This is a genomic window from Acetobacter sp. DmW_043, assembly GCF_002153485.1.
GTDB lineage: Bacteria > Pseudomonadota > Alphaproteobacteria > Acetobacterales > Acetobacteraceae > Acetobacter > Acetobacter thailandicus.
Window position 1 is genome coordinate 57,672 of record NZ_JOMN01000013.1, and the last position, 55,753, is coordinate 113,424.

The 55,753-nt window shown below is 51.7% G+C and carries 58 protein-coding genes and 2 tRNA genes (2 of these 60 only partly in view); 40 read left to right on the forward strand and 20 right to left on the reverse strand.

The window, feature by feature from the left end; all coding sequences use genetic code 11:
• Both HK11_RS04380 and xth read right to left on the reverse strand, forming a co-directional pair.
• Positions 1–201, reverse strand: partial view of an HTH domain-containing protein gene (locus HK11_RS04380; RefSeq protein WP_233133320.1) — the start only. The gene continues 462 nt to the left of window position 1, outside the view; only the first 201 of its 663 coding nucleotides appear in the window; its start codon is at positions 199–201; the stop codon falls past the left edge of the window.
• A 73-nt stretch (positions 202–274) separates the two neighbouring features.
• Complete coding sequence (xth, locus tag HK11_RS04385) at positions 275–1,069, reverse strand: exodeoxyribonuclease III (RefSeq protein ID WP_086554226.1); 795 nt, start codon at positions 1,067–1,069, stop codon at positions 275–277.
• 126 nt (positions 1,070–1,195) lie between these two features.
• Here xth and HK11_RS04390 point away from each other — a divergent pair, with 126 nt between their 5' ends.
• The 6 genes from HK11_RS04390 to HK11_RS04415 all read left to right on the forward strand — a co-directional run bounded on the left by HK11_RS04390 (position 1,196) and on the right by HK11_RS04415 (position 6,503).
• Entirely contained in the window at positions 1,196–2,266 is a 1,071-nt protein-coding gene (locus tag HK11_RS04390; protein WP_086554227.1) for a dipeptidase, read from the forward strand.
• A 272-nt stretch (positions 2,267–2,538) separates the two neighbouring features.
• A complete protein-coding gene (uvrC, locus tag HK11_RS04395) occupies positions 2,539–4,452 on the forward strand; it encodes an excinuclease ABC subunit UvrC (RefSeq protein WP_086554228.1) in 1,914 nt (637 codons plus the stop codon).
• 97 nt (positions 4,453–4,549) lie between these two features.
• Complete coding sequence (gene pgsA, locus HK11_RS04400; RefSeq protein ID WP_086554130.1) at positions 4,550–5,119, forward strand: CDP-diacylglycerol--glycerol-3-phosphate 3-phosphatidyltransferase; 570 nt, start codon at positions 4,550–4,552, stop codon at positions 5,117–5,119.
• Between the two features lie 112 nt (positions 5,120–5,231).
• Complete coding sequence (locus HK11_RS04405) at positions 5,232–5,744, forward strand: hypothetical protein (RefSeq protein WP_233133310.1); 513 nt, start codon at positions 5,232–5,234, stop codon at positions 5,742–5,744.
• 38 nt (positions 5,745–5,782) lie between these two features.
• Positions 5,783–6,046: a molybdopterin converting factor subunit 1 gene (gene moaD / locus HK11_RS04410; RefSeq protein ID WP_198943223.1), complete on the forward strand. Its 264-nt coding sequence runs from the start codon at positions 5,783–5,785 to the stop codon at positions 6,044–6,046.
• A gap of 7 nt (positions 6,047–6,053) precedes the next feature.
• Positions 6,054–6,503 carry a molybdenum cofactor biosynthesis protein MoaE gene (locus tag HK11_RS04415; protein WP_086554231.1) on the forward strand — a complete coding sequence of 150 codons (450 nt, stop codon included), beginning with the start codon at positions 6,054–6,056 and terminating at the stop codon, positions 6,501–6,503.
• A gap of 22 nt (positions 6,504–6,525) precedes the next feature.
• Here HK11_RS04415 and HK11_RS04420 read toward each other — a convergent pair whose 3' ends face one another.
• Positions 6,526–7,812 (reverse strand): adenosylmethionine--8-amino-7-oxononanoate transaminase, encoded by a 1,287-nt coding sequence (locus HK11_RS04420; protein WP_086554131.1) that lies wholly within the window; start codon positions 7,810–7,812, stop codon positions 6,526–6,528.
• A gap of 63 nt (positions 7,813–7,875) precedes the next feature.
• Between HK11_RS04420 and HK11_RS04425 the strand changes: the two genes are divergently transcribed.
• From HK11_RS04425 to bioD, 3 genes are read left to right on the forward strand one after another with little or no spacing between them, the layout of a single operon-like run.
• A complete protein-coding gene (locus HK11_RS04425; RefSeq protein ID WP_086554132.1) occupies positions 7,876–9,063 on the forward strand; it encodes an 8-amino-7-oxononanoate synthase in 1,188 nt (395 codons plus the stop codon).
• On the forward strand, positions 9,060–9,752 hold the full coding sequence (locus HK11_RS04430; RefSeq protein ID WP_086554133.1) for an alpha/beta fold hydrolase: 693 nt from the start codon (positions 9,060–9,062) through the stop codon (positions 9,750–9,752). The genes HK11_RS04425 and HK11_RS04430 overlap by 4 nt, the downstream gene beginning before the upstream one ends.
• Before the next feature lie 6 nt (positions 9,753–9,758).
• Positions 9,759–11,159, forward strand: a complete 1,401-nt coding sequence (gene bioD / locus HK11_RS04435; protein WP_086554134.1) for a dethiobiotin synthase — start codon at positions 9,759–9,761, stop codon at positions 11,157–11,159.
• A 2-nt stretch (positions 11,160–11,161) separates the two neighbouring features.
• On the opposite strand, the gene glp is transcribed toward bioD, so the two are convergent.
• Positions 11,162–12,436: a gephyrin-like molybdotransferase Glp gene (gene glp, locus HK11_RS04440; RefSeq protein WP_198943224.1), complete on the reverse strand. Its 1,275-nt coding sequence runs from the start codon at positions 12,434–12,436 to the stop codon at positions 11,162–11,164.
• 68 nt (positions 12,437–12,504) lie between these two features.
• Here glp and rpmG point away from each other — a divergent pair, with 68 nt between their 5' ends.
• Complete coding sequence (rpmG, locus tag HK11_RS04445; protein ID WP_086554136.1) at positions 12,505–12,672, forward strand: 50S ribosomal protein L33; 168 nt, start codon at positions 12,505–12,507, stop codon at positions 12,670–12,672.
• A gap of 139 nt (positions 12,673–12,811) precedes the next feature.
• On the opposite strand, the gene HK11_RS04450 is transcribed toward rpmG, so the two are convergent.
• Both HK11_RS04450 and eno read right to left on the reverse strand, forming a co-directional pair.
• Positions 12,812–13,141, reverse strand: coding sequence for a septum formation initiator family protein (locus HK11_RS04450; protein WP_086554137.1), 330 nt, complete (start codon positions 13,139–13,141; stop codon positions 12,812–12,814).
• A gap of 155 nt (positions 13,142–13,296) precedes the next feature.
• The gene (gene eno, locus HK11_RS04455; RefSeq protein WP_086554138.1) at positions 13,297–14,574 is read right to left on the reverse strand and encodes a phosphopyruvate hydratase; all 1,278 of its coding nucleotides are present in this window, start codon (positions 14,572–14,574) and stop codon (positions 13,297–13,299) included.
• A 182-nt stretch (positions 14,575–14,756) separates the two neighbouring features.
• On the opposite strand from eno, the gene HK11_RS04460 reads away from it, so the two are divergent.
• From HK11_RS04460 to HK11_RS04480, 5 genes are read left to right on the forward strand one after another with little or no spacing between them, the layout of a single operon-like run.
• On the forward strand, positions 14,757–15,233 hold the full coding sequence (locus tag HK11_RS04460; RefSeq protein WP_086554139.1) for a DUF3429 domain-containing protein: 477 nt from the start codon (positions 14,757–14,759) through the stop codon (positions 15,231–15,233).
• A 30-nt stretch (positions 15,234–15,263) separates the two neighbouring features.
• A complete protein-coding gene (gene thiO, locus HK11_RS04465) occupies positions 15,264–16,241 on the forward strand; it encodes a glycine oxidase ThiO (RefSeq protein WP_086554140.1) in 978 nt (325 codons plus the stop codon).
• A gap of 39 nt (positions 16,242–16,280) precedes the next feature.
• Positions 16,281–16,478: a sulfur carrier protein ThiS gene (thiS, locus tag HK11_RS04470; protein WP_086554141.1), complete on the forward strand. Its 198-nt coding sequence runs from the start codon at positions 16,281–16,283 to the stop codon at positions 16,476–16,478.
• A gap of 3 nt (positions 16,479–16,481) precedes the next feature.
• Positions 16,482–17,258, forward strand: a complete 777-nt coding sequence (locus HK11_RS04475; RefSeq protein ID WP_086554142.1) for a thiazole synthase — start codon at positions 16,482–16,484, stop codon at positions 17,256–17,258.
• On the forward strand, positions 17,255–17,860 hold the full coding sequence (locus tag HK11_RS04480; protein ID WP_086554143.1) for a thiamine phosphate synthase: 606 nt from the start codon (positions 17,255–17,257) through the stop codon (positions 17,858–17,860). The genes HK11_RS04475 and HK11_RS04480 overlap by 4 nt, the downstream gene beginning before the upstream one ends.
• A 174-nt stretch (positions 17,861–18,034) precedes the next feature.
• On the opposite strand, the gene HK11_RS04485 is transcribed toward HK11_RS04480, so the two are convergent.
• Together HK11_RS04485 and recG are read right to left on the reverse strand one after the other, a co-directional pair.
• The gene (locus tag HK11_RS04485; protein ID WP_086554144.1) at positions 18,035–18,616 is read right to left on the reverse strand and encodes a hypothetical protein; all 582 of its coding nucleotides are present in this window, start codon (positions 18,614–18,616) and stop codon (positions 18,035–18,037) included.
• A 116-nt stretch (positions 18,617–18,732) separates the two neighbouring features.
• On the reverse strand, positions 18,733–20,874 hold the full coding sequence (recG, locus tag HK11_RS04490) for an ATP-dependent DNA helicase RecG (protein ID WP_198943225.1): 2,142 nt from the start codon (positions 20,872–20,874) through the stop codon (positions 18,733–18,735).
• A 92-nt stretch (positions 20,875–20,966) separates the two neighbouring features.
• Between recG and HK11_RS04495 the strand changes: the two genes are divergently transcribed.
• The 3 genes from HK11_RS04495 (at position 20,967) to HK11_RS04505 (ending at position 25,330) form a co-directional block, all read left to right on the forward strand.
• Complete coding sequence (locus HK11_RS04495) at positions 20,967–21,245, forward strand: succinate dehydrogenase assembly factor 2 (RefSeq protein WP_086554145.1); 279 nt, start codon at positions 20,967–20,969, stop codon at positions 21,243–21,245.
• Between the two features lie 6 nt (positions 21,246–21,251).
• A complete protein-coding gene (gene mfd, locus HK11_RS04500) occupies positions 21,252–24,719 on the forward strand; it encodes a transcription-repair coupling factor (protein WP_086554146.1) in 3,468 nt (1,155 codons plus the stop codon).
• A gap of 173 nt (positions 24,720–24,892) precedes the next feature.
• Positions 24,893–25,330 (forward strand): hypothetical protein, encoded by a 438-nt coding sequence (locus HK11_RS04505; protein ID WP_233127668.1) that lies wholly within the window; start codon positions 24,893–24,895, stop codon positions 25,328–25,330.
• A gap of 51 nt (positions 25,331–25,381) precedes the next feature.
• On the opposite strand, the gene HK11_RS04510 is transcribed toward HK11_RS04505, so the two are convergent.
• A complete protein-coding gene (locus HK11_RS04510) occupies positions 25,382–26,305 on the reverse strand; it encodes a hypothetical protein (RefSeq protein WP_086554147.1) in 924 nt (307 codons plus the stop codon).
• Between the two features lie 124 nt (positions 26,306–26,429).
• Between HK11_RS04510 and HK11_RS04515 the strand changes: the two genes are divergently transcribed.
• The gene (locus HK11_RS04515) at positions 26,430–27,410 is read left to right on the forward strand and encodes a bile acid:sodium symporter family protein (RefSeq protein ID WP_086554148.1); all 981 of its coding nucleotides are present in this window, start codon (positions 26,430–26,432) and stop codon (positions 27,408–27,410) included.
• 25 nt (positions 27,411–27,435) lie between these two features.
• On the opposite strand, the gene cobT is transcribed toward HK11_RS04515, so the two are convergent.
• From cobT to HK11_RS04530, 3 genes are all read right to left on the reverse strand, one after another.
• Positions 27,436–29,352 carry a cobaltochelatase subunit CobT gene (cobT, locus tag HK11_RS04520; protein ID WP_086554149.1) on the reverse strand — a complete coding sequence of 639 codons (1,917 nt, stop codon included), beginning with the start codon at positions 29,350–29,352 and terminating at the stop codon, positions 27,436–27,438.
• A 37-nt stretch (positions 29,353–29,389) separates the two neighbouring features.
• Entirely contained in the window at positions 29,390–30,388 is a 999-nt protein-coding gene (locus HK11_RS04525; protein WP_086554150.1) for an AAA family ATPase, read from the reverse strand.
• Positions 30,389–30,503: 115 nt separating this feature from the next.
• On the reverse strand, positions 30,504–31,094 hold the full coding sequence (locus HK11_RS04530) for a J domain-containing protein (RefSeq protein WP_086554151.1): 591 nt from the start codon (positions 31,092–31,094) through the stop codon (positions 30,504–30,506).
• A gap of 45 nt (positions 31,095–31,139) precedes the next feature.
• Between HK11_RS04530 and HK11_RS04535 the strand changes: the two genes are divergently transcribed.
• Entirely contained in the window at positions 31,140–31,481 is a 342-nt protein-coding gene (locus HK11_RS04535; protein WP_086554152.1) for a BolA family transcriptional regulator, read from the forward strand.
• Positions 31,469–32,053, forward strand: coding sequence for a hypothetical protein (locus tag HK11_RS04540; RefSeq protein ID WP_086554153.1), 585 nt, complete (start codon positions 31,469–31,471; stop codon positions 32,051–32,053). Before HK11_RS04535 ends, HK11_RS04540 begins: the two co-directional genes overlap by 13 nt.
• Here the strand turns inward: HK11_RS04540 and lipB are convergent.
• Positions 31,980–32,720 carry a lipoyl(octanoyl) transferase LipB gene (gene lipB, locus HK11_RS04545; protein WP_086554154.1) on the reverse strand — a complete coding sequence of 247 codons (741 nt, stop codon included), beginning with the start codon at positions 32,718–32,720 and terminating at the stop codon, positions 31,980–31,982. The genes HK11_RS04540 and lipB overlap by 74 nt on opposite strands.
• A gap of 75 nt (positions 32,721–32,795) precedes the next feature.
• Between lipB and HK11_RS04550 the strand changes: the two genes are divergently transcribed.
• The 3 genes from HK11_RS04550 (at position 32,796) to moaA (ending at position 35,181) form a co-directional block, all read left to right on the forward strand.
• Positions 32,796–32,882: transfer RNA gene (locus HK11_RS04550), tRNA-Leu, on the forward strand.
• Positions 32,883–33,153: 271 nt separating this feature from the next.
• A complete protein-coding gene (gene galU / locus HK11_RS04555; protein ID WP_086554155.1) occupies positions 33,154–34,029 on the forward strand; it encodes a UTP--glucose-1-phosphate uridylyltransferase GalU in 876 nt (291 codons plus the stop codon).
• 135 nt (positions 34,030–34,164) lie between these two features.
• On the forward strand, positions 34,165–35,181 hold the full coding sequence (moaA, locus tag HK11_RS04560) for a GTP 3',8-cyclase MoaA (RefSeq protein ID WP_086554156.1): 1,017 nt from the start codon (positions 34,165–34,167) through the stop codon (positions 35,179–35,181).
• Between the two features lie 11 nt (positions 35,182–35,192).
• Here moaA and HK11_RS04565 read toward each other — a convergent pair whose 3' ends face one another.
• Entirely contained in the window at positions 35,193–36,071 is an 879-nt protein-coding gene (locus HK11_RS04565; RefSeq protein ID WP_086554157.1) for a methyltransferase domain-containing protein, read from the reverse strand.
• A 37-nt stretch (positions 36,072–36,108) separates the two neighbouring features.
• On the opposite strand from HK11_RS04565, the gene HK11_RS04570 reads away from it, so the two are divergent.
• The 4 genes from HK11_RS04570 to HK11_RS04585 all read left to right on the forward strand — a co-directional run bounded on the left by HK11_RS04570 (position 36,109) and on the right by HK11_RS04585 (position 39,143).
• Positions 36,109–36,915 carry a ComF family protein gene (locus HK11_RS04570; protein WP_086554158.1) on the forward strand — a complete coding sequence of 269 codons (807 nt, stop codon included), beginning with the start codon at positions 36,109–36,111 and terminating at the stop codon, positions 36,913–36,915.
• A gap of 52 nt (positions 36,916–36,967) precedes the next feature.
• Positions 36,968–37,228, forward strand: coding sequence for a glutaredoxin 3 (gene grxC, locus HK11_RS04575; RefSeq protein WP_086554159.1), 261 nt, complete (start codon positions 36,968–36,970; stop codon positions 37,226–37,228).
• Between the two features lie 74 nt (positions 37,229–37,302).
• A complete protein-coding gene (locus HK11_RS04580) occupies positions 37,303–37,854 on the forward strand; it encodes a DUF2147 domain-containing protein (protein ID WP_233133311.1) in 552 nt (183 codons plus the stop codon).
• A 26-nt stretch (positions 37,855–37,880) separates the two neighbouring features.
• On the forward strand, positions 37,881–39,143 hold the full coding sequence (locus HK11_RS04585; protein WP_086554160.1) for a lactonase family protein: 1,263 nt from the start codon (positions 37,881–37,883) through the stop codon (positions 39,141–39,143).
• A gap of 22 nt (positions 39,144–39,165) precedes the next feature.
• On the opposite strand, the gene ubiG is transcribed toward HK11_RS04585, so the two are convergent.
• Entirely contained in the window at positions 39,166–39,909 is a 744-nt protein-coding gene (gene ubiG, locus HK11_RS04590; RefSeq protein ID WP_086554161.1) for a bifunctional 2-polyprenyl-6-hydroxyphenol methylase/3-demethylubiquinol 3-O-methyltransferase UbiG, read from the reverse strand.
• A gap of 177 nt (positions 39,910–40,086) precedes the next feature.
• Here ubiG and HK11_RS04595 point away from each other — a divergent pair, with 177 nt between their 5' ends.
• The 7 genes from HK11_RS04595 to HK11_RS04625 all read left to right on the forward strand — a co-directional run bounded on the left by HK11_RS04595 (position 40,087) and on the right by HK11_RS04625 (position 48,102).
• A complete protein-coding gene (locus HK11_RS04595; RefSeq protein ID WP_086554162.1) occupies positions 40,087–41,340 on the forward strand; it encodes an aspartate kinase in 1,254 nt (417 codons plus the stop codon).
• Complete coding sequence (locus tag HK11_RS04600; protein WP_086554163.1) at positions 41,330–42,418, forward strand: nitronate monooxygenase family protein; 1,089 nt, start codon at positions 41,330–41,332, stop codon at positions 42,416–42,418. The genes HK11_RS04595 and HK11_RS04600 overlap by 11 nt, the downstream gene beginning before the upstream one ends.
• Positions 42,411–43,730: a helix-turn-helix domain-containing protein gene (locus HK11_RS04605; protein WP_086554235.1), complete on the forward strand. Its 1,320-nt coding sequence runs from the start codon at positions 42,411–42,413 to the stop codon at positions 43,728–43,730. The genes HK11_RS04600 and HK11_RS04605 overlap by 8 nt, the downstream gene beginning before the upstream one ends.
• A 134-nt stretch (positions 43,731–43,864) precedes the next feature.
• On the forward strand, positions 43,865–45,016 hold the full coding sequence (ispG, locus tag HK11_RS04610) for a flavodoxin-dependent (E)-4-hydroxy-3-methylbut-2-enyl-diphosphate synthase (protein WP_086554164.1): 1,152 nt from the start codon (positions 43,865–43,867) through the stop codon (positions 45,014–45,016).
• A gap of 124 nt (positions 45,017–45,140) precedes the next feature.
• On the forward strand, positions 45,141–46,409 hold the full coding sequence (hisS, locus tag HK11_RS04615) for a histidine--tRNA ligase (protein ID WP_086554165.1): 1,269 nt from the start codon (positions 45,141–45,143) through the stop codon (positions 46,407–46,409).
• Positions 46,409–47,467 carry a peptide chain release factor 1 gene (gene prfA, locus HK11_RS04620; protein ID WP_086554166.1) on the forward strand — a complete coding sequence of 353 codons (1,059 nt, stop codon included), beginning with the start codon at positions 46,409–46,411 and terminating at the stop codon, positions 47,465–47,467. The genes hisS and prfA overlap by 1 nt, the downstream gene beginning before the upstream one ends.
• A gap of 263 nt (positions 47,468–47,730) precedes the next feature.
• Positions 47,731–48,102: a YidB family protein gene (locus tag HK11_RS04625; protein WP_086554167.1), complete on the forward strand. Its 372-nt coding sequence runs from the start codon at positions 47,731–47,733 to the stop codon at positions 48,100–48,102.
• 56 nt (positions 48,103–48,158) lie between these two features.
• Here the strand turns inward: HK11_RS04625 and HK11_RS04630 are convergent, their stop codons facing one another.
• Complete coding sequence (locus tag HK11_RS04630; RefSeq protein ID WP_233127664.1) at positions 48,159–48,632, reverse strand: hypothetical protein; 474 nt, start codon at positions 48,630–48,632, stop codon at positions 48,159–48,161.
• Between the two features lie 37 nt (positions 48,633–48,669).
• Here HK11_RS04630 and prmC point away from each other — a divergent pair, with 37 nt between their 5' ends.
• Both prmC and HK11_RS04640 read left to right on the forward strand, forming a co-directional pair.
• Positions 48,670–49,557 (forward strand): peptide chain release factor N(5)-glutamine methyltransferase, encoded by an 888-nt coding sequence (prmC, locus tag HK11_RS04635; protein WP_086554168.1) that lies wholly within the window; start codon positions 48,670–48,672, stop codon positions 49,555–49,557.
• 235 nt (positions 49,558–49,792) lie between these two features.
• Entirely contained in the window at positions 49,793–50,242 is a 450-nt protein-coding gene (locus HK11_RS04640) for a DUF4167 domain-containing protein (RefSeq protein WP_086554169.1), read from the forward strand.
• 135 nt (positions 50,243–50,377) lie between these two features.
• Here the strand turns inward: HK11_RS04640 and HK11_RS04645 are convergent.
• Positions 50,378–50,452: transfer RNA gene (locus tag HK11_RS04645), tRNA-Met, on the reverse strand.
• A 106-nt stretch (positions 50,453–50,558) separates the two neighbouring features.
• Entirely contained in the window at positions 50,559–51,017 is a 459-nt protein-coding gene (locus HK11_RS04650) for an MlaD family protein (RefSeq protein WP_086554170.1), read from the reverse strand.
• Positions 51,018–51,137: 120 nt separating this feature from the next.
• Between HK11_RS04650 and HK11_RS04655 the strand changes: the two genes are divergently transcribed.
• Together HK11_RS04655 and HK11_RS04660 are read left to right on the forward strand one after the other, a co-directional pair.
• Positions 51,138–51,986, forward strand: coding sequence for an undecaprenyl-diphosphate phosphatase (locus HK11_RS04655; protein ID WP_086554171.1), 849 nt, complete (start codon positions 51,138–51,140; stop codon positions 51,984–51,986).
• Positions 51,987–52,025: 39 nt separating this feature from the next.
• Positions 52,026–53,543 (forward strand): amino acid permease, encoded by a 1,518-nt coding sequence (locus HK11_RS04660; RefSeq protein ID WP_086554172.1) that lies wholly within the window; start codon positions 52,026–52,028, stop codon positions 53,541–53,543.
• A 9-nt stretch (positions 53,544–53,552) separates the two neighbouring features.
• On the opposite strand, the gene HK11_RS04665 is transcribed toward HK11_RS04660, so the two are convergent.
• Both HK11_RS04665 and HK11_RS04670 read right to left on the reverse strand, forming a co-directional pair.
• Positions 53,553–54,632, reverse strand: a complete 1,080-nt coding sequence (locus HK11_RS04665; protein ID WP_086554173.1) for an ATP-grasp domain-containing protein — start codon at positions 54,630–54,632, stop codon at positions 53,553–53,555.
• Positions 54,629–55,204 carry a DedA family protein gene (locus tag HK11_RS04670; RefSeq protein WP_086554174.1) on the reverse strand — a complete coding sequence of 192 codons (576 nt, stop codon included), beginning with the start codon at positions 55,202–55,204 and terminating at the stop codon, positions 54,629–54,631. The genes HK11_RS04665 and HK11_RS04670 overlap by 4 nt, the downstream gene beginning before the upstream one ends.
• Positions 55,205–55,403: 199 nt before the next feature.
• On the opposite strand from HK11_RS04670, the gene HK11_RS04675 reads away from it, so the two are divergent.
• A protein-coding gene (locus HK11_RS04675) for a lytic transglycosylase domain-containing protein (RefSeq protein WP_233133312.1) crosses the window boundary here: on the forward strand, positions 55,404–55,753 show its start. The gene runs 670 nt beyond the window's last position; 350 of the gene's 1,020 nt are visible here — the first part of the coding sequence; it begins with the start codon at positions 55,404–55,406; its stop codon lies beyond the right edge, outside the window.

Genomic DNA, 55,753 nt, shown 5'->3' on the forward strand with positions numbered 1-55,753 from the left:
CCTTACAGAATCTCTTTCCCGGAACATGCCAAAAGCGTTGATTAACCCTGTTGTGGTAATTGTGGCACTTACTGTTCTGGCTGGTGTTGAGCCCACAGAATCTCTCAGACGATTTTCTATGATGGAATCAGTAATTTCAGTATACGACATGGCAGAGTTACTACCCTGAAGAACCTTGATGATAGCGTCACGCCATGTCATTTCAGCCACTATTTTCATCCATAATAGAAAAAACAGCGGGAAGGTAAGTTATAAAATCTGCGCTCCATATACTCTAAAGTTTCAGGTCGAGCATAACAGGTACATGATCGGAGGGGGATGACCAGTCGCGTGCGTCACGCAGCACGGTCATGTTTTCTAAAGCTGGTGTCAGGTCAGGGGTTACCCATATATGGTCGAGCCTGCGTCCGCGGTTAGATTTTTTCCAGTCCCGGTTACGATATGACCACCAAGTGTAAAGTTTTTCGTTTTCAGGCACAAAGTGGCGCAGGGCATCAGTAAAGCCGCCATTCAGCCATTTATTCAGGCGTTCTGTTTCAGGTGGGGTGTGGCTGACAACATTCTGCAGCTGTTTGTGGCTCCAGACATCATGTTCAAGTGGCGCAATATTCAGGTCGCCTGTGAGGATGCTGCGAGAGGGAGGATGTTGCGCAAACCACGCTGTTACTTCCTCAATAAACGCAAGTTTATGCGCAAATTTAGGATTTTCCGTTGTGTCAGGTATGTCACCACCGGCCGGAACATAAAAATTATGCAGGGTTACAGGCCCACCTGGTAGCTCAAGCGCGACGGCTGCATGTCGGCAGTCCTGCTGGCCATACCAATCAGGCAGGTTTTCCAGCGGTGTTAGAGGCAGACGAGAAAGAACAGCAACGCCATTGTAACTTTTCATGCCTTTGTAGTGCAGGTGTGTGTAGCCCATCTCCCGCACAGCAGAGGCGGGAAAGAGCTCGTCAGTCACCTTTGTCTCCTGCAGGCAGATGACATCAGGCGAGAAAGTGCGCGTCAGTGTCTCAATATGAGGCAGGCGCAGGCGGAGGGAGTTGATGTTCCATGTGATAAGTCGCATGTCAGAGCCATTACGCATCCTGTCAGCCAGAGCAAGTAAAATTCTTTAGTGTAAGAACCGGCTGAATGGCTCATATAAGTGTTTTGGCACTTGTTAAGCTTCTCAGCTCGCGCCATGTCATGGAGTATGACGCACTCATCGCCTTTTCAGAAGAATGAGCATAGCGTGCCGCCCGAGGCGCAGGCTGTGCATAACACGCTGTTTACTCTCGATAGTCATATCGACATTCCCTGGCCAGACCAGAATGATGCCTTTGAGAACACAGCTGCCCGCCATGCTGACCTGCCGAAGATGAAGCAGGGTGGTGTTTCGGCCGGTTGTTTTGTTGCATATATTGGCCAGGGGCCCAGGAATGCTGAGGGCCGTGCAAGGGCGCACGAGCAATGCCTGGCCATGCTTGATGTGATCAACCAGATGCAGGGCACGCATAATGGTGTAACAGCGCGTGTATGCTCAACAACCGATGAGATATCAGCAGCTTATGCTGCCGGGGCTATTGCTGTTATTCCTGCTGTTGAAAACGGCTATACGATGGGCGAAGACCCGGAGGCTTTGATACGTTTTCGGGCAAAGGGAGCCCGGTATGTAACGCTTACACATAATGGGCATAACGACCTGGCTGACTCAGCAGTGCATCGCCCCAGCCTAGGGGATAAGCCTGAAAATCATGGCGGCCTCTCTGCTCTCGGGCGCGAGGCGATCAGAGTGATGAATCGTACAGGGCTTGTGGTTGATGTTTCTCATGCGTCTAAAAAAACGATGATGCAGGCGGCCCGTGCTTCCCTTGTGCCGGTTGTTGCGACGCATTCATGCGTACGTGCTTTATGTGATCATCCACGCAATCTGGATGATGAGCAGCTTGATCTGCTGAAAGAAACCGGAGGCGTTATTCAGATTACGGCTATGCCGGCCTTTCTGAAACCTAAAGAGGGAGAAGCCCGTCATTCAGCAGGGGTCTCTGACTTTGTGGATCATATAGATTATGTCGTAAAACGGCTTGGCCCTGAATATGTTGGCATTTCATCAGACTTTGATGGCGGCGGAGCTATTGACGGGTGGAGTAACGCTGCTCAGAGCGCGACGCTGACGGCAGAGCTGCTCAGACGCGGGTACGATCACAGTGAGCTTGCGGCTTTCTGGGGTGGGAATTTTTTACGTGTTCTGAAGAATGCTGAAGAAGTCGCTTCTCAGGTTTAAATATCAGAAAGAATGTGCAGGGCTATAATTTTTATTTTATTTGTCCACATTGCCTCTTGACATAGGTTTTATCAGGTAATCGCCCTGCATTTTCTGTCTGTATTCAGGTTGAATTAAACAAAATCTTTTTATATCAATATGTTAGTGTATGTGATTAAAAAGTGAGCAATATGTGAAAGTTGTGAGAAAACTGCGGTTTTCTGAAGATGTGAGCATAGTATACACAAAGTTATCCACACAATCTGTGGATGATTATGCTGAAGGGGTATCTGATGTCATCAGAGGTTTGTTCGCAACCTGCGTCACCTGACAGCGCGGGGGAGCAATCTGCTGCCGCTCTTCGGGGTGTTGAGGTTATCAGAGAGGCACTCAGGACCATGCCCCTCTCGCCAGGCGTGTATCGTATGCTGGGCGCAAAAGGTGAGGTTTTATATGTTGGTAAGGCGCTCGCGCTGAAAAAGCGTGTTGTGTCTTATACGCACACTGCGCGTCTGCCAGAGCGCCTGCGCCGTATGGTCTCTGAAACAGTTGCGATGGAGATTGTGACCACGCACACAGAGGCTGAAGCTTTGCTGCTTGAAGCCAATTATATCAAACGGATGAAGCCCCGTTTTAATATTCTGCTGCGAGACGATAAAAGCTATCCGTGGCTGATGATGACCGGTGATCATGCCTTTCCGCAAATTACTAAATACAGGGGTAAAACAGTTAAAGGTGCTGATTTATGGGGGCCGTTTGCTTCTGCCTGGGCCGTAAATCAGACTCTTAACCTGCTCCAGCGGGCTTTTTTGCTCCGCTCATGCTCTGATTCTGATTTTAACAGCCGAACGCGCGCCTGCCTGCTTTATCAGATCAAACGATGCTCCGCTCCCTGTGTTGGTCGTATTGATGAAGGGCATTATGCACAGCTGGTCAGGCAGGCTCGTGACTTCCTGTCGGGGAAGGACGTCACACTGCGTGAGGAGATCAGCTCTCAGATGCTCCAGGCCTCAGATGATATGGATTTTGAGCGGGCTGCTGTGTTGCGTGACCGTGTGCGGGCCCTAGCTCAGATGCAGGATTCTCAGGTCATAAATCCGCATTCCCTGGAGGAAGCGGATGTGATGGGCATCTGGCAGGAGGGTGGGTTAACCTGCATTCAGGTCTTTTTTGTGCGTGGTGGACGCAATAACGGGAGCAGATCGTTCTTTCCCGCGCATGTGCAGGAGCAGAGTGCGGAAGATGTGATGTCAGCTTTTATTGTGCAGTTTTATGAAGATAAACCGCCACCTCGCCAGCTGCTGGTGAGTGTTCTGCCTGAAGAATCGGTATTGCTTGAAGAGGCATTATCTTTGCAAAAAAGCCGCAGGGTTGAAATTCTTAACCCTCAGCGGGGTGAAAAAAAGCAGGTTCTTGATCATGCTGTGACCAACGCACGGGATGCGCTGCGGCGCAAACTGGCAGAAAGTGCAGGTCAGGCCAGGCTGCTCGAAGGCGTTGCGGCTGTTTTCGGTATGGATAGCCCCCCTCAGCGTATCGAAGTATATGATAACAGCCATATTATGGGCTCGCATGCGTATGGTGTGATGATAGTTGGCGGCCCTGAAGGCTTTGACCGGCGGGCCTATCGTAAGTTTCTGATTAAAGGACCTGTCACACCGGGTGATGATTTTGCCATGATGCGTGAGGTTCTCGAACGTCGTTTCGGTCGTGCTTTAAAAGAGGCAGAGGAGGGGGATCGCTCAAACTGGCCTGATCTGCTTCTCATTGATGGGGGTGCAGGGCAATATTCAGCTGTCAGACGGGTGCTTGATGAACTGGGTGTAACAGGCGTAACGCTGGCTGGTATTGCTAAAGGGCCAGACAGAGATGCCGGGCGGGAGTGGTTTTATACGCAGGGGCGCCCTGCTTTTCAGCTCGATGTACGTGACCCTGTTTTATATTATCTGCAACGCCTGCGTGATGAGGCGCATCGTTTTGCAATTACAACGCATCGGGCCGGGCGCTCAAAGGCTCTGGTGCGTTCTGAGCTTGATGACGTTCCAGGTATCGGTCCGGGTAGAAAAAAAGCGCTGTTAAATGTATTTGGTTCTGTCCGTGCTGTCAGGCAGGCTGGTATAGCTGAGTTAGAATCGGTGCCCGGTATCAGCAAAGAGGTCGCCAGAGTAGTTTATGGGTATTTTCATCCCGACTGGTTGCCGGCATAAGACGGATGCAAAAATATAGTAAATTTTTAAGAAATGACTGCCGAATACAGAGTATAATGCGTTTCAGCCTGATGAAAAATAGGTTAGTGTCCTGACAATGTTGATCAATCTGCCAAATATTCTGACCCTCTCGCGTATTGTGGTCATTCCTGTGGTTGTGGCTCTTGCCGCCTGGGGTACCCCTCTGACCGATGCCCTGGCCTGCCTGGTCTACATTCTGGCAGGAATAACAGACTATTATGACGGCAAACTGGCACGCTCAATGCAGCAGCTGTCAGATTTTGGACGGATGTTTGACCCTATTGCCGATAAGCTGCTGGTTACGGCGAGCATACTCGTGCTGGCGGGTTATGATCGCTTGCCTTATTATTCTCTCTGGCCTGCAATTGTTATTCTGTGTCGTGAAATTCTTGTTTCCGGCCTGCGGGAGTATCTTGCCGGGAGAGATGCAACTCTGCCGGTTACACAGCTGGCAAAGTGGAAAACAACATTTCAGATGGTTGCTATTGGTTTTTTACTGGCTGGTGACAGCACAGCTGGTTTGCTACATTTGCCATGGGTGCCTGTTTCGCTGATTGGTGCTGTTTTGTTGTGGATTGCGGCAGTTTTAACTTTAATCACCGGGTGGGCTTATTTGATTACCGGCCTGCGCCACGTATCATTATAGTATGAATATTGCCTGCTAAAGGTTGGTTATAATAAAAATTCTGGTATACGGTTTGTGCCATGAAGCAAAGCGTCAGCGTCAGTATAAAATTGATATAGGATAATAACTTTAAATGATGCGAAAAGTGATGCTTCTTGGGGGGTGCCTGATGATTACAGGGTGCTCAGGGTTCGGCAAATTTGTTTCTGATACTGCGACACTGCCGGGCGCTAATCCTAATGCTCCCTTAGGGTCTGATCTGAATATGCGTCGGGTTAAAGGGTATGGTGCATCTGAAGCACCCATTCTCACACAGGGTGGTAACGTCTGGCCTGGTCCTCCATCGCCTATGCCAACGCTTGAGGATGTTGAGAAAGATCGTATTGGCACAGCTCTGGGTGCGACCTCTTCAGCTGATGAGATGTTGCCGGACGGTGGTGAAATCAATCTTGATACATCCAGCAAAGTTGCACCCAGTGCCAAGCTGCCGGATGCTGAGCCGGATGCCGCCAGTAAGTTTGGTGCTAAACGCAGCAATGCCTCCGCCATTCAAATTCCTAATGGTGATGGCACTGTAACCATCATTCGCCCTGATGGCTCAGTGTATACGATCAAAGCTTCAGCTGCTCCGGCTGCAACTCACTGATCATATATGATGGTGAAACTGGCAGAGCAGGAGTTATTATGATGGCAAAGATTAAGGTTTTATACTTTGCGTCTTTGCGCGAGCAGCTTGGGTATGCAGAGGATATCATTGATGTGCCGCAGGCAGGCTTTGATATACAAAGTCTGATTACTCTTCTCGGTGAAAAAAAACCTCAGGTTAAGGCGGTGCTGACAGAAACTCCACGTTTGCGGGCTGCTTTGAATCAGACGCTTGTTTCTTTTACAACGGCGGTAAAACCTGGCGACGAAGTTGCTTTTTTTCCTCCTATGACGGGTGGATGAAAAACTGATGCAACATGTCGTGGTACAGGAGGCAGCTTTTGATGTCGGGCATGAATATACCCGACTTGCTGAGTTATCTGATCATGTTGGTGGTGTAAGTATTTTTGTTGGTTGTGTGCGTGACACGGCAGGCGACCTTCAAAGTCTGACGCTTGAACATTATCCTGGCATGACAGAAAAAATGCTTCAAAATCTGAGTGCTGAAGCATTTGAGCGTTTTCATCTCGCGGGTTGTACAATTATTCACAGGGTTGGTGCGCTGTGTGTAGGTTCTCCGATTGTTTTTGTCGGGGCTGCTGCTGCGCACCGGGCTGAAGCCCTTCAGGCAACGGCTTTTTTAATTGATAAGCTGAAAACCGGTGCTCCATTCTGGAAGTGTGAGCAGTTTAAAGACGGTCGTCGTGTCTGGGTTGAGGCTAAAGCTGCGGATGATGAGGCCGCAGCTTTCTGGAGCTGAAAGTTAAAAATTTCTTTTATAATCAGCTTGATAAAACTTTATAGATGGCGTCTGTCAATGTCAGAAGCTCAGCATCGCTGATTGTAAAAGCCGGCGTCAGATAGACAATATTGCGAAAAGGCCTGACCCATACTCCCGCCTGAATAAATTTCGTACGCAGGGCATCGGCATTCTCAATTTTTTCCAGCTCCACCACGCCAATAGCGCCTAATGTTCTTACATCTTTGACACCAGGCAGTGCTCTGCATGGCTCGAGAGCTTCAGTGAGAACTGTATTGATATGATTAACCTGTGCCAGACGAGGCTCCTGCTCAAACAGGTCGAGTGAAGCATTAGCGCAGGCGCAGGCCAGCGGATTGGCCATAAATGTTGGCCCATGCATCAGCGCATGTTCAGGGTTATCTGACAAAAAAGCTTCATAAACATGGCGTTGTGCTATCGTGGCCGCCAGCGGTATTGTCCCGCCCGTCAGTGCTTTTGAGACTGTAACAATATCAGGGACGATATCAGCCTGTTCGCAGGCAAACATAGTGCCTGTGCGGCCAAAACCTGTAAAAATTTCATCTAAAATCAATAAGATATTATGATCATCGGCGGCTTTGCGTATGTGGCGTAAAACATCAGGGCTATGAAACAGCATGCCACCGGCACCCTGCACCAGAGGTTCGGTAATAATGGCCGTTATCTCGTGGGCATGCTGTTCGAGCAGAGATAAAAATCGGGCTGTACTTTTTTCATCGACTGGCAGAGGGGAGATAATATGCTCACTCAGCACTGAGCCATACAGATGGTGCATCCCTTCTTCAGGGTCACAGACCGCCATCGTTGCCAGGGTGTCACCATGATAACCGCCTTTAAAAGCAAGCATTTTTGTACGGCCGTTCTCACCTTTGTTCAGGCGGTACTGAATGGCCATTTTCATGGCGACTTCAACAGCAACTGACCCTGAATCTGTAAAAAAGACACGCTCAAGGTCACCTGGCAGCATATTGCTCAGCCGGTGTGCAAGCGTCAGGGCCGGTTTGTGTACTGTGCCGCCAAACATAATGTGAGGCATGGTACTGAGCTGTTTTTCAACAGCTTTACGAATGTAGGGGTGGTTATATCCGTGGCAGGCTGTCCACCAGGCCGCAACCCCGTCTGTCAGAGTCGAGCCATCAGCCAGCGTGATCGTGCTGCCCTGTGTGCTGTGAGCCGCCAGTGGAGGAGCTGCCGTTTTCATCTGAGAGTATGGCAGCCAGATATGAGGCAGGCCCTGCTCATACCAGTCTGGCTGTGATGGGGTGAGTGGGTCTGGCTGTGAAGGCATCCTGATATTCTTTCTGATTGAAATAGATTGACCGTGGCGCACAGCTCCGGCACCAGATGTGTCATGACGCGGTTTGACTCTCTTTTCCAGCAGGGACTTCAGAAACTGGCAGAGCAGGGGCGTTTGCGTACCCAGCGCAGCCTTGATTCCTCGGGTGATAATTTTATCCGCTCTGACGGCACTGTTCTGGCTGATTTTTCTTCTAATGACTATCTTGGGTTACGCAGGCACCCGCTGTTACTCCAGCGCGCGGCTGAGTGGGGGGCACGTTATGGTGCAGGCTCAGGTGCTTCGCGCCTGGTCAGTGGCACCTGCTCGGGCGCACTCAGGCTTGAGCAACGCCTTGCCACTCTGAAAGGGATGGAGGCCGCCTGTATTTTCTCATCAGGCTGGCAGGCAAATGCTACTCTTGTTCCGGCCCTTGTGCGTCTTTGCGTGACAGCAACAGGGGCGCAGCCTGTCATTCTGGCAGATAAGCTGATTCACGCCAGCCTGTATCAGGGGTGCGCTGCCGCCGGTATCGTGCCGATTCGTTTTCGTCATAATGACCTGAAGCATCTTGCCACACTTTTAGAAAAACATGCCGATGCCGCGGGCATGAAAATTGTGCTGACTGAGAGTGTATTCAGCATGGATGGCGACCGTGCGGACCTTGCCGCGCTCGGAAACGTATGCCGGGCCCATAATGCCTTTTTGTGTGTTGATGAGGCTCATGCCACTGGTATTCTTGGCCATAACGGAAAAGGCCTGTCTGACGGGCATGCAGATCTGGTTATTGGCACATTCAGCAAAGCACTGGGTACGATGGGAGCTTTTGTCTGCTCGTCGTCGGCTGTGTGCCAGTGGCTGCGGACGAGCGGGTCAGGCTATATTTACTCAACAGCACCATCTCCCATGGTGCTTGGGGCGGCGGATGCGGCCCTTGATCTGCTGACTGAGCCTGAAACTGAAGAGGTAAGATGCAAAGTTGCCGCTCTCTCTGAACGTTTACGCCAGCATGTTGCCGCAGCAGGCCTGGAGACGGGGCCGTCGTCAACGCAGATCGTCCCTGTTGTAGTGGGACGTGAGCAAACAGCTTTGCGTCTTGCGCAGCTGATGGAAGAAGCGGGGTTTCTGACCGTAGCGATTCGCCCGCCAACGGTGCCGCCCGGCGCCTGCCGCCTGCGGATCGTGATACATGGCAACCATACAGAGCCGCAGATTGATGCGCTGGCCCATTGCCTGGTTACAGCATGGAAGAGCATGCAATGAGTATACAGGGTCTCAAACCTGTTTTTGTACATGGCTGGGCCTGTGGGCCTGAGATATGGGCACCTTTGCAGCAGCAGCTTGGCTGGGACGGAGTTTGTCGTGTTGACCTGGGGTATTTTGAACCATCACCGCAAAATGGCAGTGTGAATCCAGCTGAATTTTTGCAGAATGCAGGTGGTCAGCCCATACTGGCGACAGGTCATTCACTTGGTTTGCTATGGCTGCTCTCACAGCGCGACTGGCCTGAAGGTAGCCGTTTTGTAGGTATCAATGCTTTTGGGCGCTTTAGCGCGGCTGAAGGGTTTGCCGCAGGTGTGTCACCACGTGTTCTCAGCCGTATGCGGGCAGGTCTGACACGTAATGCGTATGACGTGGCAGAAAACTTCAGGGCGCGCTGTGGTCTGCCTGTGCCTGAAGGCGTTTCCTGCAATGCTGATGTGCTTGATGAAGGGCTTGCTCTGCTGGCTGAGGGTGATGTGCGTGAGAAGATGCAGTATATTGCCTGTAAAAGAAATTTATTGCTTCTGGCCGGTGGTGATGACCCGATAGTTCCCCCGGCCATGACACGAAATGCTGTACCCGCTGAAGCGGAAATCGTCTGGCAGTCAGATGGCGGGCATATGCTACCCGTCACACATGTCTCGTTTTGTGCAGACCACATTAAAAATTTTATCAGTAAGGCAGTCTGAATAAAAATGACCGGAATTTCTCGTCAGAATCGTATCTGCCAGAGCTTTAACCATGCTGAGGCCTATGATGAAGCCGCCGGCATGCAGCGCTATGTTGCCCGGCAGCTTTTTGAGCGTATCACAACAGCTCAGGCACAACATCAGCCAGCCCGGATTCTTGAACTGGGGTGCGGGACCGGGTTTCTGACCACTTTGCTCGCAGCGCACTGGCCTGATGCAGAGATCATCGCGACAGATTTTGCACCGCAAATGGTAAAGCGTATGCAGGCGCGCCTTGGGGAGCGGGTTACTGGTCATGTGATGGATGCTGCGGCACCTGATGTCGAAGGGTCTTTTGATATTATCTGCGGCAGTCTGGTGTTTCAGTGGCTGGATAACCCGCAGGCTGTTTTACGGCACCTTGAAAAGATGCTGAAGCCGGGTGGCAGGCTCTTCTTTTCCACGCTGACACAGGGTACTTTTGAAGAGTGGCAGCAGGCCTGTACATCTGAACATTCAGTGGGGACACCTGATTACCCCACTCTGGCAGCGCTGCAGTCATGCAGGCCGGCTTTATGTGCCGGCAGCTGGGAGGGGGCCTGTTATATTCAGCCCTTTAACAGCGCAAGAGCCTTTTTACATCATCTGAGCCAGACCGGTGCCTGCGTTCCTGTTGCGGGTTATAAGCCGTTGCAGCCCGCTGCATTGCGTCAGGCTATGAACCGTTTTGAGGGCGGAGGCTGTGCCATCTCGTGGCATATTGCTTATGGCTGTTTTCAGCGGCCCGTACGTGCCGGTGTGTTTGTAACCGGTACAGATACCGGGGTAGGAAAAACATTTATCTCTGCCTGTCTCGTAAAAGCCTGGTCAGCACTTTACTGGAAACCGCTGCAAAGCGGCCTGGCAGATGAACCAGGTGACACATTGACTGTCACGGAGCTTGCCGGGGCAGATGCCGCCTCCTGCCTGCCTTCTGTCGGTGCATTTCAGGCTTCGTTGTCTCCCGAAGCTGCCGCCCGTGCTGAAGGCGCAGAGATTGACCCTGACAGCCTTGTTCTTCCCCTGGCAGAGAATGATCGTCCACTGGTTGTCGAAGGTGCTGGCGGGCTGATGGTGCCGGTGACAGACAGGCTTATGATCTGTGATCTGATTGTTCGCTGGGCTTTGCCTGTTGTCGTTGTGGCGCGCAGTGGCCTGGGTACACTTAACCACACGTTGCTGACACTTGAGGCCTTAAGAAACCGTGGTGTTGCAATAGCCGGTGTTGTGCTTAACGGGCCACCGGATGAAGATAATTGCCGTGTGATCGAAGAAAAAGGGCGTGTGCGCATTCTGGCACAGGTGCCGCATCAGTCGGTCGTTTCGGCTGAAACTGTTGCTGAAGCCTCCAGGAAGTTACCCTCCTGGAGTGATGTGTCTCCCTTCTGAAATCAGGGGAGGCGTATGATCCTGCAGGGGGTTCCGGCTTGTGCCGGTGGTGCCCCCGGGGCGCGCAATAACAGGGCATCGCTTTGGGAGAGGATGCAGAGCTGTGCCGAATCCTGCGAGTCAAAGGGTACTGCAACAGGCAGATCGCTCTCAGGCTTCTTGACCAGTGTGCAGCGCAGAAAATCCTGCCGGTGATCGTTCTGCCTGACGTCAGCCCCCAGAATCGCATTTTCACTTTCAATGTCAGCTGAGACGGGCTGCCCCATAAGGGCGTGCACGGCAGGGGCTACAAAAATAACCGAGCAGACCATAGCCGCAACCGGGTTGCCTGGCAGACCAATGATGGGTGTTCCCTGAATTTGCCCTGACATCAGCGGTTTGCCCGGGCGCATAGCAATCTTCCAGAAGTCGAGGGAGAGGCCGTGAGCTTTCAGAGCGTCCTGTACAATGTCATATGTGCCAACACTGGCGCCACCAATGGTAATGAAGAGATCAAAGCGCGTTGTATGCGCCAGAGCAGAAGCCAGAGCTGTATGGTTGTCTCGTGCGATAGGCAGAATAACAGGTTCAGCTCCGATGGTTCTGAGCAGGCCTGACACCATAAAAGCAGCTGAGTTCACAATCGAATCGGGTTGTGTCGGGTCACCTGGCAGGGTTAGTTCATCTCCGGTAGAGAGAATGCCTACGCGCGGGCGCTGTGCAACGCTGAGCCATGTGTAACCAGCTGCTGCTGCCAGGCCGATGTCACGGGCAGTCAGTCGTTTACCGGCACTAAGCAGGGTTTGCCCTTTCTGAAAATCTTTTCCCTGCCTGCGAATAAACTGCTGTTCGTCGCTGCTGGTTTGCAGCGAGACAGATTCGCCTTCACGTATCACATTTTCCTGCAAGATGATTGTGCTTGTCCCGGCAGGTATCTGGCTGCCGGTAAAAACACGAATACAGGTGCCAGGGGCAATGTGTTGCGTGGTGGGGTGGCCTGCTGGTGCTTCACCGGTAACCGTGAGTACTGCGCCCTTTATGGCGTCTTCTGTCCGGGCGGCATACCCATCCATTGCAGAGACCGAAACAGGGGGGTTAGACAGGCGGGCGACCACCGGTTCAACCAGGATACGCCCTGTTGCGTCAGCGAGAGAGACGGTTTCAGGGCCGCAGGGAGAGATTTTTTCGAGAATTCTGGCGCGCGCAACTGCCACATCCAGCATTTTTTTGCTCCTTTTGGCTCTTCTGTGCATATCTATGCAGCAAGAATACTTGACCTTTGGCGTTAGTATGCGCATTTTGCGTCGAATTGAATACTAGCTGGACATCGTGTCCGGTTAACCCATGATGCTCAGCTGAGGAAGTTATGGCTAAGACAAACGTTATCAAAATTCGTCTCGTTTCCACGGCGGATACCGGTTATTTCTACGTTACGAGAAAAAATGCTCGTGCGCACACCGGTAAAATGGAACTCAAGAAATACGATCCGGTTGCTCGCAAGCACGTCGTTTTTCGCGAAGCAAAAATTAAGTAATCTGTTTTTTCTTTAAAACAGTATTACAGCAGACTCGGCGTCCTTACGGGCGCCGTTTTTGTTTGGGGCGGGATCAGTCTGCCGCAGGGGCAAGGCAGGCAGCTCCTGGCGTTTTTCGGGTAAAAGAGTCTCCGCTGTTTTAAAAAAGCGGATCATGCCTGTCATAAGGTATGACAATATCATTTTTGTTCGCCAGGTTGAGCATAGCACGCGCCCGTTCATCCAGCATGTCTTTGTCGAGTGAATGATCGCGCAGGTCATTAACACGCCGGCGCCAGGCAGCTTGTTCTGCCGTGGCGTTAAGCTGAGCCTGTTTTGCCTGGTCCAGCAGCACAAGCTGCTCTTTATACGCTCTGGTGCCGTGGTCGCCCTGTGTGGCGTTCCAGCCAAAATAGCCGGCAATGCTTAAGAAAACCAGCGGAGGAACAACAGCGCGGACGGTGCGCCTTATCATGCGGCCCAGATTCACGTTGATATTCTTTCCTGCTGTTTAACCTGTTACGTCAGTGTAAGCTATTACTGGCCACCTGTGCCAGGAATTTTGAACTTTTTGTAAGCTTGTTTGCCATAAAATGCAGCGGCTCTGGTACCGTGGCTAAGCCAGCGGTACCAGATGAGATAATTTTAGCGCTTCAGAATAGTCTGCCCTGCATATTGCGCAGCCGTTGCCAGCTGCTGCTCAATGCGAATCAGCTGGTTATATTTAGCTGTGCGGTCAGAGCGGGAGAGGGAGCCTGTTTTAATCTGCCCACAGTTGGTCGCGACTGCCAGATCAGCAATGATAGAGTCTTCAGTCTCGCCGGAGCGATGGCTCATAACCGCAGTGTAGCCTGCTTTATGTGCCATTTCGATGGCCTGAAGTGTTTCAGTCAGTGTGCCAATCTGATTCACTTTGATGAGAATAGAGTTGCCAACACCAGTCTCAATGCCACGACGCAGACGCTCGGGGTTGGTTACAAACAAATCGTCACCAACCAGCTGAACTTTTTTGCCAAGTGTGCTGGTCAGCAGGCTCCAGCCTTCCCAGTCATCTTCCGCCAGGCCATCTTCGATAGAAACGATAGGGTAGCGTTTTGTCAGATCTTCCAGGTAAGCGACCATCTGGGCAGAATCGAAAACCTTCCCTTCGCCCTTCATGTCATAGCGGCCATCGCGATAAAATTCGGTCGAGGCACAGTCGAGCGCGAAGGTAATGTCTTCACCAGGGCGGTAGCCAGCAGCCTCCACCGCGCGGGAAATGAAGGTCAGTGCTTCGTCTGCTGACTTCAGAGCCGGAGCAAAACCGCCTTCATCACCGACATTTGTGTTATGACCGGCATCTTTAAGAGCTTTTTTCAGCTGGGCAAAAATTTCTGATCCCCAGCGAATACCATCAGCGACAGTTGGTGCGCCAACGGGCTGGATCATAAATTCCTGAATATCGATGGGGTTGTCTGCATGCTCACCGCCGTTGACGATGTTCATCATTGGCACAGGCAGAGTGTGAGCAAAAACGCCCCCTACATAGCGGTAGAGTGGTACACCCAGCTCAGCTGCTGAAGCTTTTGCAACAGCAAGGGAGACACCAAGAATCGCATTGGCGCCCAGGCGGCTTTTATTGGGTGTGCCATCAAGGTCGATCATCGCATTATCAATGTCGATCTGCTCTGACGATTCGAAACCCTGAAGTGTGGGCAGGATTTCACTTTCAATATTTTCGATGGCTTTCAGAACGCCTTTGCCGCCAAAGCGTTTTTTGTCGCCATCTCTGAGTTCAACCGCCTCATGTGCACCGGTTGAGGCACCTGACGGAACAGCAGCCCGGCCAACTATGCCAGAGGCGAGTTCTACATCAACCTCAACAGTGGGGTTACCACGGCTGTCAAGAATTTCACGTGCTACGATATCTGCAATGACACTCATGTTTTTTATTCCCGTTGCTTATAGCCAGAGAGCGCTCCGGCTGCGATGGTCCTGTTTTGTTGTTTAGTGTCTCAAAAACACGAAGGGGCCATCGGCCTGTTGCCTAGTGGCCTCCTGTTGGGCTTCTCTGTCAACCTGTCTCTTGTCGTAAAAGCGTATCAAAAAAGGTGAAATAGCAATTTATGAAAAAAACATCTGTGATCGCAGGTGGTCTGACAATAGCGGGCTTGCTGCCTTTCGTGTTCAGTGCCGGCTGTATAGTGTTCTTTAATTCCGGTGTGCCGGTAACGAATCTGCTTATGGCCTTTGTATCTTATGGCGCGATTTGTCTGGCTTTCTGGGGGGCAGTGCAGTGGGGGCTTTCACTTGAGACAGACCGGGCTATTCTGGTAGCAGGGGCTGAATCGCGCGATGTCGTGCGTCTGCTGCTGGGGGTAATACCTGCGGCTCTTGCCTGGCTTGCAATCTGTCTCGCCTTTATGTGGTCAGCTGTTATGGCTGTTGCTCTTCTGGCTGTTGCTGTGCCTCTGCAGGGGCTTGCTGAGCGGGCAGGCTGGCGCCGCGGGATGCTGCCGCGCGGGTATATGGGGCTGCGCTGGATAGCTGTTGCTGTTATGGAGAGTTGTCTGCTTGTTGTGCTGATGGCACGTTTGTTTTGATTATGAGCCGGCGTTGCGGGGAGATAAAATATGCAGGGTAAGCCGCGTATTCTGGTCAGAGGTGCCGGTGTGGCAGGTATGGTGACAGCTGTCACACTGGCTGAGCGTGGCGGGCTGGTTACTGTTTACGATCAGAGCGGGCGTGTCGGGGCCGGAGCTTCATGGATGGCGGGCGGCATGCTTGCACCCTGGTGTGAGGGTGAATCTGCCCCGCCAGAGGTTACAGCGCAGTCAGTCGCTTCTGTTGACTGGTGGGCCACACACGTGCCTGACGTGACCAGAGCAGGCAGCCTTGTACTGGCTCCCCCGCGTGATGTCGGGGAGCTTGCACGTTTTGCCCGCCGCACATCGCATTGTGAGATGATAGACGGTAAAAAAATTGCGGCGCTTGAGCCCGATCTGGCCGGTCGTTTTCATAAGGGCCTGTTTTTTGAGCAGGAAGGGCATGTTGACCCCCGCAAAGCGCTGCCTGCACTCCTGAGTTCCCTCCTGCAACAGGGAGGAACTATGGTGCATGCGTCAGAAAAAGCGCCCGATAGTGCTGATTTTGACTGGGTCGTTGACTGCACTGGTCTGCAGGGCCGCACAGCGTTGTCTGAGCTGCGTGGTGTCAGAGGTGAGATGCTTTTGCTGCGCTGCCCTGATGTTACGCTACATCGTCCGGTGCGTATGCTGCACCCGCGTATCCCGGTTTATATCGTGCCGCGTGCTGACCATATTTTTATGGTGGGAGCGACGATGATAGAAAGTGAAAATGCCGGGGCGATGACCGTCCGGTCTGTGACGGAGCTGCTCAATGCGGCCTGGACCCTGCATCCGGCTTTTGCTGAGGCTGAGATTGTTGAAATGGGAACAGGTGTTCGTCCTTCTTTCCCTGACAATGTGCCCCAGGTTGTGCAAGAAGGGCATAAGGTTTTTGTTAACGGCATGTACCGGCATGGCTTTTTGCTTTCTCCGGCAAAAGCGGGTGAGGCCGCAGATCTGATTTTTGGCAATGCAGGCGGATGACTGCGAACTGAGTGAGATACGCTCGCAGGGAGAATGACCATGAAAATTATGGTTAATGATGAAGCGCATGATGTGCGGGCCACCACACTTGCGGCCCTGGTTGAAGAGCTGGGGTATGGCGGGGCACGTATTGCGACAGCACTGAACGGAGGGTTTATACCGCTGGCCCGCCGTGGTGAGACAGCTTTGCATGAGGGGGCGCGCATTGAAATTGTCGCCCCGATGCAGGGAGGATAGTAAATGTCAGCGGAATTTTATGGGGTTTCTTTACGCTCACCACTGATGATGGGCACGGCGCAGTATCCGTCTCCTGAGATCCTGCGTGAGGCAGTGCAGGCAGCTTTGCCTGGTCTTGTGACTGTTTCACTGCGACGCGAGTCAGCGGGAGAGCAGGCTGGTCAGTCCTTCTGGTCGCTCATTCGTGATCTTAATGTGTCTGTGCTGCCTAACACGGCCGGGTGTTATACCGTTAAGGAAGCGGTAACTACCGCGCATATGGCCCGCGAAGTTTTTAATACAGAGTGGATCAAGCTTGAAGTGATTGGCGAGCCTGACACACTTCAGCCTGATGTGTTCGGCCTGGTTGAAGCGGCCCGTATCCTGTCAGAAGATGGGTTTAAGGTTTTCCCCTACACGACAGAAGATCTGATCGTCGCTGAAAAGCTGATGGCTGCCGGCTGCGAAGTGTTGATGCCATGGGGGGCGCCTATCGGTTCGGGTAAGGGGTTAAATAACGTGTTTGGCCTGCGTGCCCTGCGTGCCCATTTCCCTGGTGTTCCTCTTGTCGTTGATGCGGGTATTGGTGTGCCTTCTCACGCATTGCGTGCGATGGAACTGGGCTATGATGCTGTGATGATTAACACTGCCATTGCCGGTGCCGGAGATCCGGTCACGATGGCCCGTGCTTTCAGCCTGGCGGTAGAGGCCGGCGTGCTGGCACGTGAGGCCGACCCGATGGAAGAACGTGATATGGCTGTTCCCTCAACCCCTGTTATCGGAAAGGCCATGCTGTCGTGAGCGGACTTCCTCAAAAAATATATCCTGTTGTTGACACCGCCCGCTGGGTTGATCGTCTGGGCGGAGCAGGTGCCCGTTTCATTCAGCTGCGCGTAAAAGAGCTGGAGGGCGCTGCGCTGCGTGAGGAGATTCGTCAGGCGCATATTTTTGCCCGGACTCATGGTGTTTGCCTGGTGTTGAATGATTACTGGCAGATCGCACTCGAAGAGGGGATAGACTATATACACCTTGGGCAGGAGGATCTGGATACAGCCGACCTCGCGGCTGTACGTAAGGCGGGTATTCGTTTTGGACTGAGTACACACAGCCACGAAGAGCTTGACCGGGCCCTGTCATTTAAACCTGATTATGTGGCTCTTGGCCCGATCTGGCCAACACGCCTGAAGAAAATGGCTTTTGGTCCTCAGGGTGTTGCAAAGCTGACTGAGTGGAAGAAGCTGATCGGTGACCTGCCACTTGTTGCTATTGGCGGGGTGGCGTTTGAGGGGCTTAAGCCTTGTCTTGATGCCGGTGCTGACAGTGTTGCTGCGGTGTCGGCATTTACACAGCATGCTGACCCGGAGGGGCAGATTAAACGCTGGCTGACTGAAGCCGGCGCTTAATCTGCAGCTGCGTTTCTGAACTTTTCTGGCACGGCTGTCGCATTTTTGAGGGCGTTGAGAAAGTCGCGGGAAACGCCATTTTGTTTTAGCATATTGAGCGTTACATTAACCGAGGCCGTGCCGCATTCGCGCATCTCATGAGCAGGAAGATTATCCTGGAGCACTAAAGTAAGGCTATGTTCTTTCGCGTTCAGCCATAGTAAAAAGGAAAACGGAGCTATTTTTTTTTGACTGTTTATCCCAGTAATTAGTTCTTATATTAAGGCAGTCGCAACATTCGTTTTCTGTATCATCCATCTGCTTGATATACTGTGTTTTAAAGAGTGCCAGTATTTTGAGAGTGCTCTGTGTCGATCTGATAGACCTGTCTGTTGTTTTATAATTTTGAGGTTTGTTGCCAATTAGGTTTTTGGGCAGGACTGCGAACCAGTCCACGCGTTCTCCGGTTTTTAAGTCATAAACGAGAGAATACTGATTATACTCAAACTCAGGTGCCCACTCGCAGGTTGAGTTTTCAAAAACGACATAACTGAGATAACGAGGGCCAGCCATGGTGACTGATATATTACGAAACCAGTTATCAGCATCTGTTCCAGATTCTTCGCGGCAGCTAAGAAGGCTCTCTTTGAATGTTTTGTCGTTGAGAATGATATCTTTTCGTATTTTATCCAGAACTGCATTATTTTCAGCCGGTAGAGGGAAGTTGTTGATATTTTTCGCAAAATCGGGCTGAGCTTTAAGTTTCAGAGAGGGCATTGTGGCTGCCTGCGTGTTACAACAACACGCCGCAGCCATTGATATATTGGATGCAAAATACTCTGGCCTGTTTGCAAAGCATGTTTTTCATGATGTTGTCCTGACAATGCCCTGGTTTACCCTCCGGAAAAGAGGCGTGCGGCATCTGCTTTATTGAATAACGTCAACAGAATATTAAGCGGAAGGGAGAGTGACGCCTGATGCTCAGAGGCGCAGCGTTTAAATAAATAACCGGCTTCTTTATGTGCCAGGTCAAGCAGTTCATCGAACAGATCTTCCTGAGCTATGCGGTATTCAGGCAGGCCTGACTGGCGGTGTCCTGTGGCTTCCCCTCCGCCACGCAGGCGAAAATCTTCGTTGGCAATGATAAACCCATCTTCTGTGTCACGCAGACAGTTCAGGCGCCGGCGTGCCGTCAGGCCGAGCTTATCATCGTGCAGCATGAGGCAGTAAGAGGCTTCGCTGCCACGCCCAACGCGCCCGCGCAGCTGGTGTAGCTGAGCAAGCCCAAAGCGTTCAGCATGTTCAATAACCATAATTGTTGCCGCCGGTATATCGACGCCCACCTCAATGACTGTCGTAGCAACCAGCAAACGGGTATTGCCCCGGGCAAATTCATCCAGCTCTTTTTCGCGCACCGCAGTGTCCTGCTGCCCATGGGCCAGGCCGGTTTGCGGGCCAAAACGTGCGCTCAGCTCTGCGTGGCGTGCCTCGGCTGCGGCGATATCGAGGGCTTCACTCTCGCTTACGAGCGGGCAAACCCAGAAAATCTGTGCCTTTTTTGCCAGTGCACGTTCAAGAGCATCAAGGATATCAGGCATTGTGCTGATGCTGTGCAGAGATGTCCGTACAGGTTTACGGCCTGCCGGTTTGCCTTCAAGCCGGCTTGTCTGCATATCACCAAAGCGTGTCAGCAGAAGTGTGCGGGGAATGGGTGTGGCGGTCATGACCAGCATGTCAGCCTCATGACCTTTTTCAACCAGGGCAAGGCGTTGCTCAACACCAAAGCGATGTTGTTCATCAACAACAGCCAGAGCCAGGTCAGAAAAAGATACACCCTCCTGCATTAGTGCATGCGTGCCAACTGCCAGAGGAGCCGATCCGTCAGCAATGCTTTGCAGCACTGTTTTGCGGGCTTTGCCTTTGACTGAACCAGAAAGATAGGCAACCGGAACGGATGTCAGCCTGCTAAAAGTTTTCGCATGCTGCCGTGCCAGAATTTCAGTAGGGGCCATCAGGGCTGCCTGCGCCCCGGCCTCGACAGCTCTGAGCATGGCCAGCAGGGCAACCAGTGTCTTACCCGCGCCGACATCGCCCTGGAGCAGGCGATTCATGCGGTACGGAGCCGCCATATCATGCTCTATTTCGCTGAGTACTTTGCTTTGCCCCGGGGTTAGTGCATGACCAAAAGTTTCCAGGGCTTGTTTTTGTAAAATCCCGGTTCCTTTAATGATACGACCAGGCCTGTGCTGAGAGGCGCGTTGTGCGATACGTGTTGCCAGCTGGTCAGCCAGCAGTTCGTCACAGGCCAGGCGTGCGCGGGCAAGCGCATATTGCTTGCGCCATGTTTCACCGCTTTCACTGCCAGGAATGTTGTCAGGAAAATGGACCTGATTCAGCGCGGTGATGAAATCAGGCCAGTGGTGTGATGAAATCAGACTGGTTTCATGCCATTCAGGCAGGCCTTCAGGTAGCAGTGAGAGCGCATGTACCATGGCCTGTCTGACCTGCCCGCTGAACAGGCCTGCTGTAAGTGGCCAGACAGGGTCAAGACGTGGAATGCGCCCGGCAGAACGGGCCGGCAAAACGTAGTCCGGAGCTGAAATGCAGAGCTTATCATGAAAGAATTCAGCTTTACCTGAGACGACAATATCCTCCCCCTCAGCAATCTGTTTCGCCTGCCAGGGAGAGAAGAAGGCGATCTCAAGCACGCCGGTCCCGTCATACAGGGTAACACGCCATGGCTGGCGGGTGCGCGGAGTCGGTGCGCGTATGGTTTTGACAGTGCCTGTTACTGTGACAATGTTGTCTGGTTTTATTTCTGCCAGCGGCGGGGCAAGGCGGCGGTCTGTAATGCTGTCGGGCAGGCAGAACAAAAGGTCGATGACCCGCGAACCTCTGGCGATACGTCTTATAAGCTTGCCGCGTGCAGCACTGACGCCAGACAGGCTTTCAGGCGGAGCCAGTAAGGGGGCAAGTCTTGTCGTGCTGACAGATGCGTGAGAAGACTCAGTTATGACAGGGACAGGACTGGACACCGGAGAAACTCAGGCCTTTGCTGGGCAGCTGACAGATGGAACTGCCAACGCTATAGGACATCAGCATTATGAACCACAATGATAGTAACATCATGACAGAAAATGATCCACTCGTTGCACGTCGTCGCAGGCTGATCTTTCGTGCTAACCACAGAGGTACTTTTGAAACCGATATTATAATCGGTGATTTTGTAAGAGACACTGTGGCTACCATGACAGAAGCAGAACTGACCGATATGGAGGCTGTGATGCAGATGCCAGACCCTGAACTGACAGACTGGCTGTTTGGACGATTGCCTTTGCCCGCAGAGAATGTGAACCCTATGTTGCGCCGCATGGTTGAGAGCTGCCGTGCCAAAAATAACGGATAAATAGTAATGACTGCACAGGCAGGCTCAGAGCGTCAGGTTGTTTCTGTATGGGGTGTGACAGAAGGCTATGATGCCTTTTTGCTGGCCCGCAGAGCGAGAGAGCATAAAAACGTCGTTTTACATGTTGCCCGTGATGATGCCGCCGTTGCCCGGCTTGCTGATTTGCTGGCTTATGTGGCTGATGATGTTGAGGTTCTGCGTTTTCCGGCATGGGACTGCCTGCCCTATGACCGGGTGTCACCTAACCCGGCGCTGGTTGCCGAGCGGGTAGCAACACTTACGCGCCTGCTTGAGCCAGCCGGAGGGAAACCCCGGCTGGTGCTGACAACAACAGCGGCCCTTGTGCAGAGAGTATCACCCCGCAGTACGTTCGAGGGGCAGTCTCTTGCCATAAAGCAGGGTGAGAGCCTCGATCAGGAATTTTTGTGTGAGCTGCTGGTTGCTAATGGCTATACCCGCACTGACACCGTGATGGAGCCGGGTGAATTTGCCACCCGTGGTGGTATTTTTGATCTGTACCCCGCAGGTGCATCAGAGCCGGTCAGGCTTGATTTGTTCGGTGATGAAGTTGAAAATATCCGAACATTCGACCCGGGCAGTCAGCGCTCAACCGGCCACCTGACAGAGCTTACGCTGCGGCCTGTTTCTGAGCTTTCTCTCGATTCCGACAGTATTTCACGTTTTCGTACAGGCTGGCGCGATGTGTTCAGTCCTGCTGCAGCATCTGATTCTCTTTATGAGTATGTTTCTGAAGGCAGACGCTATCCGGGCCTCGAGCACTGGCTGCCACTTTTCCATACAAATCTTGAAACCCTGTTTGATTATCTGCCGGGGGCTTCAGTCTCTCTCGATTATCAGGTGGGTGAAATACTTCATGCACGCCTTGAGATGATCGAAGATCATTATCAGGCGCGCCGTCAGCCTGTGCGCGAAGGAGAAACACCTTACAGGGCTTTGCCGCCACATCTGCTTTATCTTGATCAGAAGGGGTGGGATGCTGCTCTCGCCCGTTTCCCCTGTGTGACATTAAGCCCGTTTGCTATGCCTGATGGTGCCAGTGGCCTCGATGTCGGTGGCCGCCCTGGTAAAATGTTCTCTAAAATCGTTGCAGGTGCTGAGCGCGAGCAGGTTTTTGGCCTTCTGGGTGAACAGGTGCGCGAGTGGGGTGAGGTGAAACGCCGGGCTTATGTCACAGCCTGGACGCGTGGTTCACGCGAACGTATTGCGACTTTGCTGCGCGAGCATGGTGTGACCAGCCAGAGTTATGACAGCTGGGCTGAGGCAAAAAAAGCAAAACCTGGTGTGGTGGCATTGCTTACTCTGGGGCTGGAACGCGGCTTCGTTGCTGACAATATGGCCTTTGTTTCAGAGCAGGACCTGCTGGGTGAGCGTATTGGCCGTCCGCCGCGCCGCCGCCGCCGTGCTGATGAACTGATTGCTGAGGCAGGCGAAATTACTGCCGGTGATCTCGTTGTGCACCAGGATTATGGTATCGGCCGTTATGATGGTCTTGAGACTGTAAGTGTTGGTGTTGCGCCACATGACTGCCTGCGTTTGCTTTATGACGGAAATGAAAAGCTTTATCTGCCGGTTGAGAATATTGAGCTGCTGAGCCGCTTTGGTTCTGACCAGGCCAGTGTACCGCTGGATAAGCTGGGAGGAGTAGCCTGGCAGGGTCGTAAGGCGCGTATGAAGCAGCGCATTCGCGATATGGCTTCTGACCTGATTCGTACAGCTGCGGCCCGTGCAATGAAAGAGGCACCGGCTCTCGCACCGGCCGAAGGGCTGTGGGATGAGTTTTGTGCACGTTTTCCTTTTGTTGAAACAGATGATCAGGCCAGGGCGATTGCCGATGTTCTGGAGGATATGAACTCTGGTCGTCCGATGGATCGCCTGGTGTGTGGAGATGTTGGGTTCGGCAAGACCGAGGTTGCATTACGCGCCGCCTTTGTGGCTGCGATGTCGGGCGGGCAGGTGGCTGTTGTTGTGCCGACAACCCTGCTGGCCCGCCAGCATTATAAAACCTTTGTCTCACGTTTTGAGGGCTTCCCTGTTAAGGTCGCACAGCTTTCGCGTATGGTGACAGGTAAAGAGGCAACACAGGTTCGTAAGGGTATTACCGACGGCTCAGTGAATATTGTCATTGGTACTCACGCGCTGCTGGCAAAAACTGTACAGTTTGCTTCTCTCGACCTGCTGATTATTGACGAAGAGCAGCATTTCGGTGTTTCGCACAAAGAGAAACTGAAGGCCCTGCGCGAGGATGTCCATGTGCTGACACTCTCAGCCACACCGCTGCCGCGCACATTGCAGCTGTCCCTCTCCGGTGTGCGGGAGATGAGTCTGATCGCCACCCCACCGACTGACAGGCTGGCCGTACGCACTTTTATCATGCCGTTTGACAGTGTGGTGATCCGTGAAGCAATTCAGCGGGAGCGTTTCCGGGGCGGGCAGATTTTCTGTGTTGCACCGCGCATAGAAGACCTTGACCATCTGGCAAAGCGCCTGGCAGAAATTGTGCCTGATGCTCGTATGGTTCAGGCTCATGGCCGTCTTAGCCCGACGGAGCTTGAGCAGGTCATGACAGAGTTTTCTGATGGCCGGTATGATATTCTTCTTTCAACTAATATTGTTGAAAGCGGGCTGGATATGCCTGCGGTGAATACGCTCATTATTCATCGTGCTGATATGTTCGGTCTGGGGCAGCTCTATCAGCTGCGCGGGCGTGTGGGGCGTGGTAAGCAGCGTGGTTATGCATATCTGACATGGCCACAAACGCACGTACTTTCAGCTTCTGCACAGAAGCGTCTCGAAATTATGCAAACGCTTGATACGCTGGGTGCAGGCTTTACCCTTGCATCGCACGATCTTGATTTGCGTGGTGCCGGCAATCTGCTGGGTGACCAGCAGTCAGGTCATGTGCGCGAGGTCGGGATAGAACTTTATCAGCAGATGCTTGAGGATGCCGTGGCTGAGCTGCGTGCCGATAAAGAACGCAAGCGCGCTGAGGACAGAGACTGGACCCCTAACATTATCGTCGGTCTGCCTGTTCTTATTCCTGTTGAGTATGTGCCTGACCTGCCTGTCAGGCTGGGACTATACCGGCGGATCAGCGGTCTTGCCAGTGATGCAGAACTTGAGGCGATGGAGGCTGAGCTGGTTGACAGGTTTGGTCCTGTCCCAGCTGAAGTGAAGAACCTGCTTGATATTGTTGATCTTAAACGCCTGTGCCGTAGTGCCGGTGTTGAGCGTGTTGAGGCCGGGCCAAAAGGTATGGTGCTTCAGTTCCGCAAAAATCAGTTCTGTGACCCGCAGGGGCTGGCAGGATGGATGAACCGCTGGAAGGATGGCACAGTCAGGCTGCGTGCTGATCATAAACTTGCGGTGGTGCGCGAGCTGACAAATGTACAGCGTATTGATCTGGCGCGGAGGGTTCTGCGTGATTTTGCACGCCTGGCAGAGAAAAATGCTTAGAGGGTATTATTAGGTTGATTTTGTTAAATTTTTAATGATAAAAATTATCAGAAGAAATCAATACTCTGATATCTGTCGTGATCTGGTACAGGCGAGCTGTCTGTCAAATATCGCCTGCCTAAAGAACAGGCGGAGGGCTCTGCCTGTTCGTTGGTACAAAACAGGAATACATTATGAAGTATGTATTAAAAGGTGGTGTAGCAGCCTTTGTTCTGGGGGCACTGGTCGTTTTGCCAGGCTGTCAGTCTGCAAAGCAGGCAGTTGCTGCTAAAGAAGATCACCTTGCGGCGGCAGGTTTTCTTGATAAGCCCGCTACGACAGCAGCACAAAAAGCGATGCTGGCCCGTCTTCCGGCGCATCATTTTGTCAGTCGTGTTAAAGGTAAAGACGTTTACTATGTCTATGCTGACCCGGTCGTGTGCGACTGCCTGTATGTTGGCAATCAGGCTGCCTATGATCGCTACCAGCAATATGCTCAGACAAAAGCATTGCTGAACGAGCAGGCAACAACAGCACAGACATATGAAGATGCGCAGTGGAACTGGAACGAATGGGGCGCATGGGATTCTCCATGGGGACCAGGTTTCGTTGGCTATGGCCCCGGCTGGTAAGCCCTGATATAGTCGCAGGTGTTAAAAAAGGGGAGATTTTCTCCCCTTTTTTTATTTGATGGGTAGGGGAATACCGTTAACGGTCAGTATACCGCCCGACCAGGTTGCGTTCCATGAGTTGCCACCATCAGATTCGCGATGACTGACAAAGCGGGCCATAACGAGTGCAGCAGCAAGCTTAAGCTGGCCAATAGCGCGCACTTTCTGAATGAGGCTCTCAATATTTTGTATTTCCAGATGGCCTTCTGCCGAGGTTGCATCGACATTACCCGTTAATACGGCTGAGCCATGGCCACCCAGGGTGATGTCGCTATTTTGTGCACTTAAATCCGATATTGTAACGTGAACAGCCGGAGCTTCTTTTGTTTTGCCACCGATAGCAGCCATCAGTCCTGGCAGCTCGGAAGAAGGCAGAGAGAAGGCCGCATGTGCTGATTCGGGGAGGAGATCCTGGTTGGCAATGTTTTTATAGGCCAGCCCCTGCATAGCCAGTGAAGCAGCTGCGTTACCTTCGCCGGTTTTACCCGACAGTGACAGTGCTGCTGAGCTCAGGCTGATACCAGTTTTCTGGTGGCTGATAGAAGCGTTGTTCCATGTCAGGTTATAAGACTGACCAGCCTCAAGGCCGGTTGCAATGGCCTGTCCCTGTTTTTTCAGCCATGCTGAACAGGCGGCATTATGGTGCCCGACCATAGCTGAAACCAGCAGCAATGATGCCGCATCTGCCTGATCCTGCAGGTCAGTCGCAGAGGCCGCGGCTGAAATCGTGTAACTCATCTCTCCTATAGAGAGAGAGGTTTTGTGATCCGGCGTGGAGATTGTGGAAGAGGTATATGTAATATTTTTATCAGTAACCTGCTTGCCGCCGTGATTGACAATAGCGCACGCAGCCGGTGGGGCTGCAAACGTACGCGGTGAGAAAGCCACGCTCACAAACGTGAGAGAGGCAAGGGGGAGGATGTGGCGTGTTTTCATTTGGTGTAAGGGTGGCTCAAGCAGACGCCTGGTGCAACGAGTTTCTGGAGGCGGAAATTTTTTGTATTATGCGTTTTTTGCATAGCCCATGTTCTGAGCTCTGGATGTGAAAGTATGAAGTCACATGTTTGGTGTTGATCCGTTTTTGCTTAGCCTCATAGGCACCGTTCTCCTTGCAACATTTGTGCCGTGTCATGGCGCGGGTGTTGAAGTTTTTCACTGGCTGGCGATTATTGTCATCGGCATTATGTTTTTCCTGCAGGGAGCCAGGCTTTCCCGCAGCGCTGTTGTCGACGGGCTGACAGCATGGCGCCTGCATATTTTAATTTTATGCTGCACCTTTATTTTGTTTCCGTTGCTTGGCCTTGGTTTTCATGCGGCTTTTCCAGGGCTGTTGCAGAATGATGTCTGGCTTGGTGTATTATTTTTATGCTGCCTGCCCTCAACAGTACAGTCCTCCATTGCATTTACCTCTATCGCGGGGGGTAATACGTCCGCTGCAGTCTGTGCAGCTACGGCTTCTAATATCTTTGGTATTTTTATAACACCTGTTCTGGTCGGGCTTATTCTGGCTCGGCATGGAGCGCAGGATAGTAACGGGCTTGATATCGTCTTTCAGCTTTTATTGCCTTTTATTGCGGGGCAGCTGCTTCAGCCATGGATTGGTAACTGGGCGCGCCGGCATAAAAAGCTGTTGTCTCTGACTGATCGCAGTTCAATTCTGGTTGTTGTTTATGCCGCCTTTAGTGATGCCGTGATGCAGGGGCTATGGCATAAGCTGCCGCTGAGTGAGCTGGGCATGATTGCAGTCGTTGACTTTATTTTGCTGGCTATTGTGCTGATTGTTACGGCACTGACCTGCCGTCTGGCCGGGCTGCCGTTCCGTGATGAGGTCGCGGTTATATTCTGCGGTTCAAAGAAAACTCTCGCATCAGGCGTACCCATGGCTAACGTGCTGTTTCCGGCAGCAAGTGTTGGTATTATCGTGCTGCCGCTGATGATTTTTCATCAGATACAGCTTTTTATCTGCGCTATTCTGGCACGTCGCTTCGCTGAGGTGACAAAAAGAAGAGCCGCCGCAGGTGCTGCCCTGTCAGAAGAATAGCCGGTTAATAAACCGGCTATTTGCCTTATCTGCTTTTGCGGTTTTTGCCGCTTTTGTAAGTGTCATCAAACAATGCTGAGAGAGACTGGAGCATTGTGCCCCCCAGCTCTTCGGCATCAGTAATGGTCACAGCCCTCCCGTAATAGCGGCCGACATCATGCCCGATCCCGATGGCTGATAATTCGACCGGGGTGCGATTCTCGATCATATGGATGACCTCTCTGAGGTGATCCTCCAGGTATGAAGGCGGGTTTGCCGACAAGGTACTGTCATCGACCGGAGCACCATCTGAAATGACCATAAGAATTTTACGCGCTTCAGGGCGCGCGCGCAGGCGGCGATAGGCCCAGAGCAGGGCCTCACCATCAATATTTTCTTTTAACAGACCTTCGCGCAGCATCAGCCCCATATTCGCACGGGCTCTGCGCCAGGGCATATCTGCCGCTTTATAAATAATATGACGCAGATCATTCAGCCGGCCAGGCTGTTCTGGCTTGCCGTTCTGAATCCATTTCTCACGGCTTTGTCCACCTTTCCAGGCACGGGTTGTAAAGCCGAGAATTTCGACCTTAACACCGCATCGTTCGAGTGTTCTGGCCAGAATATCACCGCATGACGCAGCAACTGAAATGGGGCGTCCACGCATTGACCCCGAGTTGTCGATAAGCAGGGTGACGGCTGTGTCACGAAATTCGGTATCTTTCTCCTGCTTATAAGACAGCGACAGCATTGGGTTAACAATAATGCGTGACAGGCGCCCGGCATCCAGCAGACCTTCTTCCATGTCAAACTGCCACGAGCGGGTTTGCTGAGCCATAAGCTTACGTTGCAGTTTATTAGCCAGCCGCGACACAACGCCCTGCAGGGTTGTGAGCTGCTGGTCCAGCTGACGACGCAGGCGGGTGAGCTCCTGTGGGTCACACAGCGATTCAGCCGGAACTTCCTCGTCAAACTGTGTGGTATAGGCTTTGTAAGGAGGCGGAGTATCGTCTGAGGGTGAATCTTCGTGGTGACCGTGTCCGGCTGATTCCCCTGCGCTTTTTACGCTTTCTTCATGCTCCTGCGGCATGTCAGGCGAGCTCTCACCTGTTTCAGCCGAGGGTTGCTCCTCCAGTGCCTCAGGGGTGGTTTCAGTCTCGTCTGATTCTGTTTCGGGCGTTTCACTTTCTTCAGGTGGGGCGGCTTCGTCAGCGGGCAGATTATCGTCCTGTTCATCAGAGGGGGTGTCGTCTTCCTCCTCCTCTTCTGCCAGGGCAAAGGCTCCCATAAGCTGGCGGGCAGCCTGCGCATAGCTCTCCTGATTATCCTGTGTTTCTTTCAGGTGCGTCAGAGCTGTCAGTGCTTTGGCTGGCATAGCCTGACGCCACTGTTCGAGAATATTTTTTGCCGCGGCAGGTGGTGCTTCACCTGTCATGACTTCACGTGCAAGCAGGGAGAGAGCAACGGCTGGTGAGAGCTGCGCCGGGCTGGTGATTTTACCCAGGCCACTTTCTTCACACTCCGCTTCAAGGCGGTGGCGCAGGTTTGCGGCCACTCCTTTCAGGTGTCGTGCCCCGACAGACTCGATTCGGGCCTGCTCAAGTGCGTCATAAACCTCGCGTGCAGTGCTGTCTTCAGGCAGCCTGGCGCGGTGCAGCCTGGCATTATGGTGCTTCAGGCGCAGTGCCTGGGCATCAGCAGCACCACGAATACGTAAAATCTCCTCCTCTTTCAGGCGGCGGGAGGGCGAGGGTAGTCGGGCCGTCGCACCTTCATGGCTGAGAGGTGCAAGAGGTGCGTTGCCGGTCAGAAAAGAAACTTCAGTTTCTCTTGTGCCGCCAAGTGCACGAAAGGCTGCTGTTGTCGCCTGTCTGAAAGCCTCGACCTGCTTATCCTGATGAGAGGCAGACGTCTGGTTATGCCCCGGAGAGGGCGGCTGCGGGCCTGTCCTGCTGTCAGTCATAATATGACGATCCTTCTTTCAGAAAACGCAGGCATCCTTATTTTGCAAACGGACTGGTGTTAAAGCAGCGCTGATAATATTCAGCAACGATATTGCGTTCAGCTTCATCACATTTATTGAGGAATGTGACGCGGAAGGCAAAAGCAATATCTTTAAAAATACGTTCGTTTTCAGCCCATGTAATGACTGCACGCGGTGACATGACAGTAGAGAGGTCGCCTGCCATAAAACCAGCGCGGATCAGGTTTGCCAGTGCAACCATGCTTTCTATCGTGTTGCGGGCCTCTTTGTTCTGCGGGTCGGTTTTCATGCGGGAAAGAATGATCCCGACTTCCTGTGCATGGGGCAGGTAGTTGAGTGAGGTAACAATGTTCCAGCGATCCATCTGCCCCTGATTGATCTGCTGCGTGCCGTGATACAGGCCGGTTGTGTCGCCCAGGCCAATAGTGTTGGTCGTGGCAAAGATGCGGAACCATGGGTGTGGCTTCAGCACCCGATTCTGATCAAGTAATGTCAGGTGACCTTCTATTTCGAGTACGCGCTGAATAACGAACATCACATCAGGGCGGCCGGCATCATATTCATCAAACACCAGAGCGCAGGGGTGGCGCAGGCACCAGGGCAGCAGGCCTTCCTGAAACTCAGTGATCTGCTGACCGTCTCTGACCACGATGGCATCTTTGCCAATCAGGTCAATACGCGAGACGTGGCTGTCGAGGTTGATACGGATACAGGGCCAGTTCAGACGGGCGGCAACCTGCTCAATATGGGATGATTTACCAGTACCATGAAAACCCTGCACCATAACGCGACGGTTGCAGGCAAAACCTGCCAGAATGGCGAGGGTGGTATCGTGGTCGAACAGATAAGCCGGGTCGATATCGGGTACATGTTCGGTGCGAACAGAATAGGCCGGCACTTTAAAGTCTGCATCAATACCAAAGACGTCACGCGCGGACACTTCGAGGTCAGGGGCAGAAAGAACGGAAATAGGAGGAAGTGAATCCGCTGAATCAGAAATGAAAGAATCGGTCATTCTTTATCCATCTTGTGCGTGTGGTGTTGGAAAAAACGATGCAGCCTCTGCCTGTGCTGATCTTTAAGAACGCATGAGGGGAGCATGCCACGGCTTGTGTATTTTTTCGAGCCCCTCAGACATCAAGGTGCGCCTTAACTATTGTATAGGAAATATTAATATCTTTCAGGCGTTCCTCAGCCTGGCGGTCTCCGTTATTGCGGTCAGGGTGGTATTTGCGGGCCAGGTCACGATAACGCGCTTTCGCATCGGTCAGGGTCAGAGGCCAGTTCAGCCCCAGTATTGCCAGATGTTCGCGCAGTTCTGCCGGTGCGCGTGGCGTGGCGTTTCTGCGGTATTGCTCAGCCCGGGCCTGACGGCTGCGGTTGAGGATGTTGAGCGGGTCAAGCACATCCTCTTCATTAAATCGTGTATGTTTTGGGCGTGCCGCGCTTTGCCCGAAGGCCCATGACGGGCGCTCCCACGATACATCAGCGCGCAGGTGGGCTTCAATCTGCCCCGGGCTCATCCCCTTATAATAGTCCCAGCGTGAATTATATTCACGGACATGCGGGAGGCAAAACCAGAAATACTGGTTGAGCGTATCGCGCGAGCGAGGAGCCCGATATCCTGCCTGTTCTGTACAGTCAGGCATATCGCAGCATCGTTGTGGTGCATCCGGATCAGGGTCGAATGCTTTATGTCGGGTATTCCTTTGCTTCATCATCTGCGGTTATGTGCGTTATGAAGGCTTCAGTGCAAGGGGAAAGATATGAGTGGTTCTGGTCGTAAAGCTTCAGGGCAGGAGGCGTCAGGCCCCCGTTCTGTACGTGTTCGTGAAAAGCTGAGTGAATTTTTTGGTGCGCAGAAATTAGAAATTTTTGATGAAAGCAGTCGTCATGCACATCATGCGCCGATGGCGCGTGGACCAGGAGAGAATGCAACAGAGACACATTTTCGTCTGCTGATGGTCAGTCCGGCCTTTGAAGGGGTCAGCCGTGTTAACCGTTTCAGGAAGGTGCATGAAATTCTTCAGCCTGAATTTGATAGTGGTTTGCACGCCCTCGCGATGGTGCTGCGTACACCTGAGGAGGATGCAGCATGTCCGACGTGATATCTGCGGAGAGAGTGTCTCGTCGTCAGGTTCTGGTATGGAGCGGGATGCTCAGTCTGGCTGGTTGTGCGGGCACAAAAAAGCCGTCTGATGCTGGCAGGCAGGTGCAGATTAACCGCGTCGAGCAGTATTTACGCACTGTGCACCTTAATGCCGTGCCGTTTACGCAGCTATGGCCTGATGGTGCAACAGGCATGGGGCAACTGACCTACAGCCCTGGCTATCTGTATCTGTTTTATCAGGATCCCCCGGGCACAGAGCTGAAAGCCAGAGGGCTGCATGCTGTGTATAAAGATGGGCAGAATGGCTCTGAAACCAGTATGGGGCTTGCGCATAATCCGCTTGGATTACTGATGGGCAACCCCATTGTGCTTTCAGGTGCTGTGATGGTGACTGACGTCAGGCAGCAGCCTGGTGTTTTGCAGATCTCGCTTGCAAGAGCAGCTAATCCTTCCCAGGGGCTGGTGACACTGACATTTGCCGATTCAAACAATACACTTAGCCTGTCTGATATTCATGTGACGGATGAGCGCAGGCGTACGCTTGAGGTTCATCTTCTTCAACAGGGGTAAAGGCAGAGGGCAGGGATCCGAAAATCTTTGCCCAGTTTTTCATTAGTGCCTGGTCAAGCTGTGTCTTTGTATAAGAAAGTCCGAGCTTTTGCAGGCTGGTGACGCCATATTCACGAATACCGCACGGTACAATACCGTCAAAATCATTCAGATCAGGTGACAGGTTGATGGAAACGCCATGCCAGCTGACCCAGCGGGAGACCCTTACGCCAATAGCGGCAATTTTTTCCTCTTTGCCGGTTTTGGGGTCGGTAACCCATACGCCAACCCGTCCGTCACGACATTCGCCTTTTGCACCAAGGTCTGAAAGCGTGCTGATAACCCATTTTTCAAGGCCGTGAACATAAGCGCGTAAATCACGCGGAGGGATGGTACCGTGCTGCTTTTGCAGGTCCATCATCACGTAAGCGATTCTCTGGCCCGGGCCATGATAAGTCCATTGCCCGCCGCGCCCGGCATCATAAGTGGGGTAATTTTGCGGGTTAAACAGGTCCTCCTGCTTTGCTGATGTACCTGCTGTATAGAGGGGGGGGTGTTCAAGCAGCCATACGCGTTCTGCCGCACCTTCCTGCCTGATTTTCTGAGAGATTTCCTGCATGCGACTGAAGGCAAACGGGTAGGAAATAGTTTTTTTGCTTATTTCCCATAAAAAATGCTTTTTGGTCATTGCGGCCTGATACGTGTTGGGTTATACGCCTCTTCAGTAACACGGTGTCGGAGTTTCTGATACAGGTTAACATGTGCGGCCGTGGCGGAATGGTAGACGCGCAAGCTTGAGGTGCTTGTGGGGGAATACCCCGTGGAAGTTCGAGTCTTCTCGGCCGCACCATTTAACTGAAAATGTTACAAAAAAAGCGGGCTTCAGGCCTGTTTTTTTTTGCCTTTTTTATACGAAAAAATATCAGTTTTTTTAACTGTCATACGATCCTGCCTTTTAATTTCCTCATTATATGTTTATCAAATTACTTCCTGTGTTCGTTTCTGTGTCGAACTGCGGGAGCATGTTGCTCTGCCCCTGTTCGTTGTGACAGTGCTGCTAAAAGCTTTGATGCGTGTGACGTGCCGGATTTAAACTTTAAATTCTTTAAGGTGTTGTATTCGTGTCCAGACCTAAGCCTTTACGTAAAGCAGTCCTGCCGGTAGCAGGGTTGGGTACGCGCTTTTTGCCGGCGACCAAAGCCATGCCAAAAGAAATGCTGACGGTTGTTGACCGTCCGCTCATTCAGTATGCCATTGATGAAGCACGCGCTGCCGGGATTGAAGAGTTTTGCCTTATCACAGGTCGTGGCAAAGATTCGCTGATTGACTATTTTGATATTGCTTATGAGCTTGAGTCTACACTGCGTGAGCGTAACAAGACTGATGCACTTAAAGCCCTTGAGCCCAGCTCGATCGAGGCAGGATCCCTCGTTGCCGTGCGTCAGCAGGAGCCGCTTGGGCTGGGTCATGCTATCTGGTGTGCCCGCAGCTTTATCGGTGATGACCCGTTTGCTATTTTGCTGCCAGATGACATTGTTAAATCCGGCGTTCCCTGCATGAAACAGCTGGCTGATGCCTATTATCAGACAGGTGGCAGTGTTGTTGCCGTGACAGAAGTGCCGCGCGCGCATACCAATCGTTATGGTATTCTCAAAACCGGTAAAGACGACGGCCGTCTGGTTGAAGTGCAGGGGCTTGTTGAAAAACCAAAGCCTGAAGACGCTCCTTCTAATCTGTCAGTCATCGGACGGTACATTCTGACGGCTGACGTGATGAAGCACCTGGCTAAGCTTGAAAAAGGTGCCGGTGGTGAAGTCCAGCTGACAGATGCTATGGCAAAAACCATTGGTGAAGCACCTTTCCATGGCCTGCGCTATGAAGGCGAGCGTTTTGACTGTGGTAATAAAATCGGCTTCCTTGAAGCGCAGATTGCGTTCTCGCTTGATCGCCCTGATCTTGCCGGCGAGGTTAAAGAGTTTCTTAAAAAATATAGCTGATATGCATATATTTCAGTCAGCGTGCTGAAACTGGCTGAACGACTGACATAACGCATTTATATAGTTGTGTTATGTCAGTCGTCGGCACATTAAATTTTTCGACAACGGTCAGCTTTTTTGTTACTTAAAGGACCTATGGTGTCCTCTTTGACCGACCGTGATGGTCGACATATCTCCTACCTGCGCGTTTCGGTGACAGATCGCTGTGATATGCGGTGTGTTTACTGCATGTCTGAGAACATGCGTTTTTTGCCTCGTGAAGATGTTTTGTCTTTCGAGGAGCTTCTGCGGTTATCGCGTGTTTTTATCCGCCAGGGTGTCAGGCGCTTGCGTATTACCGGGGGGGAGCCTCTGGTCAGGCGTGACATAGGAGAGTTTTTCACAGAGCTTGGGCAATGGCTGCATCATTCCGATCAGCAGGGTATGCTCGATGAACTGACCCTTACCACAAATGGCACTCTGCTGGCCGATTATGCTGAGCTTTTATATAAGGCGGGCGTCAGGCGGGTTAATGTTAGTCTTGATACTCTGGATGATGTGCGTTTCAGGCAAATCACGCGCCGGGGGCATCTGGCAACTACGCTGAATGGTATTCGTGCTGCGCGGGCAGCGGGTCTTGCCGTGCGCATTAATACCGTGGCGATGGCCGGCGTCAATGATGACGAATTTGACGCGCTGCTGTCATGGTGTGGCGAAATTGGTGCTGATCTCTGTCTTATTGAAACCATGCCTATGGGGGAAACAGGCGAGGATCGCACAGCTTCTTACCTGCCGCTCTCACGGGTGCAGGAGCAGTTGCGTACACGCTGGTCTCTTACCCCCCTGAGCGACAGAACAGGCGGGCCTGCACGGTATATGCGCGTTGAAAAAACCGGGCAGCGCATCGGGTTTATTACCCCGATGAGTCATAATTTCTGCAGTAGCTGTAACCGTGTACGACTTTCATGCACGGGGCGTCTCTATACCTGCCTTGGCCAGGAGGATGGTATAGACCTGCGTGAGATTATGCGCAGCGGCGGTGATGATGCCGCTATTCTGACGGGTATCGAAGAAGCGATTTCCCGTAAGCCCACAGGTCACACTTTTTTGCTTGATGAAAAAATGGGCAGAGTGTCGGGGCCGGCCCGGCATATGAGCGTAACCGGCGGTTAAAGACGGTAATTTTATTCTTTGTCCGGGTGGGCTGCGTTCAGCGCGCTTTCCAGAGAGTGGGTAAACTGTCCGGGTTGCAGCGGCTTGGGTTGTGTCGGGGCAGGGCTCCAGGCTGTCAGTACTGCCATATGCAGCGGCATGGCGAAGCGACCGTCTTCATCATAGGTTATTTCAGCGTCTGCCGCGGGGAACAGCATGCGTGGTGGTATTTTTTTACTACGAAATGCCAGAGCATTATTCTCTCCGGCATGGCGTAAATCCTGCAGCAGGCCAGTGAGCGATTTGTAGCGCAGGGGTATAATTTCAGTATCCACAACGGGCAAAGCAAAGCCGCAGCGTTGCAAAAGTGCTGCGCAGCTGTGCTGTGTTGGCAAAGGTGCAACGCGGGGCGAAAGGCCGTCGCACAGAGCCAGCTCCGCGTTTTCCAGTGCCTGTTTTAACGGGCGCAGCGTTGGCAGTATGGGAATACTGGCGAGTAACAGGCCATCAGGGCGCAATATGTGGCGTATTTGCGATAAGGTGCCGGGAAGGTCATTAATGCTGTGCAGCGACAGGCTGGCCGTTACCAGGTCAAAACTTTCAGACGCAAAGGGAAGCTGTTCCTCATCAGCGCAGAGGGTGTGCCAGCTTCGGGAGGATGTGGCTCTCGCTAGTTTAAGGCTGCTTTCGCACTGCACGACAGAGATACCTTTTGCGGCGAGATGTGGTGCAATAAATCCCTTGCCACCGATATCAAGGGCCGTATCAAACGTGCGCGTTATATCATTCAGCCTGTCGAGAAGAATATCAGCCGCAGCCTCAAAAACAGGGGCAACATGATGCAGAGTATCTGCTGCCCTGTCTTTATGCTGGCGTATTGCTTTGCGATCGAAAATAATAGGAGCTTGCATAGTCTCAGAGACACGCTTTCAGAACTGAGAGAGTAAAATGAGCAGACATGTAGTATGGAGCAAGCTGTCAGTATTGGCCAGAAAAGCAACGCTTGCTGGCATAGATGTTATTTTTCCGCCTGCGTGTCTTCTGTGTGGTGAGGAAATACAGCAGTCAGGTCTTCTGTGTGCAGGCTGTTTTGCGCATCTTGTGTCAGTTGGTCAGCCATTTTGTGTCAGATGCGCTTTGCCGCAATCTTCCGCAGAGTGTCTGAATGCAGAAGGGGAGTGCCTTGAATGTGTACAGCATCCTCCCCCCTGGCATGCTGCACGTTCAGCATTTGTATATGAAAAAACAGCACGGGACTTATTATTGCGTCTTAAATATGCGGATCGCCCTGAGTATGCCAGCTTTGCCGGGCGTTATATGTGGCAGGCAGGAGAAGACGTTTTGCGCCAGGGATCCCTGGTTATACCGGTTCCTGTCCATAAAAAACGCCTGATGGAAAGGCGTTATAATCAGGCTGCGTTGCTGGCGTGGGCTGTTGCCCGTTGTGCGAAGCTCAGATGTTTGCCTGACGGCCTTGAGAGGCGCCGTGTCACAGGGCGACTTGCGGGCTTTACGAAAGCGGAACGACAGCAGGAGATGGAAGGGGCTATCACTGTTCGTTCTGCTTATGTGTCAGATATGGCCGGGCGTGACGTTGTACTGGTGGATGATCTGCTCACGACCGGAGCAACGGCTTCGGCCTGTACGAAGGCATTGTTACAGGCCGGAGTGCGTTCGGTGTTTTTGCTGGTTGCTGCACGTGTGGTTTTGCAAAAAAATGCAGATTTCGGGTTATCCATTCTGGAAGACGAATGATTTTTTCACTACTTATGAAGCCACCTGTGATTTTTTTTTAAAAGGGGGCGTAATGCCAGTCGTAGAAATTTATACCCAGCCGGGGTGCCCTTACTGTGTGCGTGCGGTTGATCTGCTGCGAAGCAAGGGTGTGGAAATGAAAGAAATTAACGCTCCTCGTGGCACGGCTGAGCGTCAGGAGGCTATTGAGCGTTCAGGTGGAGCACAGACTGTACCGCAGATTTTTATCGGTGATCAGGCTCTGGGTGGCTGCACAGAGCTGATGGGCCTCGATCGTGCAGGCAAGCTCGATAATTTGCTGGGTATTAATTAGTTTATATTAATATGCTGAATGTGCTTTCATAAAACTGGTTGATCGTCAGGAGTGCAGCAGGATGCGGTGTTGAAGTGTCACTGTCTGTCCTGACGGCAGGTTATACTTCCGGAAGATGGAGTGAGGTCAGAGTGGTCAGAAAAAAAAGATGTTTTATTACGCTGATGGTAACCGCTCTGGCTTGTGTCGGTGCAGTTATGCCATTTGGTTCTGCTGCAGTGCAGGCAAAAAGTATTTCTCAGTCTGATAAAGCGGCTCTTCACGGATACTGGCTGAGCCAGGAACGGGATGGTGTGTTCAGGCTGGAGGAATGCGGCGATAAATTATGTGGTCGCCTTGTTGCACTGCAGTACGAAGGCACAAATGTGCCCCGTGACAAAAATGGCAAGTCAGAATGTAACCTGCTGATGCTGACAGATTTTAAACCGACTGACGGTAAGCGGTGGTCCGGGAAAATTCTTGATCCCGACAGCGGGGCTGTTTATCAGGCTCAGATATGGCTCTCCTCACATAATGTGCTCAAGCTGCGTGGCTATATAGGCTTGCCTCTTTTTGGTGAGACGCAGGTCTGGAGCCGTTATCAGACACCGGGGAAAATTGGGCCAGAATGTAAGATGCTGCCTTGATATCAAGGGTGAAGGTAACGCGTTAAATGAAAAATTCTCTTTCTCGCCGGCTGTTTGGGCTGGGAGGACTGGCTGGCGTAGCTGTGGCCGGGAGTCACAGTGCTTTTGCTGCGGATGATACAGCAAAAGCGCCGGAGCAGGATACTACGCCATCAAAGCAGAAAACATTCTGCTATCTCGGGGCATATACAAAGCATGGTCCGCCCGGCGGGAACGGGGCAGGTATTACAGTTTTCGAAATGAATTCTGAAACCGGTTCGCTGACGAATGTCATGACGTTTACCGATATAGACAGCCCGTCTTATATCGTGCTCTCTCCCGATAAACGTTTTTTATACGCCGTCAGTGAGGTCAGTGACTTTGACACAACGCATAGTGGCTCTGTCACAGCGTTTTCTGTCAATCATGAAACGGCAGCCCTGACCAAGCTGAATACGGTTGCGTCCGGCGGGGCAGACCCCGCTTATGTCAGTGTGCACCCTTCGGGGCGATATGTATTTATTGCCAATTATACCGGTGGAACCGTGAGTGTTATTCACGTTCTGGCGGATGGGTCACTGGGGCATACAACCGAGCTGATACATGATTCCGGCCCGAGAATGCCTGACAGGGCGGCTGATAACCCGACAGGTAATTTTGCGGTCAGTGATCACTCCTCCGCGCATCCGCATATGGTGCAGGCTGATCCGACAGGTAAGTTTGTTCTGGTCGCTGATGCTGGCCTTGATCGTATGTATGTCTGGACGATCGACCTCGATACGGGCCACCTTAAGCCGGCAGCTGTGCCTTTCACCAATATGACGCCGGGCTCTGCTCCACGCCATTTTTGTTTTAGCTCAGATGGCAGGCGGCTTTATATTCTGTGTGAACAGGATTCTAAAGTTGTTGTTGCTGATTTTGACCCTGATACCGGTAAAATTGCGCCGAGGCAGACAGTCAGTACAGTTACGGCTCACTTTAAAGGAAGTACTCTGGCTGCTGGTATTGTTTTATCGCCAGATGAGCGCTTCCTTTATGTTTCTAACCGGCTTGGTGATTCACTCGCAGTGTTTCAGATGGCAAAGGATGGCGGTTTAACGCTGGTTGATGAAATTTGGACACATGCAGATTATGGCCGTGCGCTGAGCTTTGATCCTTCTGGCAGCTATCTCTATGTAGCCAACCAGCGCAGCGATACGATCACTTCGTTCCGTGTTGATAAAACGACCGGGAAAATAAGCTTCACGTGGGACTTTACGCCAGCAGGCAGTCCCACATGTTTTGCTTTTCTCAGGCTGCCCGCAGCCTGACAGGCATATGCTCTCGCAGCTTTCAGAGTTTTCTGAAAGCTGCGATATAATTGATACTCAGGTTGCGGCTTTCTTTCCAGTCTCCCGTTATTGTGGGGCTCATGCCGGCAATAGCTTCAATTGTAAGGCCGGCAGCCCGTGCGTAACGACCCAGTTCTGCCGGGGTGACAAATTTTTTCCACGTGTGTGTGCCGGTGGGTAGCAGGCGGAGTAAATATTCAGCGCCGATTTTACCAACCGCAAGTGAGCTGAGAGTGCGGTTCATTGTCGAGACAATGAGCGTGCCACCTGGTTCAAGCAGCTGAGAGAGTGTGGCCATAAAAGCTGCCGGGTCAGTAACGTGCTCAATAATTTCGAACGCTATGACAGCGTCAAATTTTGCGCCCTCTTTTGCAAGCTCTTCTGCGCTGCCTTCACGGTAAGACAGTGAGCCGGCACCCCGTGGCAGCGGATACGTCTCCAGGTGCTTTCTGGCGGCGGCAATGCCGTTTGCTGAAGCATCCAGGCCCGTCACATTATGACCTGCCTTAGCGAGAGCTTCGCTGGCCAGCCCCGCACCGCAGCCAATATCAAGGGCTGAGACCCGTCTGCTATGCCGGCCCTGAACCGGTATATGGCGACATGCCCAGCTGATACGTAAAGGGTTCATGGCATGGAGCGGGCGCATAGGGCCGCGTGGGTCCCACCATTTCTCAGCCAGAGCACTAAAGCGTGAGATTTCATCCGGAGCGACGGAGGAGAAAGAATCGGAGCTGGAGGTGGTCATACTGTGAAAAATTCCTTTCCTGCGGAGCTTACCCGCTGGACGAGAGAGGGTTTAAAGAGTATGTGGCGCGCCTTGCAAGGCTTCATAACTCTCCTTTTGCGTCTTTCATATCTGCATGTGAAGCGGTAAGAGACTAAAAGAGCACTGATTTGCCTGTTTTTTAGTGGAGTGAAGACTATGCCCGGTTCCGTACCTCGGATCGTGATGAAGTTCGGCGGAACGTCCGTAGGTGATCTGGAGCGCATCAGAGCAGTAGCCGCACGCGTTAAGCAGCAAAAAGATGCTGGCTGCGATGTTGTTGTTGTTGTTTCTGCTATGGCCGGTGAAACCAATAAACTGGTTGGATACTGTAACGCACTATCTCCGTTACATGACCCAAAAGAATATGATTCTATTGTTGCTACCGGCGAGCAGGTGACAAGCGGGCTTCTGGCCATTGCTTTGCAGGCACTGGGTGTGAAGTCACGTTCACGGGCTGGCTGGCAGATTCCGTTAGTTACCGATTCGGCTCACGGTAAAGCGGGGATTGTTTCTGTTGATGGTACAAGCCTGCTGGCTGATATGGCTGATGGTATTGTGCCTGTCGTCGCAGGGTTTCAGGGTATTGGCCCGGATCAGCGTATAACGACGCTGGGGCGGGGTGGCTCTGATACATCCGCCGTTGCGATTGCAGCCGCGGTTAAAGCAGACCGGTGCGATATTTATACCGATGTTGACGGTATTTATACGACTGACCCGCGTATTGTGGCTAAAGCTCGTAAACTCGATAAAATTACTTATGAGGAAATGCTTGAGCTGGCTTCAGTCGGGGCAAAAGTGTTGCAGACACGCAGTGTCGGGCTTGCGATGCGCGAGGGAGTGCGCGTTCAGGTGCTGTCTAGCTTTGTAGAGGGAGAGGCCCTGGTTGAAGGAAAGCTCCCAGGCTCTCTGGTTGTAGATGAGGACGAAATAGTGGAAGATAAACTGGTCACCGGGATTGCATATTCGCGTGATGAAGCCAAAGTGTCAGTCAGACGCATTCCTGATCGTCCAGGGATCGCCGCTGCTATTTTCGGTCCGTTAAGTGAGGCTGGCGTGAACGTCGATATGATTGTGCAGAGCACAGGTGCTGACGGTACGACTGATATGACATTTACAACAGGTAAAGCCGACTTGCCCCGGGCAATCAGCACGCTTGAATCTGTGCATGATAATGTCCAGTACGAAGAACTTCTGACTGATGATGACGTTGTGAAAATCAGTGTTGTTGGTACAGGTATGCGTTCTCATGCCGGCGTTGCCAGCACTATGTTCCGCACATTGTCTGAGCGCTCTATTAATATCCAGGTCATTTCAACCAGCGAAATCAAGGTTTCAGTTCTGGTTTCAGCTGATTATGCTGAGCTGGCTGTCAGAGCCTTGCATACCGCTTACGGTCTGGATGGTGTCTGAAGTTATGGAAGAGAATATTTACGCTCCTGTGACAGATACTGAAAAAGAGTTTGCACGGCATAGCCTGCACCGTGCGTGTCAGCGGGGGAGTGCTTTTCTGGGGTCTGAATACGCTATTCTCGGTGGAGCCATGTCGTGGCTGAGTGAGCGTCATCTGGTTTCAGCAATTTCCAACGCCGGTGGTTTTGGGGTTATTGCCTGCGGAGCGATGTCGCCTGAGTTGCTCGAGGCTGAAATTCTGGCAACCCGCGCCATGACTGACCGCCCGTTTGGCGTAAACCTGATTACAATGCATCCTCAGCTCTCTGAGCTGGTTGATGTGTGTCTTAAAAACAGTGTCGGTCATATTGTGCTTGCTGGTGGCATTCCGCCAGCTGCGGCTATTAAGGCGGCAAAAGATGGTGGTGCCAAGGTTATTGCCTTTGCGCCGGCTCTGGTGCTTGCAAAGCGTCTTATTAAGATGGGTGTCGATGCTCTGATTATCGAAGGCGCAGAAGCCGGTGGACATATCGGCCCTGTTTCACTGACGGTTCTTGCGCAGGAAATTCTCCCCGTTATCAGAGAAGTGCCGGTTTTTGTTGCCGGCGGAATTGGTCGCGGTGATGCGATGGTCTCCTATCTTGATATGGGAGCATCAGGGGCGCAGCTTGGAACACGTTTTGCTGCAGCATCAGAAAGCATTGCACACGAGAAGTTTAAAAAGGCCTTTGTGCGCGGCAACGCCCGTGATGCAGTCGCTTCTGTGCAGCTTGACCCGCGTTTTCCTGTTATTCCTGTGCGTGGTCTCAGTAATGAAGGCAGCCAGCAGTTTATCGTGCACCAGGCTGATGTCATTAACCGTTTCCAGAGTGGCGCCCTCACTCGTGAGGAAGCTCAGCTTGAAATTGAACATTTCTGGGCTGGTGCTCTCAGGCGCGCAGTTATAGACGGAGACGTTGAGCACGGTTCTGTTATGGCGGGGCAGTCTGTCGGACTGGTTCGTTCAGTGCAGCCTGTTGCTGAAATTATAGCAGATCTTGTTGACCAGGCGCTGGAGGCTATTGTGCGCCGCAAGCGACGTCTGGATGCTGATGCCTGACAATGATACCGACACCGGACAGGGAGAACTCCCTGTCGTTTATCATGAGCTGCCTGATGTTAACAGCCTGAGGGTAGGGCCCGCGCTGCGCAAGCGTCGGGAGCAGCTTGGATGGACACTGCCTCAGCTTTCTGAGTGGCTGCGTATTCGTATAATTTATCTTGAAGCTTTTGAAGCAGAGCGTACGCAGGATCTTCCTGCCGAGGTCTATGCTCTTGGCTTCCTTAAATCTTATGCGCTGGCTCTGGGCTTTGATGTCGGGCACGTTGTGAGCTGCTATAAACAGGAGCGGCGCTCCGTTGTTATACGCGCCCCGGAGCTGACTTTTCCGGCTCCGCCTCCTGACCGGCGCATTCCGCCACGCGTTACGGTTTCTCTTGGTATTGTGGTTCTTATCGGGGCTTATATAGGCTGGTACCATTTTATGGACCACACCCCGCTTATGCCAGAACATGTTCCCCCTGTTGCTCAGGTTATTCCAGGGGAGAAAGTGGCGCATGCACCGTCACCTCAGGTTGCGTCTCTTTTGCCTGAGCCTGGTTCATTACCTGTTATTCCAGCCCCTCCTCAGGCTGATAAAAATGAAGCGCCACCAGCTGCAACGTCAGCTGAACCATTTGATAATTCGGCTGCAGAAACTTCACCACAGCCCGGTGATGTGCCGCCTTCTGCTGTGCCACAGGGGCAAAATTCCCCAGGGGCTGTGCAATCCCCCGAAACTCTGGCTGCACCAGAAGGCAGCATGGAAGATCTGAGTGTTCGTGCTACGGCTGCCAGCTGGATACAGGTTAAAGATGCTCAGGGTCATGTGGTATATGACCATATAATGCAGCCCGGGGATGTGTGGAGTGTGCCGTTGCAGAATGGCCCCTACATCATGACAACAGGTAATGCCGGTGGTATCGTTTTACAGGCCGGGAATGTTACAACATTGCCGCTTGGTAAAAATGGTGCCGTGTTACGTGGTCTGTCTCTTACCCCTGAGGCTGTAAGAGCAGCCGCCGCTGAAACTGATCAGACATCTGCCGGGAAAACAGCGGTAACTGCTCCTGCGTCTATGGGAACAGCTGTGCCAGCGCCTGCACGGCAGGTGGCCGCGCCGGCTGCCCGGACAGAAGAGGAAAAGGCTGATTTATCAGCCCCCGTGTTTTCTCCTGAGAGGGCAGAGGAGGGCGTGATAAATAATAGTGCGGCGCCTGTTGCGTCTTCACCTCAGATGGCGGTGAGACCGTTAAGACATTCCGGATCCTCAGAAAAAACTACAGCTGATGATCTTAACGCAGGTCAGTTAAGTCATATAAAAGAGCACTAAGTGTTTTTGTTATGTGCTTTCATATAGCCAAACCGGACTGTTTTTGGCAGGAAGGCACCATAGTAGTACCAGGGCCACGCAGTGTGATGTTGTGGTCTGTTTAACCAAGTGTCGTATTGACAAAAGGATGCAAGATGAGCGGCTACCGGCCTTACCAGCATATCGAACGTCGCAAATCCCGGCAAATTCACGTTGGCAAAGTTGCTGTGGGCGGAGATGCACCGATTTCAGTGCAGACAATGACCAACACGCTGACGAGCGATGCCCAGGCGACTATTGAACAGATCCGTCGTGCAGAGCTGGCTGGCGTGGATATTGTACGTGTTTCGTGCCCTGATGAGGAAAGCACGGCAGCGCTTGCAGAAATCGTACGTGAAGTGAATGTGCCGATCGTCGCTGACATTCATTTTCATTATAAGCGCGCCATTGAGGCTGCTAAAGCTGGTGCTGCCTGCCTGCGTATTAACCCGGGCAATATTGGCAGCGCGGAACGTGTGAGAGAAGTTGTTAATGCAGCTAAAGATTATGGCTGCTCTATCCGTATCGGTGTGAATGCCGGCTCTCTTGAGAAGCATTTGCTTGAAAAATATGGTGAGCCTAACCCTGAGGCTCTGGTTGACAGTGCACTCGAGCATGCAAAAATCCTTGAAGATCATGATTTCCGTGAATTTAAGATCAGCGTAAAAGCATCTGATGTCTTTATGGCTGTTGCAGCTTATCAGCAGCTGGCTGAGGCCTGTGATTATCCCCTCCATATCGGTATTACAGAAGCTGGCAGTAAACGCGCAGGTACGGTTAAGTCTTCTATTGGTCTGGGCAATCTGCTCTGGGCTGGTATTGGTGATACAATGCGTGTGTCTCTTTCTGCTGCACCGGAAGAGGAAGTGCTTGTTGGCTGGGATATTCTCAAGTCACTGGGGCTGCGTCATCGCGGTGTAAAAATTATCTCCTGCCCGTCCTGTGCGCGTCAGGGCTTTAATGTTGTCGAGACGGTTCAGACACTTGAAGACCGCCTTGCCCATATTAAAACGCCACTGACACTCTCTATTATCGGGTGTGTGGTCAATGGCCCTGGTGAAGCACTGATGACTGACCTGGGTGTTACCGGTGGTGGTTCAGGTCGTCACATGGTGTACTCAGCCGGTAAGCAGGATCATACCATCCCGGCCGCTGATATGATTGAGCATGTCGTTGAACTGGTTGAAGAGCGTGTTGCTAATATCCAGGCCGAAGAGGCAAAGGAAAAAGCTGAAAAAGAGCGTGCTGAAGCCCTGATTGCAAAATAATCAGATCTCTTTTTGTAAGGTTTTCTCAGGTGGTATTTCTGCCTGAGAAAACTGTTATTTGTATTAAAAAAACTGAGCCCGCCTCTGGTCAGAGGTGCTGTGGCATCTGTCAGGATTATATCCCGTGAGCATTATCCAGCCCGTCAGAGGAACGCACGATCTTATCGGTGAGAACCAGAGACGTCACAGCCATGTTGTGTCTGCAGCACGTCGTATCTCTGCGCTTTACGGCTTTGGAGAGTGGTCTACCCCGATTTTTGAAGACACACGGGTATTCTCGCGCTCACTGGGGGATACGTCAGATGTGGTCTCAAAAGAGATGTACTCTTTTAGTGACCGTGATGGGGAAAGCATTACATTACGCCCTGAAGGTACGGCCGCGATTTGTCGTGCTCTGGTGACAAATGGTCTGACACAGTCTTTGCCGCAGAAGGTGTTCTATGCCGGCCCGATGTTCCGTTATGAGCGGCCGCAGAAAGGGCGTTACCGTCAGTTTCATCAGATTGGTGTTGAGCTGATGGGCGCTGCCGAACCTCAGGCAGATGCTGAGGTTATTGCCTTAGGGTATCAGATTTTGCAGGATCTGGGCGTGGCTGAACACGTTACGCTTGAGCTGAATACACTGGGTGACGCTGCAAGTCGTGAGGCCTGGCGTGAAGCCCTTATCGCGTATTTCTCGCGTTATAAGGACCAGCTGTCAGAGGACAGTCGTGTCCGTCTTGAAAAAAATCCTCTGCGTATTCTCGACAGTAAGGACCGAAGCGACCGTGCGCTGGTGGCTGATGCTCCGCAGATGGCTGAGTTTCTTACGCCTGAGGCCAGCACATTCTGGGATGATCTGCGTCGTACGCTCGATAATTTTGGTATTTCTTACAGGGTCAATACCAGCATTGTGCGTGGCCTTGATTATTATAATCACACCACGTTTGAATTTGTGACAGATAAGCTGGGGTCTCAGGGTACTGTTATGGCGGGTGGCCGTTATGATGGTCTGGTAAAGCAGATGGGTGGCCCGGCAGTACCCTCCGTTGGTCTGGCAGCCGGTGTTGAGCGTTTGTCAATGCTGCTTGACACAGCACCTGAGCCCGCACGCCCCGTGATTATTGTGCCGGTTGGCTCTCCCGCTGAAGGTACGGTGTTTAAGGTCTTGCAGTCTCTGCGTCAGCAGGGTGTGTATGTTGAAATGGGTTATCGCGGTTCTTTGCGTAAACGCATGGAACGGGCAGGTAAGCAGAATGCAGCTTATGTTCTCTTTCTGGGAGAAGATGAGGTAGAGCGGGGTGTATGCCGTATTAAGCATATGGAAAGCGGGCAGGAGAGCGAAGTTACGCTCGACAGCGTGTTATCAGATGCGGCGACATTCTTTTTATCGGGTGAAAAGGCCGCCATCTGATGAATTTTGATGAGCAGCTCGACAGAATTGTAAGCCGCGCTCTTGAGCTTGAGAATATTCTTGCCAGCGGTGTCAGTGGTGAGGCGTTTACCCAGGCTTCACGGGAATATGCTGATATTGGCCCGGTTGTGGAGCGTATTAATGCTTTGCGTCAGGCTGAAGAAGAAGCGCAGCAGGCTGAGCAGCTGCTTTCTGACCCTGAAATGAAAGAGCTGGCTGAAGGGGAACTTTCTCGTTTGCAGGAGAGTTTGCCCGAGCTGCGTCAGAGTGTTCGCCTCGCATTGCTGCCGCGTGATGAAGCTGACGAGCGAAGTGCTATTCTTGAAATACGTCCGGCTGCAGGGGGCGACGAAGCTGCCCTGTTTGCTTCCGAGCTGTTTGATCTTTATCGCCGTTATGCTGACCTGAGGGGCTGGCAGTTTTCGGTTATGGATTATGATGAGAGTGAGCTTGGCGGCCTGCGCGAAGGTATTGCCGAAATTACAGGTCGTGGTGTTTTTGCCCGCCTTAAATATGAATCAGGTGTGCACCGTGTGCAGCGTGTGCCGGCGACTGAAAGTCAGGGGCGTATTCATACTTCAACGGTGACCGTCGCTGTACTGCCTGAAGCTGAAGAAGTTGATGTAACAGTTTCTGAGACAGACTTGCGTATTGATGTTTATCGTGCGTCCGGCGCAGGGGGGCAGCATGTGAATAAAACAGAAAGCGCGGTGCGTATTACGCACATTCCTTCAGGTATTGTCGTGGCAATGCAGGAAGAAAAAAGCCAGCATAAAAATCGTGCGAAAGCGATGAAGATTTTGCGGGCCCGCCTGTATGAGCAGGAACGTGCACAGGCCCATGCGAGCCGTGCGGCTGACCGGAAATCTCAGGTTGGTACGGGTGACCGCTCAGAGCGTATCAGAACTTATAATTTTCCGCAGGGCAGGGTGACAGATCACCGTGTAAATCTGACGCTTTATAAAATTGACCGTATTATGCTGGGCGAAATTGATGAGTTTGTTGATGCACTGACCCAGGAAGAACAGGCTGCTTTGCTTGCGGCACAGGGTATCTGATACCGTTTTTAGCTGGTTAAAATGACAGACCCTCTCTGGTGTTAAAGCAGAGAGGGTTTTTTGTTATATATTTCTAAAATATTTAAGATTTATATAACAATAATAGATTTTATTTTTAATTGAAATATTTACATTAAATCTATTGCCATATTTATTTATAATAATTATTTAAATATCAGGTTTTATCCTGATTTTTTTATTTTATTTCCGATTTCAGATCCTGAGGCTGAAAATTTTTTCTCGGGATTACTGGGAGAAAGCAAATGAGTGGTTTTCTTAATAAACTTAAAGATAAAGCTTTAAGCTCTGCGGGGCTTGAAGACAAAGCAACAGACGCGCTGACAAAGGTGCTTGGGTCTGGTGTCGGTCAGGCTGGTGTCGAGAAACTTATTCAGCAGTTTGATAGTGTTGGTCTGGGTGATAAGGCCCGCTCATGGGTGGGGCCAGGGCCGGCGCAGTCTTTAACAACAGAAGAATTGCAGCGTGTTCTGACAAGTGATCAGGCAAAGCTTATTGCCAGCTGCACAGGGCTCCCTCTGGCGCCGCTGCTGCCTGTCCTTGCTAAAGTGCTGCCGGTTGCGATTGAAAAAATAGCGAAAAAAGATAAGGATGGCGACAAAATTGCTGTAGCCTGATTTGTTTTTGCAGGCTTTGCTAAGCTCCGGGGTTTTCGCCGGGGCTTTTTTTATTGCTAACTGACGGGCGTAGAGCAGACCCGTGAGTGTGATGTATGGTGTTCTGATGCGTCAGGATCATCAGGGTCAAGCAGGTAGAATTCGGTGAAGTTGTTGCTTCCCAGTGCGTAAAGCAGGCGGCCGTCGGGATGATGGAGGATGCCGTCGCTGCTGACCTCGTGTGTTTCAACCATACCTTCGGGGTTTCGTATCGTAATTTGCCCGCAAAGCGTGTAAGTGTGCTCAACCCGTCCGGCTGGTGTCATGACTTTAACAGTTTTTTCCTGAGTTTTATCGTCCAGCCTGATAGTCGCAGCCAGTGTCCCGTCAATATAAATACGTGTGACTTCAGAGAGTTCGTCACTGGCTTTGCTATCAGATATATGAAATTCACCGGCATGTGCTGCGCAGGCCTGCAAAAGCATCAGACTGGTCAGGGCAGCGGGTAGTCGCGGGAGTGCAAGGGTGGCTTTGCGGAGGGCGCAGAACATATTTGCAATAACCATTTCGGAAAAACAGGAAGAGAGCGTGAGTAGAGCAGAAAATAATATATCAGGCCAGCCGCTGAAAGAGCTTCTGACTTACGGAGCGCAGCAGATTGAGCAGGCGGGTATAGAAAACCCTGCGAGGGAAAGCCGTATGCTTATGGCGTATGCTCTGGGGGAAAGTTCTGATCATATTTTTTTAAAGCGCAACTCGATGGAGATAGTGCCGGCAACTACGTTTCTTGCCTGTGTTGCTCGACGGGTTGCGCACGAACCCATGGCCTATATTACCGGCGCGCAGGGGTTCTGGACGCTCGATCTCGCGGTGTCTCCGGCTACGCTTATCCCCCGGCCTGATAGTGAGGCCGTTATCTCCTCTCTCAGCGGGGCGCTGGCAGATAAAAAGGGGGCATACTCTTTTTTAGACCTGGGGACAGGGACGGGATGTCTGCTACTGGCTGCTCTTGATGAATATCCTTACGCATGGGGGCTTGGTATTGATATTAACCCTGATGCAGCATTGCTTGCCGCCCGAAACGCACGATCATGTGATCTGTCGCACCGTGCATCTTTCTTTGCCGGCAGCTGGGATCATGCCCTGAAAGGGGATGTGCGCTTTGATGTTGTGATCAGTAACCCTCCCTATATTCCGACAGCTGATTTACAGACTCTGATGCCGGATGTCCGGTTATATGAGCCGGTTGCTGCTCTTGATGGCGGGGCTGATGGTATGGATGCCTATCGTTTTTTATGCAGTCGTCTGCCATTTTTACTGTCACCTCAGGGTGTCGCAATTTTTGAAATAGGTATTCATCAGCGCCCGGATCTGCAGGCGGTTGCAGAAAATGCGGGGCTGGAAGTCGTGCAGGTGTGTGCTGACCTGGCCGGCATCGAGCGTGCTGTTACTCTGAAAGTCCGGACAGAAGAGTAGTTAAAAAAACAGGTTGGCTTTATGGCTGAGGCTTGCTAATATCCCGAAGGCTTATGGTGGCTGAGATGTTTATTGCTCAGGTTAAGCCTCCAGGACACTTTGCCTGGCAATTATTTGCCAGCTGGTTGCCCGCTCAAGACAGACAATTCAGGCTTCATGCGGAAAATATGCCCTTTTGAATACAAGGCAGTTTCCTGCTTTCGAATGCCATAAAGAGAAAGTGCTGCAATAGCTCATGAATGTAAAACGGATGCGAACCCGCAATCATCGGCCTGGTGGTGGGAGTGGCGGCGGCGGCGGTTCAGGTCGCCATCTGAACGGTCAGATTCCGATGAACCGTAACCATGTGTTTGATAGCCATGGACCTGATGTACGAGTAAGAGGAACCGCTCAGCAGCTTTTTGAAAAATATCTTCAGCACGGCCGTGATGCGACCAGTTCCGGAGATCGCGTTGCTGCAGAGGCTTATTTTCAGCATGCAGAGCATTTCTTTCGCATCATGAATGCGATGGCTCAGGCTGCGCAGCAAAGCCAGCAGGAGCGCGCAGAACGTCAGGCGGCGCGTCAGCAGCGTATAGCGGCAAGTGCTGAGGAAGATGCTGAAGGAGGTGAGGTGAACCGTCCCATAAGAGGGGATGAGCCGCAGCCTGATATTCAGGAACAACCAGAATTGTCTGACACCTGATTAAGACGTGGTGTCTGAATGGGGAGTGGTTTCTTTCGGGAAATCACTCTTTTTTGTTTCCGGATTTTTTGAGTATATTAAATAGTAAAACAATATGAGTTTTATTATTTAATATTTAAAGGGAGATCCAGAAAATGGTAGCGGCGGACGGATTTGAACCGCCGACCAAGGGATTATGATTCCCCTGCTCTACCACTGAGCTACGCCGCCATAATCTGGTGGCCCTGATCTACTTCGATGTAGGGAGGGCGTCAAGGCTATATGCGCATATTCCTGCAATTTTTTTTAAATATGCCTGCTATTTGCCTGTTTCGGGTTACTGCCCCAGATTTCCCGCGCCAAAAATATAATTGCTGACCTGCTGTTCCAGGCTCGATGGCTCCTGTGTGCTGGTGATCAGGCTGCCCGCTGAGGCATAGGTATGTGCGTTCCCGGGTTCTATGATGAGTGCGTTGTTTGCTGAGAGAGAGGGGCTGCCAATTGTCAGCTGGCTGTTATCGGGAATTTTAAGTTCAGCATTAACGCGAAAATTTACGATTGCCATCTGTGAGGCGGGGTCCAGGGTGATTGACGTGACACGCCCGACAGGAATGCCCCCCATATCGACATCCGCACCTCTGCTCAGGCCATTAGCTGAGACAAAACGTGCTGAAAGATCATACTGTTTTTTCCCGAATGCCATCTGAGTGGATTCTGCATAAACAGCAAAGGACAGGGTGCCTGCGAGGATCGCATAGCTAAAGAGTTTGGCACCTGTGCGACTTCTTCGGCTCATAGGGTATTAAATTCCGTCAGTTGTTATCTATAATCAGGATCTGTGTCGATCAATGCTTGCAGCACACTGGCTCTTGGTGCAAGGACAAGCTTAGTACGAGCCGATCTGGAATAAGTAATAATGTCTTTCTTACAGGCGATTTTTATAGCAATTTTACAGGGCGCAACAGAGCTCTTTCCCGTGAGCAGCCTTGGCCATGCCGTCATTCTTCCTGCCTTACTGCACTGGTCTTATGATCTGCACGATATTTCTTTCCTGCCGTTCCTCGTTATGTTGCATCTTGGCACGTCAATTGCACTTCTTATTTTTTTCTGGAGTGACTGGATGGCCTTGTTCAGGGGGACGCTTGGCCTGGAAGGCAGGCAAATTCAGCGCGAGAGTGTTCATATTCTTCTCCTTCTGGTCATTGCGACAATTCCCGCAGTTATTATCGGCGCTTTATTTGAGCACGTCCTGCGCCAGTTTTTTGGTTCGGCATCTTCTGCCGCGATCTTTTTGATCTTGAATGGGCTGATGCTCCTGATTGCTGAAAAATTGCGGGGGCTTGGAGGTCGATACGGCGTTCGTACTGTTGCGGATATGACTGTCCGTGATGCCCTGGTGATAGGGCTGTTTCAGTGTATTGCATTTTTCCCCGGCTTTTCGCGCTCAGGGGCTACTATATGCGGTGGTCTTATTCAGGGGCTGCGTCATGATACAGCGGCACGCTTTGCCTTTTTAATGGCCGAACCGGTCATTCTGGCCGCAACGGCTAAAGAAGGCCTGAAGATGCGTTCGCTCCACCTTGATGTTTCTCAGCTCTCAGTCGCTTTTTTTGCCGCTCTGGTCGCTGGCTGTGTGGCGCTTCTGAGCACAGCGTTTCTGATGCGCTATTTTCAGAATCACGACAAATGGGCACTTTCACCTTTTGCTTATTACTGCATCTGTGCGGGTATCCTTTCGAGCGTTCTTTTACATTTCTCAATCTGACAGTGCTGATACCTGTTTCGGAGGGGTATATAAATTTTCATGGGAGACATATCAGTAAAGCAGAGGAACCCGCGGCGTAAATCTCTTGAAAGAATAGAAAAAGAGAACAAAACACAGCGCCTGTCGCGCTCGCTGGGGGCATTGCAGCTGACAATGCTGGGAGTGGGCTCCACCGTCGGAGCCGGTATTTATGTGATGACCGGTACGGCTGCTGCAAATTATGCAGGGCCGTCCATTTTACTTTCTTTTATTGTCGCCGGGCTGGCCTGCCTGTTTACAGCTTTATCTTATGGTGAGCTGGCTTCTGCCATGCCGGTCTCAGGTTCAGCTTATACATATGCTTATGTTTCGATGGGGGAGGTCTGCGCCTGGGGTGTGGGCTGGCTTCTTTTGCTTGAATATGGTGTTTCCTGTGCCGGGGTCGCTGCCGGTTTTTCGGGATATGCTGTCAGCCTTCTGCAGGATTTTGGCATTGTTATTCCTCATCAGGTGAGTGCTACGACGTTCCAGGTTTCTCTTGAGGGTATTCTGAGCTCAGGAATGCAGGCTGACCTGGTTGGCGCTTTTTCTGTCGTGGTTGTGACCTGTTTTCTGATTTTAGGAGTGCAGGAATCTTTAAGGGTCAATACTGCGATTGTCTTTCTTAAGGTCGGTGTTCTGGTCGTTTTTGTTGTGCTGGGGCTTCGGGCAGTTCATCCTTCTTACTGGGTTCCTTTTATCCCTCCCCATGAAGGGGGGTTTCGTTATGGTGTGCCTGGCATTTTCAGGGCAGCATCGATTATTTTCTTTGCCTATGTTGGCTTTGAGGCTGTTTCAACAGCATCAGCAGAGGCACGTAACCCACGTAAAGATGTGCCAGCAGGTATCGTCGGTTCATTGCTGATCTGTACACTGATTTATATTGTGGTGGCGGCCGTATTAATTGGTGTTGTACCATGGAAAACACTGAATGTGGCTGACCCTCTGGCTATTGCTGTCAATGCGATGCATCAGCCCTGGCTTGCATTTTTTGTAAAAATTGGCGCGGTTATAGGTCTTTGTTCGGTGCTGCTTGGGCTGCTTTATGCGCAAAGTCGCGTCTTTTTTGCGATGGCTGAAGACGGTTTGCTTATGCCATTATTTAGTGCGCTGCACCCCAGATTTAAAACGCCATGGCTCGGCACGATTGTGCTCGGTGTTATAACAGCCGTGGCAACAGCAGTTTTACCAATTGATATCATCAGTGACCTTGTCAGCCTGGGTACAGCGACAGCATTTGGTATTGTCTGCTTTACCGTTATATGGGTGCGCAATACTGCACCAGATACACCACGGGTATTTTCAGTGCCTGGCGGAGGCATGACGATCAGAGGGGTATGGATAGGCTACGTGCCCGTGATGGGGATGGTGCTGTGTGTTGTTATGACAGCACCTTTGTTTATTGATATGGTGGCCGCGTCTTTTTCCGGCAATCCGGTGCCTGTGTTCCTGCTGTTTGTATACCTCATCCTGGGGTGGGCCAGTTATTATTTTTATGGCCGCAAACATTCCCGCATCGGGCGGGAATGTGATGAGTGAGGCTGAATATCAGTCATTCAGAGGGTAGGAGGCAATCAGGTCTCTTTGCCTGAACCATAATCTGAATCCATAGAAAAGAGGGCAGGGTTTCCAGCCTTCTTTTCGTTTTTTGGCTCCGATAAGGAAAGCCTCATGATAATGGTGAAACTGTGTGGCGTAGGCTTCCCTCAGGGTCGTTTTTGAATCCCATATATGCGTTGCTTCTGAACCAATGCCGTTAATTTCGATAATTTCGAAATTTTTGCCTTCGCGGAGGGATTCAACACTATCAAATTTCACATCGACTCTTCCGAAATGGAAGTCGGGAATATCTTTCATAATTTCATCAAGCCGGCGGGTAAGAGCTGGTGTGATATCGTCTTTGCCATTACGAAAAATACTGCCTTTGCAATGATTTCCCGCAAATACCAGGTCAAGTGTCTGACCTTCTGGCAAAACCTCTTCAAGCCGGCCTTTCAGACGAGGGGTATAAACATCAAGCAGAAGGCTTGCGCGAGGGTCCTGTCTGAGAAGGGACAGTATGGTGTCACGGCCATTGCCTGTGAGTGTTGGGATATCTTTGTATGTAAGCGAAGAAATAATGCCATTGGGGCGGTCGGGGTGTCGAATATAAAAAAGACCGGCCTCGTGCCTGTATGGGATAAGCTTCTGGATAACGAGTTTAACGCCTCTTGGAAACGCAGCAAGAATATCTGCCAGCTCTTCATATGTCCTGATGAGTTTGACGCCACTGCCATTGCAGCCAATATCAGGTTTAACAACAGCCGGAAGAGTCAGGCCCTTTTTTTTCATACTTTCGAGGGCGCGTTCATAGTCTTTTGTGCTTGTTGTGACTGTGACGTAGGGGGCTATCCATTGTGAGGCGACAGAGCCGGCAAGATCAAGGATGCCACTTTTACTTTCACCGCACAGCCCGCCGGTTTCAATGCGTGGATTAGCCGCTGTTGGCAGGCATAAATCGCCATAACGAAGACCCAGCAGGATATAGTAAGTCACGACAGGGATATAAAACAGCCAGTCAGGCATTGTTTCAAAGCTGGATAAAGGATGGCCGGAATTACCCTGGAGTGAAGGGGAGTGAGAAGTCATTTTTTCTGCTTTTGAATACGTGTGGCCAGATGCCCCATCAGGATAATAATCAGTACGAAGCCAGCAATGCCTGCCCATCGCCATTGTCCAAGGTGCGTTAGCAGCAGGTTGCCTATGTGCAGAGATAAGGCAAAGAGAGCTGAAGTCCAGATCAGGGTTGCGAGAAAGGTTGCAAGAGTAAAGACTTTCAGGCCTGCATTGAAAAAACCACAGGCGGTATAAAGTGGCAGGCGTGTGCCCGGTATAAAGCGACTGACAAAAACAACTCTGAACAGGTTATTGGTCAGCCATTTTTTTTGCATGGCCCGGTCGGGGGTTTCCACCCACTTTCTGGCAGGCGGCCAGCGTGCTGCCAGATACCCCATGCCGTATAACCCGATATCTCCTGTGACGATACCAATATAAAGGGCAATGAGGGCTTCACCTGCTCCCAGTGTGTGCAAATTGACCTGTATTGCCGTTATGACAGTGGCTGCATCCTCGAGAATAAAAGTGGCAAGTATGACAATGAGGATCTGAATAATGGGAGAATGCGCAGAGGAGGCCAGAAAATTCTCAAGGGAGTGTATCATATAACTATCGAAAAAGAGCTTTGTCAGATTTGAGAAAGATAAATATCGTCGGACATCAGCTTGTTATAGTAAGAGATCTGTATAAAAAATATTTACTTTTATAGTGAAGAAGAAGGAACATAAAAACCTCGCCGCGCTGAACCGGATCAGCTGATTTTTTTAATTTTGCTGAATAACCACATAAAACTAAAGTAAGCCAATGATGAATATCAAAAAAAGGCAATTTGTTTGCGGGGTCGCTTCATTGCTGGCGCTTCCGGCTGGTGCGTATGCAGCATCAGCGCATACTATAAGCGATTATACTGTTGATGCTGCGGAGCGGCGTCGTTATGCCCGCTTTCTGAGTGTGGTAAGAGGTGAAGCCATCAGGCAGGGGATGTCTGCTTCTGTGGTTGATGCCGCTCTGGCGGTTACGCCCGCGCCCAATGCAAAAGTGCTCAAAGCTGACAGGCACCAGCCGGAATTTACGCTGACCTGGGCTCAGTATAAAGAGCGTGTTCTTACAGATAAAAAAATTCTTGATGGTCAGTCCGCGGTGGCGCAGCGCAA

Coding starts and splice junctions, on each gene's coding strand:
- cobT (WP_086554149.1), bottom strand. CDS start 29,352: ATGACTGACAGCAGGACAGGCCCGCAGCCGCCCTCTCCGGGGCATAAC.
- HK11_RS04420 (WP_086554131.1), bottom strand. CDS start 7,812: ATGCCTTCACAGCCAGACCCACTCACCCCATCACAGCCAGACTGGTAT.
- HK11_RS04425 (WP_086554132.1), top strand. CDS start 7,876: ATGACGCGGTTTGACTCTCTTTTCCAGCAGGGACTTCAGAAACTGGCA.
- HK11_RS04600 (WP_086554163.1), top strand. CDS start 41,330: ATGGTGTCTGAAGTTATGGAAGAGAATATTTACGCTCCTGTGACAGAT.
- HK11_RS04505 (WP_233127668.1), top strand. CDS start 24,893: ATGAAGTATGTATTAAAAGGTGGTGTAGCAGCCTTTGTTCTGGGGGCA.
- HK11_RS04390 (WP_086554227.1), top strand. CDS start 1,196: ATGACGCACTCATCGCCTTTTCAGAAGAATGAGCATAGCGTGCCGCCC.
- HK11_RS04650 (WP_086554170.1), bottom strand. CDS start 51,017: ATGAGCCGAAGAAGTCGCACAGGTGCCAAACTCTTTAGCTATGCGATC.
- HK11_RS04535 (WP_086554152.1), top strand. CDS start 31,140: ATGAGTGGTTCTGGTCGTAAAGCTTCAGGGCAGGAGGCGTCAGGCCCC.
- HK11_RS04540 (WP_086554153.1), top strand. CDS start 31,469: ATGTCCGACGTGATATCTGCGGAGAGAGTGTCTCGTCGTCAGGTTCTG.
- glp (WP_198943224.1), bottom strand. CDS start 12,436: ATGCGCATACTAACGCCAAAGGTCAAGTATTCTTGCTGCATAGATATG.
- HK11_RS04665 (WP_086554173.1), bottom strand. CDS start 54,632: ATGACTTCTCACTCCCCTTCACTCCAGGGTAATTCCGGCCATCCTTTA.
- uvrC (WP_086554228.1), top strand. CDS start 2,539: ATGTCATCAGAGGTTTGTTCGCAACCTGCGTCACCTGACAGCGCGGGG.
- rpmG (WP_086554136.1), top strand. CDS start 12,505: ATGGCTAAGACAAACGTTATCAAAATTCGTCTCGTTTCCACGGCGGAT.
- HK11_RS04530 (WP_086554151.1), bottom strand. CDS start 31,094: ATGATGAAGCAAAGGAATACCCGACATAAAGCATTCGACCCTGATCCG.
- HK11_RS04415 (WP_086554231.1), top strand. CDS start 6,054: ATGCAACATGTCGTGGTACAGGAGGCAGCTTTTGATGTCGGGCATGAA.
- HK11_RS04625 (WP_086554167.1), top strand. CDS start 47,731: ATGAGTGGTTTTCTTAATAAACTTAAAGATAAAGCTTTAAGCTCTGCG.
- HK11_RS04655 (WP_086554171.1), top strand. CDS start 51,138: ATGTCTTTCTTACAGGCGATTTTTATAGCAATTTTACAGGGCGCAACA.
- mfd (WP_086554146.1), top strand. CDS start 21,252: ATGACTGCACAGGCAGGCTCAGAGCGTCAGGTTGTTTCTGTATGGGGT.
- HK11_RS04565 (WP_086554157.1), bottom strand. CDS start 36,071: ATGCAAGCTCCTATTATTTTCGATCGCAAAGCAATACGCCAGCATAAA.
- HK11_RS04430 (WP_086554133.1), top strand. CDS start 9,060: ATGAGTATACAGGGTCTCAAACCTGTTTTTGTACATGGCTGGGCCTGT.
- thiO (WP_086554140.1), top strand. CDS start 15,264: ATGCAGGGTAAGCCGCGTATTCTGGTCAGAGGTGCCGGTGTGGCAGGT.
- HK11_RS04460 (WP_086554139.1), top strand. CDS start 14,757: ATGAAAAAAACATCTGTGATCGCAGGTGGTCTGACAATAGCGGGCTTG.
- lipB (WP_086554154.1), bottom strand. CDS start 32,720: ATGACCAAAAAGCATTTTTTATGGGAAATAAGCAAAAAAACTATTTCC.
- HK11_RS04405 (WP_233133310.1), top strand. CDS start 5,232: ATGATGCGAAAAGTGATGCTTCTTGGGGGGTGCCTGATGATTACAGGG.
- HK11_RS04525 (WP_086554150.1), bottom strand. CDS start 30,388: ATGACCGATTCTTTCATTTCTGATTCAGCGGATTCACTTCCTCCTATT.
- HK11_RS04660 (WP_086554172.1), top strand. CDS start 52,026: ATGGGAGACATATCAGTAAAGCAGAGGAACCCGCGGCGTAAATCTCTT.
- HK11_RS04630 (WP_233127664.1), bottom strand. CDS start 48,632: ATGTTCTGCGCCCTCCGCAAAGCCACCCTTGCACTCCCGCGACTACCC.
- HK11_RS04605 (WP_086554235.1), top strand. CDS start 42,411: ATGCCTGACAATGATACCGACACCGGACAGGGAGAACTCCCTGTCGTT.
- HK11_RS04475 (WP_086554142.1), top strand. CDS start 16,482: ATGTCAGCGGAATTTTATGGGGTTTCTTTACGCTCACCACTGATGATG.
- HK11_RS04640 (WP_086554169.1), top strand. CDS start 49,793: ATGAATGTAAAACGGATGCGAACCCGCAATCATCGGCCTGGTGGTGGG.
- eno (WP_086554138.1), bottom strand. CDS start 14,574: ATGAGTGTCATTGCAGATATCGTAGCACGTGAAATTCTTGACAGCCGT.
- pgsA (WP_086554130.1), top strand. CDS start 4,550: ATGTTGATCAATCTGCCAAATATTCTGACCCTCTCGCGTATTGTGGTC.
- HK11_RS04515 (WP_086554148.1), top strand. CDS start 26,430: ATGTTTGGTGTTGATCCGTTTTTGCTTAGCCTCATAGGCACCGTTCTC.
- prfA (WP_086554166.1), top strand. CDS start 46,409: ATGAATTTTGATGAGCAGCTCGACAGAATTGTAAGCCGCGCTCTTGAG.
- moaD (WP_198943223.1), top strand. CDS start 5,783: ATGATGGCAAAGATTAAGGTTTTATACTTTGCGTCTTTGCGCGAGCAG.
- HK11_RS04510 (WP_086554147.1), bottom strand. CDS start 26,305: ATGAAAACACGCCACATCCTCCCCCTTGCCTCTCTCACGTTTGTGAGC.
- HK11_RS04570 (WP_086554158.1), top strand. CDS start 36,109: ATGAGCAGACATGTAGTATGGAGCAAGCTGTCAGTATTGGCCAGAAAA.
- HK11_RS04585 (WP_086554160.1), top strand. CDS start 37,881: ATGAAAAATTCTCTTTCTCGCCGGCTGTTTGGGCTGGGAGGACTGGCT.
- thiS (WP_086554141.1), top strand. CDS start 16,281: ATGAAAATTATGGTTAATGATGAAGCGCATGATGTGCGGGCCACCACA.
- HK11_RS04485 (WP_086554144.1), bottom strand. CDS start 18,616: ATGCCCTCTCTGAAACTTAAAGCTCAGCCCGATTTTGCGAAAAATATC.
- ispG (WP_086554164.1), top strand. CDS start 43,865: ATGAGCGGCTACCGGCCTTACCAGCATATCGAACGTCGCAAATCCCGG.
- HK11_RS04670 (WP_086554174.1), bottom strand. CDS start 55,204: ATGATACACTCCCTTGAGAATTTTCTGGCCTCCTCTGCGCATTCTCCC.
- ubiG (WP_086554161.1), bottom strand. CDS start 39,909: ATGACCACCTCCAGCTCCGATTCTTTCTCCTCCGTCGCTCCGGATGAA.
- xth (WP_086554226.1), bottom strand. CDS start 1,069: ATGCGACTTATCACATGGAACATCAACTCCCTCCGCCTGCGCCTGCCT.
- HK11_RS04495 (WP_086554145.1), top strand. CDS start 20,967: ATGACAGAAAATGATCCACTCGTTGCACGTCGTCGCAGGCTGATCTTT.
- grxC (WP_086554159.1), top strand. CDS start 36,968: ATGCCAGTCGTAGAAATTTATACCCAGCCGGGGTGCCCTTACTGTGTG.
- moaA (WP_086554156.1), top strand. CDS start 34,165: ATGGTGTCCTCTTTGACCGACCGTGATGGTCGACATATCTCCTACCTG.
- HK11_RS04595 (WP_086554162.1), top strand. CDS start 40,087: ATGCCCGGTTCCGTACCTCGGATCGTGATGAAGTTCGGCGGAACGTCC.
- bioD (WP_086554134.1), top strand. CDS start 9,759: ATGACCGGAATTTCTCGTCAGAATCGTATCTGCCAGAGCTTTAACCAT.